Annotated in this window: 50 protein-coding genes, 2 pseudogenes and 2 riboswitches (1 of these 54 cut by a window edge); of the genes and pseudogenes, 21 read left to right on the top strand and 31 right to left on the bottom strand. The window is 68.4% G+C overall.

What is annotated here, in order from left to right:
- The 6 genes from KO481_RS00335 to KO481_RS00310 all read right to left on the bottom strand — a co-directional run.
- Positions 1-662: the 5' end (the start) of a fumarate reductase/succinate dehydrogenase flavoprotein subunit gene (locus KO481_RS00335; RefSeq protein WP_215914915.1), read on the bottom strand. 1,279 nt of this gene lie to the left of the window's left edge; 662 of the gene's 1,941 nt are visible here — the first part of the coding sequence; it begins with the start codon at positions 660-662; the stop codon falls past the left edge of the window.
- Between the two features lie 60 nt (positions 663-722).
- Positions 723-1,547: a succinate dehydrogenase subunit SdhC gene (gene sdhC / locus KO481_RS00330; RefSeq protein ID WP_215915832.1), complete on the bottom strand. Its 825-nt coding sequence runs from the start codon at positions 1,545-1,547 to the stop codon at positions 723-725.
- 764 nt (positions 1,548-2,311) lie between these two features.
- The gene (locus KO481_RS00325) at positions 2,312-2,602 is read right to left on the bottom strand and encodes an Rv0250c family protein (RefSeq protein WP_215914914.1); all 291 of its coding nucleotides are present in this window, start codon (positions 2,600-2,602) and stop codon (positions 2,312-2,314) included.
- Between the two features lie 144 nt (positions 2,603-2,746).
- Positions 2,747-3,703: an alpha/beta fold hydrolase gene (locus KO481_RS00320; protein ID WP_308166185.1), complete on the bottom strand. Its 957-nt coding sequence runs from the start codon at positions 3,701-3,703 to the stop codon at positions 2,747-2,749.
- A gap of 537 nt (positions 3,704-4,240) precedes the next feature.
- A complete protein-coding gene (locus tag KO481_RS00315; protein ID WP_215914913.1) occupies positions 4,241-6,196 on the bottom strand; it encodes an acyl-CoA dehydrogenase family protein in 1,956 nt (651 codons plus the stop codon).
- 87 nt (positions 6,197-6,283) lie between these two features.
- Entirely contained in the window at positions 6,284-7,468 is a 1,185-nt protein-coding gene (locus tag KO481_RS00310) for an ATP-binding protein (protein ID WP_215914912.1), read from the bottom strand.
- A 242-nt stretch (positions 7,469-7,710) separates the two neighbouring features.
- Here KO481_RS00310 and KO481_RS00305 point away from each other — a divergent pair, with 242 nt between their 5' ends.
- From KO481_RS00305 to KO481_RS00295, 3 genes are all read left to right on the top strand, one after another.
- Positions 7,711-7,959, top strand: a complete 249-nt coding sequence (locus KO481_RS00305; protein ID WP_215914911.1) for a hypothetical protein — start codon at positions 7,711-7,713, stop codon at positions 7,957-7,959.
- A gap of 313 nt (positions 7,960-8,272) precedes the next feature.
- Positions 8,273-8,437: riboswitch (cyclic di-AMP (ydaO/yuaA leader) on the top strand.
- A 78-nt stretch (positions 8,438-8,515) separates the two neighbouring features.
- Positions 8,516-9,148 (top strand): C40 family peptidase, encoded by a 633-nt coding sequence (locus KO481_RS00300; RefSeq protein ID WP_215915830.1) that lies wholly within the window; start codon positions 8,516-8,518, stop codon positions 9,146-9,148.
- Positions 9,149-9,209: 61 nt separating this feature from the next.
- Positions 9,210-9,623: an RNA-binding S4 domain-containing protein gene (locus tag KO481_RS00295; protein ID WP_215915829.1), complete on the top strand. Its 414-nt coding sequence runs from the start codon at positions 9,210-9,212 to the stop codon at positions 9,621-9,623.
- A 32-nt stretch (positions 9,624-9,655) separates the two neighbouring features.
- Here KO481_RS00295 and KO481_RS00290 read toward each other — a convergent pair whose 3' ends face one another.
- The 3 genes and pseudogenes from KO481_RS00290 to KO481_RS44240 all read right to left on the bottom strand — a co-directional run bounded on the left by KO481_RS00290 (position 9,656) and on the right by KO481_RS44240 (position 16,648).
- Complete coding sequence (locus KO481_RS00290) at positions 9,656-10,789, bottom strand: cation:proton antiporter (RefSeq protein ID WP_215914910.1); 1,134 nt, start codon at positions 10,787-10,789, stop codon at positions 9,656-9,658.
- Positions 10,790-10,867: 78 nt separating this feature from the next.
- Positions 10,868-11,254: pseudogene (locus tag KO481_RS00285) on the bottom strand (hypothetical protein); the annotation flags it as partial.
- Between the two features lie 141 nt (positions 11,255-11,395).
- A complete protein-coding gene (locus KO481_RS44240) occupies positions 11,396-16,648 on the bottom strand; it encodes a type I polyketide synthase (RefSeq protein WP_215914909.1) in 5,253 nt (1,750 codons plus the stop codon).
- A 172-nt stretch (positions 16,649-16,820) separates the two neighbouring features.
- Here KO481_RS44240 and KO481_RS00275 point away from each other — a divergent pair, with 172 nt between their 5' ends.
- The gene (locus KO481_RS00275) at positions 16,821-17,780 is read left to right on the top strand and encodes an MBL fold metallo-hydrolase (protein WP_308166181.1); all 960 of its coding nucleotides are present in this window, start codon (positions 16,821-16,823) and stop codon (positions 17,778-17,780) included.
- Positions 17,780-18,457 carry an HAD family hydrolase gene (locus tag KO481_RS00270; RefSeq protein WP_245400299.1) on the top strand — a complete coding sequence of 226 codons (678 nt, stop codon included), beginning with the start codon at positions 17,780-17,782 and terminating at the stop codon, positions 18,455-18,457. Before KO481_RS00275 ends, KO481_RS00270 begins: the two co-directional genes overlap by 1 nt.
- A gap of 365 nt (positions 18,458-18,822) precedes the next feature.
- On the opposite strand, the gene KO481_RS00265 is transcribed toward KO481_RS00270, so the two are convergent.
- From KO481_RS00265 to fadD5, 3 genes are all read right to left on the bottom strand, one after another.
- Positions 18,823-19,209, bottom strand: a complete 387-nt coding sequence (locus tag KO481_RS00265) for a hypothetical protein (protein ID WP_215914907.1) — start codon at positions 19,207-19,209, stop codon at positions 18,823-18,825.
- Positions 19,210-19,405: 196 nt separating this feature from the next.
- Positions 19,406-19,861: a hypothetical protein gene (locus tag KO481_RS00260; protein ID WP_215914906.1), complete on the bottom strand. Its 456-nt coding sequence runs from the start codon at positions 19,859-19,861 to the stop codon at positions 19,406-19,408.
- Positions 19,862-19,954: 93 nt separating this feature from the next.
- Positions 19,955-21,526: a fatty-acid--CoA ligase FadD5 gene (fadD5, locus tag KO481_RS00255; protein WP_215914905.1), complete on the bottom strand. Its 1,572-nt coding sequence runs from the start codon at positions 21,524-21,526 to the stop codon at positions 19,955-19,957.
- 374 nt (positions 21,527-21,900) lie between these two features.
- Here fadD5 and KO481_RS00250 point away from each other — a divergent pair, with 374 nt between their 5' ends.
- Positions 21,901-22,872, top strand: a complete 972-nt coding sequence (locus KO481_RS00250) for an NAD(P)H-dependent flavin oxidoreductase (RefSeq protein ID WP_215914904.1) — start codon at positions 21,901-21,903, stop codon at positions 22,870-22,872.
- A 56-nt stretch (positions 22,873-22,928) separates the two neighbouring features.
- On the opposite strand, the gene KO481_RS00245 is transcribed toward KO481_RS00250, so the two are convergent.
- The 3 genes from KO481_RS00245 to KO481_RS00235 all read right to left on the bottom strand — a co-directional run bounded on the left by KO481_RS00245 (position 22,929) and on the right by KO481_RS00235 (position 26,968).
- Positions 22,929-25,301: a lysylphosphatidylglycerol synthase transmembrane domain-containing protein gene (locus tag KO481_RS00245; RefSeq protein WP_215914903.1), complete on the bottom strand. Its 2,373-nt coding sequence runs from the start codon at positions 25,299-25,301 to the stop codon at positions 22,929-22,931.
- A 139-nt stretch (positions 25,302-25,440) separates the two neighbouring features.
- Complete coding sequence (locus KO481_RS00240) at positions 25,441-26,211, bottom strand: SDR family oxidoreductase (RefSeq protein ID WP_245400204.1); 771 nt, start codon at positions 26,209-26,211, stop codon at positions 25,441-25,443.
- Entirely contained in the window at positions 26,198-26,968 is a 771-nt protein-coding gene (locus KO481_RS00235) for a 2OG-Fe(II) oxygenase family protein (protein WP_215914902.1), read from the bottom strand. The genes KO481_RS00240 and KO481_RS00235 overlap by 14 nt, the downstream gene beginning before the upstream one ends.
- Before the next feature lie 146 nt (positions 26,969-27,114).
- On the opposite strand from KO481_RS00235, the gene KO481_RS00230 reads away from it, so the two are divergent.
- A complete protein-coding gene (locus tag KO481_RS00230) occupies positions 27,115-27,741 on the top strand; it encodes a DUF459 domain-containing protein (protein ID WP_215914901.1) in 627 nt (208 codons plus the stop codon).
- 211 nt (positions 27,742-27,952) lie between these two features.
- Positions 27,953-28,513: a dihydrofolate reductase family protein gene (locus tag KO481_RS00225; RefSeq protein ID WP_215914900.1), complete on the top strand. Its 561-nt coding sequence runs from the start codon at positions 27,953-27,955 to the stop codon at positions 28,511-28,513.
- Between the two features lie 172 nt (positions 28,514-28,685).
- On the opposite strand, the gene KO481_RS00220 is transcribed toward KO481_RS00225, so the two are convergent.
- Positions 28,686-29,147 (bottom strand): hypothetical protein, encoded by a 462-nt coding sequence (locus KO481_RS00220; RefSeq protein WP_215914899.1) that lies wholly within the window; start codon positions 29,145-29,147, stop codon positions 28,686-28,688.
- A gap of 117 nt (positions 29,148-29,264) precedes the next feature.
- On the opposite strand from KO481_RS00220, the gene KO481_RS00215 reads away from it, so the two are divergent.
- The 3 genes from KO481_RS00215 (at position 29,265) to KO481_RS00205 (ending at position 31,449) form a co-directional block, all read left to right on the top strand.
- Positions 29,265-29,885 carry a PadR family transcriptional regulator gene (locus KO481_RS00215; protein ID WP_215914898.1) on the top strand — a complete coding sequence of 207 codons (621 nt, stop codon included), beginning with the start codon at positions 29,265-29,267 and terminating at the stop codon, positions 29,883-29,885.
- A 139-nt stretch (positions 29,886-30,024) separates the two neighbouring features.
- Positions 30,025-30,600 (top strand): hypothetical protein, encoded by a 576-nt coding sequence (locus tag KO481_RS00210; protein WP_215914897.1) that lies wholly within the window; start codon positions 30,025-30,027, stop codon positions 30,598-30,600.
- Positions 30,601-30,672: 72 nt separating this feature from the next.
- Complete coding sequence (locus tag KO481_RS00205) at positions 30,673-31,449, top strand: class I SAM-dependent methyltransferase (RefSeq protein ID WP_308166179.1); 777 nt, start codon at positions 30,673-30,675, stop codon at positions 31,447-31,449.
- Positions 31,450-31,459: 10 nt separating this feature from the next.
- On the opposite strand, the gene KO481_RS00200 is transcribed toward KO481_RS00205, so the two are convergent.
- Both KO481_RS00200 and KO481_RS00195 read right to left on the bottom strand, forming a co-directional pair.
- Complete coding sequence (locus KO481_RS00200; RefSeq protein ID WP_215914895.1) at positions 31,460-32,995, bottom strand: phytoene desaturase family protein; 1,536 nt, start codon at positions 32,993-32,995, stop codon at positions 31,460-31,462.
- Positions 32,996-33,128: 133 nt separating this feature from the next.
- Positions 33,129-33,803, bottom strand: coding sequence for a class I SAM-dependent methyltransferase (locus KO481_RS00195; RefSeq protein WP_308166178.1), 675 nt, complete (start codon positions 33,801-33,803; stop codon positions 33,129-33,131).
- Positions 33,804-33,956: 153 nt separating this feature from the next.
- A riboswitch (M-box (ykoK) riboswitch) is annotated at positions 33,957-34,127 on the top strand.
- 222 nt (positions 34,128-34,349) lie between these two features.
- On the opposite strand from KO481_RS00195, the gene KO481_RS00190 reads away from it, so the two are divergent.
- Positions 34,350-34,634: an ANTAR domain-containing protein gene (locus KO481_RS00190; RefSeq protein ID WP_215914894.1), complete on the top strand. Its 285-nt coding sequence runs from the start codon at positions 34,350-34,352 to the stop codon at positions 34,632-34,634.
- A gap of 316 nt (positions 34,635-34,950) precedes the next feature.
- On the opposite strand, the gene KO481_RS00185 is transcribed toward KO481_RS00190, so the two are convergent.
- Positions 34,951-36,033 carry a DUF2332 domain-containing protein gene (locus KO481_RS00185; protein WP_215914893.1) on the bottom strand — a complete coding sequence of 361 codons (1,083 nt, stop codon included), beginning with the start codon at positions 36,031-36,033 and terminating at the stop codon, positions 34,951-34,953.
- Between the two features lie 87 nt (positions 36,034-36,120).
- Positions 36,121-37,248: an alkaline phosphatase family protein gene (locus tag KO481_RS00180; RefSeq protein WP_215914892.1), complete on the bottom strand. Its 1,128-nt coding sequence runs from the start codon at positions 37,246-37,248 to the stop codon at positions 36,121-36,123.
- Between the two features lie 136 nt (positions 37,249-37,384).
- Between KO481_RS00180 and KO481_RS00175 the strand changes: the two genes are divergently transcribed.
- From KO481_RS00175 to KO481_RS00160, 4 genes are all read left to right on the top strand, one after another.
- Entirely contained in the window at positions 37,385-37,825 is a 441-nt protein-coding gene (locus KO481_RS00175) for a MarR family winged helix-turn-helix transcriptional regulator (protein WP_215914891.1), read from the top strand.
- An 83-nt stretch (positions 37,826-37,908) separates the two neighbouring features.
- Positions 37,909-39,306: an MFS transporter gene (locus tag KO481_RS00170; protein WP_215914890.1), complete on the top strand. Its 1,398-nt coding sequence runs from the start codon at positions 37,909-37,911 to the stop codon at positions 39,304-39,306.
- 38 nt (positions 39,307-39,344) lie between these two features.
- Positions 39,345-39,899: an isochorismatase family protein gene (locus tag KO481_RS00165; protein ID WP_215914889.1), complete on the top strand. Its 555-nt coding sequence runs from the start codon at positions 39,345-39,347 to the stop codon at positions 39,897-39,899.
- 84 nt (positions 39,900-39,983) lie between these two features.
- Positions 39,984-40,700, top strand: a complete 717-nt coding sequence (locus KO481_RS00160; protein WP_215914888.1) for a hypothetical protein — start codon at positions 39,984-39,986, stop codon at positions 40,698-40,700.
- Between the two features lie 286 nt (positions 40,701-40,986).
- On the opposite strand, the gene dnaB is transcribed toward KO481_RS00160, so the two are convergent.
- From dnaB to rpsF, 5 genes are all read right to left on the bottom strand, one after another.
- Entirely contained in the window at positions 40,987-42,366 is a 1,380-nt protein-coding gene (dnaB, locus tag KO481_RS00155) for a replicative DNA helicase (RefSeq protein WP_215914887.1), read from the bottom strand.
- A gap of 695 nt (positions 42,367-43,061) precedes the next feature.
- Positions 43,062-43,517: a 50S ribosomal protein L9 gene (gene rplI, locus KO481_RS00150; protein ID WP_215914886.1), complete on the bottom strand. Its 456-nt coding sequence runs from the start codon at positions 43,515-43,517 to the stop codon at positions 43,062-43,064.
- Positions 43,518-43,533: 16 nt separating this feature from the next.
- Positions 43,534-43,803 carry a 30S ribosomal protein S18 gene (rpsR, locus tag KO481_RS00145; protein WP_215915825.1) on the bottom strand — a complete coding sequence of 90 codons (270 nt, stop codon included), beginning with the start codon at positions 43,801-43,803 and terminating at the stop codon, positions 43,534-43,536.
- Positions 43,804-43,862: 59 nt separating this feature from the next.
- Positions 43,863-44,405 carry a single-stranded DNA-binding protein gene (locus tag KO481_RS00140; RefSeq protein WP_215914885.1) on the bottom strand — a complete coding sequence of 181 codons (543 nt, stop codon included), beginning with the start codon at positions 44,403-44,405 and terminating at the stop codon, positions 43,863-43,865.
- A gap of 100 nt (positions 44,406-44,505) precedes the next feature.
- The gene (gene rpsF / locus KO481_RS00135; protein WP_215914884.1) at positions 44,506-44,796 is read right to left on the bottom strand and encodes a 30S ribosomal protein S6; all 291 of its coding nucleotides are present in this window, start codon (positions 44,794-44,796) and stop codon (positions 44,506-44,508) included.
- A 193-nt stretch (positions 44,797-44,989) separates the two neighbouring features.
- Between rpsF and KO481_RS00130 the strand changes: the two genes are divergently transcribed.
- Positions 44,990-46,399, top strand: a complete 1,410-nt coding sequence (locus tag KO481_RS00130; protein ID WP_215914883.1) for a glycosyltransferase family protein — start codon at positions 44,990-44,992, stop codon at positions 46,397-46,399.
- 31 nt (positions 46,400-46,430) lie between these two features.
- Here KO481_RS00130 and KO481_RS00125 read toward each other — a convergent pair whose 3' ends face one another.
- Positions 46,431-47,279, bottom strand: coding sequence for a LysR family transcriptional regulator (locus KO481_RS00125; protein WP_215914882.1), 849 nt, complete (start codon positions 47,277-47,279; stop codon positions 46,431-46,433).
- Positions 47,280-47,368: 89 nt separating this feature from the next.
- Between KO481_RS00125 and KO481_RS42625 the strand changes: the two are divergent.
- Positions 47,369-48,595: pseudogene (locus KO481_RS42625) on the top strand (MFS transporter); the annotation flags it as partial.
- A gap of 134 nt (positions 48,596-48,729) precedes the next feature.
- Here the strand turns inward: KO481_RS42625 and KO481_RS00120 are convergent.
- The 3 genes from KO481_RS00120 to KO481_RS00110 all read right to left on the bottom strand — a co-directional run bounded on the left by KO481_RS00120 (position 48,730) and on the right by KO481_RS00110 (position 53,731).
- Complete coding sequence (locus KO481_RS00120) at positions 48,730-50,331, bottom strand: glycosyltransferase family 87 protein (RefSeq protein WP_308166342.1); 1,602 nt, start codon at positions 50,329-50,331, stop codon at positions 48,730-48,732.
- Between the two features lie 98 nt (positions 50,332-50,429).
- The gene (locus KO481_RS00115; protein ID WP_245400291.1) at positions 50,430-52,589 is read right to left on the bottom strand and encodes a transglycosylase domain-containing protein; all 2,160 of its coding nucleotides are present in this window, start codon (positions 52,587-52,589) and stop codon (positions 50,430-50,432) included.
- 731 nt (positions 52,590-53,320) lie between these two features.
- The gene (locus KO481_RS00110) at positions 53,321-53,731 is read right to left on the bottom strand and encodes a DUF5318 domain-containing protein (protein WP_215914880.1); all 411 of its coding nucleotides are present in this window, start codon (positions 53,729-53,731) and stop codon (positions 53,321-53,323) included.
- 170 nt (positions 53,732-53,901) lie between these two features.
- On the opposite strand from KO481_RS00110, the gene KO481_RS00105 reads away from it, so the two are divergent.
- The 3 genes from KO481_RS00105 (at position 53,902) to KO481_RS00095 (ending at position 56,100) form a co-directional block, all read left to right on the top strand.
- Positions 53,902-54,459, top strand: a complete 558-nt coding sequence (locus KO481_RS00105) for a PadR family transcriptional regulator (RefSeq protein WP_215914879.1) — start codon at positions 53,902-53,904, stop codon at positions 54,457-54,459.
- Positions 54,452-55,561, top strand: coding sequence for an inositol-3-phosphate synthase (locus KO481_RS00100; protein WP_215914878.1), 1,110 nt, complete (start codon positions 54,452-54,454; stop codon positions 55,559-55,561). The genes KO481_RS00105 and KO481_RS00100 overlap by 8 nt, the downstream gene beginning before the upstream one ends.
- A gap of 248 nt (positions 55,562-55,809) precedes the next feature.
- The gene (locus tag KO481_RS00095; protein WP_215914877.1) at positions 55,810-56,100 is read left to right on the top strand and encodes a hypothetical protein; all 291 of its coding nucleotides are present in this window, start codon (positions 55,810-55,812) and stop codon (positions 56,098-56,100) included.
- A gap of 66 nt (positions 56,101-56,166) precedes the next feature.
- Here the strand turns inward: KO481_RS00095 and KO481_RS00090 are convergent, their stop codons facing one another.
- Together KO481_RS00090 and KO481_RS00085 are read right to left on the bottom strand one after the other, a co-directional pair.
- On the bottom strand, positions 56,167-56,598 hold the full coding sequence (locus tag KO481_RS00090; protein WP_215914876.1) for a GyrI-like domain-containing protein: 432 nt from the start codon (positions 56,596-56,598) through the stop codon (positions 56,167-56,169).
- A 76-nt stretch (positions 56,599-56,674) separates the two neighbouring features.
- Positions 56,675-57,127, bottom strand: coding sequence for a GyrI-like domain-containing protein (locus KO481_RS00085; protein WP_215914875.1), 453 nt, complete (start codon positions 57,125-57,127; stop codon positions 56,675-56,677).
- Positions 57,128-57,505 lie beyond the last annotated feature (378 nt).

The raw sequence follows: 57,505 nt of genomic DNA, 5'->3' as shown, positions 1-57,505 counted from the left end.
TTGGAGGTCACCTTGTAGGACTTGCCGATTCCGCCCGTCGCCAGCACCACCGCAGGGGTCTCGAACAGGATGAAGTTGCCCGATTCGCGCCAGTACCCGAAGGCCCCGGCGATCCGGTCGCCGTCCTTGATCAGGTCGGAGATGGTGCATTCGGCGAAAACCTTGATGCGCGACTCGTAGTCGCCGGTGGCCGCGAAATCCTCCTGCTGCAGCGAGACGATCTTCTGCTGCATGGTGCGGATGATCTCGAGGCCGGTGCGGTCGCCGACGTGCGCCAGGCGGGGATAGGTGTGGCCGCCGAAGTTGCGCTGGCTGATTCGCCCGTCTGCCGTCCGATCGAACAGCGCCCCATAGGTTTCCAGCTCCCAGACCCGGTCGGGGGCCTCGAGGGCGTGCAGCTCGGCCATCCGCCAGTTGTTCAGGAACTTCCCGCCACGCATCGTGTCCTTGAAATGCGTTTGCCAGTTGTCCTTCTCGTTGGCGTTGCCCATGGACGCCGCGCAGCCGCCCTCGGCCATGACGGTGTGCGCCTTGCCGAACAGCGACTTGCACACCACCGCGACTGACAGGCCGTGTTCGCGCGCCTCGATCACCGCGCGCAGTCCGGCGCCGCCGGCACCGATCACCACGACGTCGTACTTGTGCCGTTCGACTTCAGGCATGGAACCGAATACTCCTGTAAGGGCAGGGATTTGGGGATGGTGAGGGGACCACTGCGGCGATCAGTTGACGAACCGGAGGTCCGTGAGGGTGCCGCTGGCCACGAGCATGACGTAGAAGTCGGTCAGCGCGAGGGTGCCCAGCGTGGTCCACGCCAGCGTCATGTGACGAGTGTTCAGCTTGGACACCTGGGTCCAGAACCAGTACCGCACCGGATGCGCGGAGAAGTGCTTCAGGCGCCCGCCCGCGATGTGCCGGCAGGAGTGGCACGAGAGCGTGTAGGCCCACAGCAGAATCACGTTGGCCACCAGGATGATGTTGCCCAGCCCGAAGCCGAATCCGCCGGTCTTGCCGTGGAAGGCCATGATCGCGTCGTAGGTGTTGACCAGCGAGACGATGACCGCGATGTAGAAGAAGTAGCGGTGCGCGTTCTGGATGATCAGCGGAAGTTTGGTCTCGCCGGTGTATTTCGCGTGCGGCTCGGCCACCGCGCAGGCCGGCGGGGAGAACCACACCGAGCGGTAGTAGGCCTTGCGGTAGTAGTAGCAGGTCAACCGGAACAGCAGCAGGAACGGCAGGGCCAGGAAGCCGAGCGGAATCCAGCTCGGCAGCGCGCCCACCCAGTGGCCGAAGTGGCTGGCGCCCGGCGCGCACGAGGTGCTGATGCACGGCGAATAGAACGGCGTCAGATAGTGGTAGTCCGGGACCCAATAGGCCGTTCGCACAAAGGCTCTGACCGTTGCGTATATGACGAATGCGGCCAGCCCGAGCACCGTCGCCAGCGGGGGTACCCACCAACGGTCGGTGCGCAGTGTGCGGTCCGCGATTCGTGCCCGGCCCCGGCTGAAGACTCCCGTGCCCGAATCGGTAGCTGAACGTGTTGCCAGTTCGCTCACAGCAGAATGCCTCGCTGATCTACCCCGTGGAACGTCATCGTTACCTCCGGCATCGAATGTGATGCTGAGCACCATACGGCACCTGTGCTATCGCCTGTCACGGGTCTCAGGAATATCGACCCGGCTCGATTCATATGATTTGCGCCACATTTTCTGATCATGGCCGGGCGTGCCGGAGGCGGGCGAACCCTAAGCAAATCTAATGAACTCGGTTGGCCAACAAGGTCATTCGGCACGGATTCGAATCGGTGCGTTTCACATCGGAACTACCTTGCCGCGCTCCCGCGCACCAGCAACAACCCGGCGGACCATGATCGACGGGCGGGCGGGGCGTTCGCATCGATAGCGGCCGGGCATCGCCGATAGGGGTGTTCGGCGTATCCGAATGGCGGCGGGTGGGCGATGCGGTAGCTGGGCGAGTGGGCGCCGGAGGCGGCCGTCGCGCGCGAGTGGGGTGATCCGGTCGGTCGCAACAAGCCCGACGATGCGCGCGGAAACATCGCTCGGGCCCTTCGGCAGTTCCCAGGCTCGGCGGCCCGGGTGAAGGGTCTGCCGTGTGGGGCGGCGACGCGTAGTCGTGGTGACCGGATGCGGGGCCGGCCCCGCGCGCCCACCTGTATTGGATCGGGTTCGGCGACGCGGCGGAAGCAAATCGGGCTTGGCGACACGGCAAAGCCCGGCCAGGGCACGCGCATCCAACGACACGCACCGACGCGCCCGGCCGGACTACGCGAGGGGATTACGAAGCTGGATACCTATTTGGTGCGAGGCCGGGAGTGGAAGCCGAGGCCCTCGTCCTGTGCGCCCATCCACGCCGCCTCGTCGGACTTGCTGTCGGGCACGTAGATGACCTCCTGATCGCGGCGTGAGGTGATCTCCGGTGGCGGCGCCTGCTCGAAGTCTTCGGAGTCGAGGAGCAGCCGCTCGAGGTCGTTTTCCAGGCGCCGCACGGAATTGGCGTTCCCGTAGTGGTCCCGCAGCGTGCCGATGCACTTCTGCAGCTGGCTGACGACGGTATGGAGCTCTGCAATATCGCTGCGTGTCATCGAAACCTCCTCGAGCCCGTGTGGTGGACGACCGCTGCGCTGCGCCGCCCGAGTATGCGATCCTGTGACTGACCGCACATCGTGATCTACAACACAGTAGCGGATCTTTGGCATCTTGGCTCGTCCGGAGCCTGAAACGCCTTGTCATCCGGCCGCGGCCAGTGCCGTGCCCGGTCCGCTCGTCGCGCCCCGCGCACGCTCGACGAGGGCGACGACCGCGACGGCGACCTCCTGTGGACGCTCCAGGATCACGCTGTGTCCCGCGCCGTCGAGGCGGACCAGTTCGGCCCCCGACAGCTGCGAGGCGAGCACCACCGAGTGTGCGAACGGGATCAGGAGGTCGGCCGAACCGGCCAGCACCAGGGTCGGCAGATCGGCCAGCAGCCGCAGCGTCGCGTTCTCGTCGAACCGGATCAGCGAATCCAGGAAGCAGGCCATGGTCAGCAGCGGCGTGTCGTTGATCATCGTGGTGGCGAGGGCGAGCATGCGCGGGCTCACCGCCCGGGTGCCGAAACTTGCCTCGCGGATGATCGGTTCGAAGAGGTGGCGGCTGAACCGCTTGGACGCCTGCATGACCCGCGGCGCCCGGCGCACCGCGACCTGTAGCGAGTTCACGGTGTGCCGGTTCAGGAACCGGGCCAGCCCGACGTGGGCGATGCCGCCGGCCGCCGCGGCGATCAGGCCGATGCCGGCGACGCGTGTGCCGATCGCGGCGGGAAACAGCCGGGCGTAGGCGAGCACGACCATCGCGCCCATCGAATGTCCCACCAGGACAACCGGTCCCGCGGGGGCCACCGCGCGCAGCACCGCGTCCAGATCCCGGCCGAGCTGATCGATGGTGTAGGCGGCCGGGTCGGACGCGCCGGAGGCGCCGTGGCCGCGGTGGTCGTAGCACACCATGCGCGCACCGCCGCCGGGCCATTCCCCGTGCGAGAGCAGCTGTTCGCACACCAGGGACCAGGAGTCGGCGCGCAGGCAGTGGCCGTGTACGAACACGACGGTGAGTGGTGCGTCGGACGGGCCGAATTCGCGCACGGCGAGCGGGGTTCCGTCGTCCGCGCTGACGGTGATGTGATGGCCGTCGTGGTCGGCGGCGCGCACAGGTCGTACCCACCTCGTGGGCTCCGCAGGCTCCGCCGACTTGCCATCTCCTGTTGGTATGGACACAACGCCTCCTGTAAGAGTCGCTCTTGCCCGGTTGTCGGTAGATATTTCCGGCGCGTTAACCGCTCTAACCGGCCGTTATGCACATGTTGTGTGATTGCCGCCGCGCCTCGATTGCGGGCGGGCCGGTGTGAAGCCGGACGCTTACACGTGTCATAGGGAGGGTTCCGGATGGGTTTCTACCAATTTCTAGCCCATTTCCTATAGATCGATATAGATGCCCGCCCCGTGAGTTCTCAGATCTTTATACGACAATCTAGTAAATTATCTAGATCGCTGAATAGTTACCGATCGCGCCGCGGATCCACCGCAAGAATCCCCGCCGGGTGCGCGTCGGACGACGACGGTTGCACGCCTGGATCGGCGCGAGGCGGCGACGACCCCATTCACCGCCGGGCCCGTCGGTGCCGATGATCAACCGACAGCGACGGTTTCGCCCCGGCGGAGATGGTTCTCCGGTCGGTGACCGGAGCGTCAGGTCGCCGTGGTGCTTCGGGTCGAGGGCAGGAATGGGGTCAGCAGGTTGGTCTCCGTGGACGGGCCCATCTGCCATTCGGCGATCCACGGACCGGTGCCCTCGCTCGGGTCGATCACGCCGTCCTCGAGCCAGCTGTACCGTCCGTCGAGCACGCCGCGGGTCAGCCGGGTATCGGCGTCATCGGTGTTGTCCCACAGCTTGTCGAACAGCTCGCGCACCCGGACGCGGGACTGGCGGCAGAACACGTCGGCCAGTTCCTGTGCGGCGTCGGCCTGCGAATCACCCTGTGCGCGTAGTGCTTGCGCCCGCACGCAGGCCGCCGACATCGCGAACAGCTCGGCGCCGATATCGACGATGCGGCCCAGGAAGCCCTGACGGTACTCGAGTTTGGCCTGCCAGCGCCCCATCGCGTACATCAGCGCCCGGGCCTGCTTGCGCGAGGACCTTTCGACGAAGCGCAGATGCCTTGCCAGCGGCCCGAATTCGGTGAATGTCGCGGGCATCGTGCCGGGCCCCACGGCCAGCTGCGGGAACCACTTGGCGTAGAAGCCGCTCGCGCCCACCGCCGCCCTGGCCTTGTCCTTGAACTCGGCATTGCGATCGACCAGCGCGCCGGCCGCGGCCATGTGCGCATCGGCCATCTCGCGGGCGATCAGCAGCCGCATGATCTCGCTCGAGCCCTCGAAGATCCGGTTGATGCGCAGATCGCGCAGCAGCTGTTCGGCCCCGACGGCACGCTCGCCGCGGGCGCGCAGCGAGGCGGCGGTCTCGTAGCCGCGCCCGCCACGGATCTGTACGAGTTCGTCCGCGATCCGACAGCTCATCTCCGAGGCCCACAGTTTGGCCAGTGCCGCCTCGATCCGAATGTCGTTGCGGTCCTCGTCGCACATCGCCCCCGACAGGTCCAGTGCCGCCTCGAGGGCGAAAGTGGTTGCGGCGATGTAGGACAGCTTCTCCGCGACCGCGCCGTGCTCACCGACCGGGCGCCCCCACTGCACGCGGTTGACGGCCCATTCGCGCCCGATCTTCAGTGACCACTTGGCCGCGGCGGTGCACATCGCGGGGATCGCCAGGCGCCCGGCATTGAGGGTGGTGAGCGCGATCTTGAGGCCCTCGCCCTCGCGGCCGATCAGATTGCGCCGCGGCACGCGCACGTTGTGCATCCGGGTGACGCCGTTCTCGATGCCGTGCAGGCCCATGAAGGAGTTGCGGCGTTCCACGGTGATCCCGGGGGAATCGGCCTCCACCACGAATGCCGAGATGCCGCCGCGATGGCCCTCGCTCTTGGGGACCCGCGCCATGACGACCAGTAGTTCCGCCACCACGCCGTTGGTGGTCCACAGCTTGACGCCGTTGAGCTCGTAGGCCTCGCCGTCCGCGGTCGGGGTCGCGGTGCTGGCCATGCGCGCGGGGTCCGAGCCGACGTCGGGCTCGGTGAGCAGGAAGGCGCTGACCGCCCCGCGGGCGCAGCGCGGCAGGAATTCCCGCTTCTGCTCCGGGGTGCCGGCCAGTTTGAGCGGTTCGGGCACGCCGATCGACTGATGCGCCGAGAGCAGTACTCCCAGGCTGGGATGGGCGGAGCCGACGATCATCAGCGCCCTGTTGTATCCGACCTGCGAAAGTCCTTGTCCACCATAATCTTGCGGGATCTTGAGCCCGAAGCAGCCGAGATCGGCCAGCCCCTCGACGTACTCCGCGGGAATCTTCGACTCGGCCTCGATCCGGCCGCTGTCGATGGTTTCGCAGTAGGCGCGAAGTTTGGCCAGGAACTCCCCCATCCGGGCCTCGTCCGGGGCCGAGGGGCTCGGGAAGGGATGGATCAGGTCGAGCCGGAACCGACCCAGGAACAGTTCCTTCGCGAAGGATGGCTTGGCCCAGGTGGTTTCGCGAGATTCCTCGACGAGCGCGCGGGCCTGCTCCTCGGTGGCGTCGACTTTCGAAGTGGTCGCCATGATGTCCTCCTCGGACGTGACCGGAATCACATTCGAGTGTAGGAGCGTTTGTTACCAGCCGGTAGGGGATTGTCGAGATTTGTAGAATTAAGCAACGCTGCGGAGATACTTCCCGAAGTGCGGCACGGTGAACCCGATGGTGCCGCGCTCCGCGGAGTAGATCAGGCCCTTCTTGATCAGCCCGTCCCTGGCCGGCGACAGGGAGGCGGGGCGGCGGCCCAGCTCCTTGGCGATGGCCGCGGTCGCGACCGGGCCGTCGTCGCCGGACAACTCGGCCATGGCGCGCATGTACTCGCGCTCGGCCGGTGTCGCCCGCTCGTAGCGGGATCCGAAGAAGCCGACCGCGAGTTCCTCCTCCGCGGCGGGGGCGGCCAGCTCCACATCCTCGGCCGTGATCGGGCTCTGCGCGGCCAGATCCCAGGTGGCCTTGCCGTAGGCCTGCACGAAATACGGGTAGCCGTCGGCCTTGAGGTACAGCGAATCCAGCGCCTCCGGGCTAAATTTCACCTGCTCGCGGTCGGCGGGCGCGATGAGCGCCAGGTCGGCCGATTCGCGGTCGAGCCGATCGATGCGGTGATAGCTGAACAGCCGCTCGGAGTAGCTCTTCGAGGCCGAGAGCACCGCCGGCAGATGTGGCAGCCCCGCGCCCACCACGATCAGTGGCGCCGCCTCCTGACTCAATTCGTGGCAGGCCCCGCAGATCGCGGAGATGTCCGGCGCGGACAGATCCTGCATCTCGTCGATGAAGATCGCGATGCCGACGCCGATCTCGCGGGCCACCTGTGCCGCCTCCATCAGCAGTTCCACCAGGTCGATCTCGATATCGCCGGAGTCGGCGCGCCCGGTGACCGCGGGGACGTCGATGCCGGGCTGCCAGCGCTCCCGCATGCCCTTGTCCGCGGTGGAGCGCAGCGCGAAGGCCTTTAGTATGCCCAGGAAGTCGTCGACCATCTCCAGGTTGCGATGCGTCACCGCGATCGAGCGCACGGCCATGTGCAGCGCCGAGGCGAGCGGACGGCGCAGCTCCTGCTCGGGCCGGGCCTCCAATTTGCCTGTGCCCCAGTCCCGGGAGCGGGCGGCCGAGCGAAGCTGGTTGAGCAGCACGGTCTTTCCCACGCCGCGCAGGCCGGTCAGCATCACACTGCGTTCCGGCCGGCTCCGGGAGATTCGCTCGAGCACGATGTCGAACGCGTCGAGCTGCTTGGCGCGGCCCGCGAGTTCGGGCGGGCGCTGTCCGGCGCCGGGAGCATACGGATTCCGCACGGGGTCCATGCCGGTACACCGTACCGCCGGTACGGGAAAATCTTCGGACGTCTAGGGCGATCCCTAGAGACGGCTATCGACCGGCATGCATCGCGCGAAACCGGCTGCCATACAGCGATATTTCGGCAAACCGGATCGACCGGTCCTTCGGTCGGGTGCGGACGCGATATTGCGTGGACTCGGACGGCGGTCGCCGTCGGCTCTCTAGGCTTGTCGGGAGTTCATATCCGGATATCGAGCGCAGGAGGGTCATGACCGAGGAGTCCGTTCCCACCGTCGCCGAGGTGGTCGAGTCCTGGAACGTGCCGGCCGAGGCGCCGGTCGCCACGCGCATCCGCCAGAACATACTCGCGGCCATCGAGCAGGGGCTCGACGATCCGCAACTGGTGGCCGACCTTGCCGTCGGACCACTGGTGATGGCGCTGGGCCGGCTCGAAGTGGGGCTGGCGCAGGCGCAGCGGCGCATCGAGGAACTCGAGCAGGCACTCGGCGGGCGATGAGCCGCGCGGTGCGCCGGGGTGTCGCATGTACGTCGATGTCCGACACGCCGACGCCGATGCGCGACACGTCGTCGATGGGAAGTGAAACAAGGGTCGCCGCGCGGTGTAACGGCGGCGAGTATCAGTTCGATATCCCCTGTGCCCGAGCCGATATCGGCTCGTTACCCGACATTGCGGGTCACAGAATCGCAGGTCGTGCGGGGGCTTTCCGACCCCGCACCCACACGCTGAGCGTTGGGGTGGACAACCCCGCCGCGTAGCCGTAATCTTCTCGTGACTTGATGGAGTTTGTCGCTTCGCAGGAGAACGGCCCGTCGAGTTACCGCCTAATCGGCGCCCGGGTCGCGGCCCGTTCGCCGAACCGAGGACCCAGATGTAATGGGGTGAATCCTCGCCGGTCGCAAGGCCGGTGAGGTAGGACCGATCTTCCCGGCCCGAACCCGTCAGCTAACTCGGTCGGCGGGTGGATGGAAGAAACAGGAGACTCAGCTCGGTGGGTAAGCACAGTTTGCAACGGGAATCCCGGCTCCCGAATTCCGTCAAGGGTGCGATCGTCATGGGTGCGGTGGCCGCAACAACCGGTGCGATGCCGGCTGTTTCGGCGATGGCCCAGACCATCAACGTGCCCGGTGTCGGAAACTTCGATGTGCCGGTCGATCCCTCGTTGACCCAGCAGGTCAAGGCCGTGAACCAGGCGCTGGCCGATCACGCCGACCTCATCAAGGATCACGCGGATCAGATCAAGGCCGCGCAGAAGCAGTTCGCGCCGCAGAGTCTGCAGCAGTCCGACATCCCGGGCCTCACCGCCGGCATTCCGAATCCGTTTGCCGCTCAGAACAAGAACACCGCCGCTGACGTCGCCCTCGATGCCGCCAAGAGCAAGCTCGGCGCGGAGTACATCTGGGGCGCCTCGGGTCCGTCGAACTTCGACTGCTCCGGCCTCGTGCAGTGGGCCTACAAGCAGGCCGGAATCAATCTGCCGCGCACCAGCTTCGAGCAGTCGCACGTCGGCAAGCCGGTCGCCCTTAAGGACCTGCAGCCCGGCGACCTGCTCGTCACCGAGGGCGGCGGCCACGTGCAGATGTACGCCGGCGATGGCAAGGTCATCCAGGCGCCGCAGTCGGGTGAGACCGTCAGCTACGCGCACGTGAACCCCAGTGAGATCGTTACCGCGCGTCGCGTAGCCTGATTCTGGGGCGAATGGCGATACTTCCGCGGGCCCGTCGGGCGTATCGCGCTGAGGAGCCAAACTGCCACCGACACAACCGAGCGCAGCCCGGGTCGACTCCTGGACCTGGGCTGTTCGGCTGTTCAAAACCAGATCAGCCGCGGCATCGGCATGCCGCGGCGGACATGTGAAGGTGAACGGTGTCGCGGTCAAGCCCGCGCATCAGGTCAAGCCCGGTGACGAGGTCCGAGTCCGGCAGAGCGGACTCGAGCGCATCGTCATCGTCGAGCAGATCATCACCAAACGCGTCGGCGCCGCGATCGCCGCGCAATGCCTGATAGACAAGAGCCCGCCGCCGCCCGCACCCGAGATCGCGGCGGCCATGCCGCGCCGGGACCGCGGCGCGGGCCGCCCCACCAAGCGCGAACGTCGTGAGACGGATCGCCTGCTAGGTCGTGACGCCGACCCGCCTCCCCGCGATTTCAGGCCGGACTGAGGTGCCACGCCGGTGCTCTCAGCGGCTGACGGTCAGGCTTTCGGTGCGGCCTTCGCCGCCATCGCGGCGGCTGCCGCTGCGACCGCGATCGTGACCAGCGCCCCCAGCATCATCGCCGCCGCCTCGCCGCGGGCCAGCACGTGCAGCTGGGTGCCGATCGTGACCGCTGCGACCGGCACGCCGATCTGGGCCGCCGCCAGCGCGCCGTAGGTGATCGGCTGGCCCAGCACACGCATCAGCACATGGGCCAGCACCGCGGCCAGACCCAGACCCAGACCCAGCAAAATCAGGCGGGGCCGGTCGGCGAATTCGCGCAGATTCAGCTCGGCGCCCAGCCAGACGAAGAACAGTGGACTGAGGAACCCCTCGGTGATCGCGAAAAGCTGCCGCGCCACCCGCCGCGGCTCTCCGACTCCGGCCACCGCGAGTCCGGTCGCGAAGCCCGCCAACATGATCGACACGTGGGTGTGGGTCGCCACGGCGGCGATGGTGAACAGCAGCGCCAGGCTTACTCGCAATTCCAGAGCGAACTTTCGCTTCTCCGATACCTCATGGGCCCGATGACGCAGACCGGACCGCTCCAGGTACCGCAGCACGAAGAACAGCACCACCGCGGAGGCGGCGACGGCCAGGGCGCCCAGCGTGGCACGCCCCGCATCGGCGATGTCGATGACCAGTGGCAGCGCCACGATGCTCGCGGTATCGGCCAGCGCCACCTGCGCCATCAGCTCCAGCACCGGCTTGCCGCTCAGGCCCTGGGAATCGATGATCGGCAGTGCCAGGGCCGCCGAGGAGGAGGCGATCAGCACCGAGTACACCGCGCCGTGTCCGGTGCCGAACCACCCGGCCAGCGCGTAACCCGCCGCCGCGGCGACGATTCCGACCAGCACCGCCCGCATCGCCCCGACCGCCAGCGCCGAGCGCACCGCCGGATCCCGCACCGGCACATGGGTGCCCGCGACGAACATGACCAGCGCGAATCCCATATCGGCCAGGAAAGTGAAGGTGGGGTCGCCGGTGTGCAGGATTCCGAATCCCGTGGCGCCGAACAACACTCCGGCCAGCAGCTCCCCCACGATCACCGGAACATGCCAGGCGCCCCGCCATGACAGCAGCGGGCCCGCCAGCCCGACCGCCAGCACCAACGCGAGCGTGGAGAAAGTCAACGGTTACTTCTTCGACTTCGACGAGCCGCCCGACTTCGCGGACTTCTTCGCCGCCTCGGCCGCCACCGGCTTGCCGTCGCGCATGGTGGCGAGTTTCGTTGGAATCGGAATGTTCTCGTCGGCGTGATAGCACGCGCACACGCGGTGGTAGCCGTCGGCGATCTGCATCGGGGTGCCGGTGAACAGATCGCCCTGGACCAGCAGGATCGGGGACATATGCTTACCGGTCAGGATCTTCGCCAGATCCGCGCGCACGTGCGGATTGTCCGGCGGCAGCAGCGGCAGCTGGGCCGCGCGCAGGATGTCCTTGGCCTTCTTGTGCACCACCGGCGCGGAACGCAATTGGTCCACCAGAGCCATCACGGTGTCGGGGTCGGCCAGTAGCTCCAGATAATCGCCCGCGGCCGGGTAGTCGTGGGTCTCCGGCTCGTCCAGCCAGCGCACGGCGGGTTCGGTACTTGTCATCGGGTAATGGTAGACGTCCACATCCGTGCGGCGAATGATTGGTAAACATTCAATCGGGTGAGGTCGCGGCCCGGGCCGTTCGTCGTCGTGAGGGCGTCCGGACCCGATCCGCCCCCGCCGCGTGCGTGTCGGCGGCGTGGTTCACGGTTTCTCCTCGCCGGTCGGTGCTGGATCGGACGGCTCCGCCGCGGCGGCATCGGGAAAGGGCGCCGCGGCGTGCCTCGCCAGCGTCGCCTTGTCGATGGTCGAATCGAGCAGGGCGATGGTGTGGCCGGGCAACAGCGCCGCTCGGCCGGGTGGGGCTGCCGCGGGGACGGGCAGTGCGGTGCGCAGCCGGGTGGCCAGCGGCGAGACATCGTTGGTCGGTGTGTAGTCGAGCGCCAGTAGGTAGGGCCCGCGACGGGTGCGCGCGGCCGCGAGCACAGCCGTGCCGCTCGCGGTGTCGAAGGGGGCGATCCCGGCCCGGCGGGCCTGCGCCACGCCGTCGTGCTCGTCGGCCGAGAGGCCCGATGCCCAAGTGCCCCAGCCGATGCTGATCACCCGGCGGTGGTCGTGGATGTGGGCCGCCGCGTCCAGGGCGGCGTTGGCGGCGGCGTAGGCGGCCTGCCCGGGCGCTCCGAGCGACCCGGTGGCCGAGGAGCAGAGCAGGACGAAATCGACCGGATCGCCGGCGGTGAGCGTGAGTAGCCCGGTGACCGCACCGAGCTTCGGCTCGAACATTGCCGTCAGCAGATCCGGTGTCACGGCGCCGAATTCGGCACCCCGCAGCGCGCCCGCCGAATGCACCAGACCGCGGATCGGTGAGCCGCACTCGCGGATGTCGTGCAGGGCGTTCGCCAGATCGCGCGGGTCGGTGACGTCGCAGCGCACCACCACTATCCGATCCTCGCGGCCCTCCAGCAGTGGTGGCAGCGGCCGCGGACGCCGGGTCAGCACCACCACGTCCCCGGCCCCGGCGTCGAGCAGCCAGCGTGCGGCCACCGCGCCGAGCGCGCCGAGCCCACCGGTCACGACATATGTTCCCGCGCAGGAGATGTCGAACGGATCCACGAGATCGGTTGCGGGCACGAATGTCCGGGATCGAACACCCTCGGGCCCGACCCGGACCTCGTCCGGTCCGCCCGTCCGAAGCACCAGTTCCGGCAGCTGCCAGGGTTCGTCATGGCCGGGCGCGACCCACACCAACCGCACCGGCCGCTCGGATTCCAGCTGCAGCGATCGAACCAGGCCCGCGATCGACTGCTGCACAGTGGAATTCGGATCACGCAAAACGACCGTCAGCGACGCTACCGCCGTATGGTCCACGATCCGCTGCAACAGCTTCAGAGCCTGTCCGACCGCCGCGACGATATCGTCGACCTCGGCCGCGACAGGCCATACCGCCACTACCGCAGTGAGCTCGGCACTTTCGGTCAGTGCGGAGGAGACGCCCGCAATCGCCTCGGCCGGATCCCGCGCTACCCGCACTACCGGCCGCGTGGAATCCACGGCCTGCGTCAGAATACCGGCCAACGGCGACTGCCCCACCACCAATACTCGACCGATGCGCGAATCATGGCCTGTATCAATGAAATCTGAAGTATTCACGGGCGACCACCGTTCTCGGCGCAACACCGAACCGGCTGGGGCGTATCCGCTCGAAGCTGGTCGGCCTGGCCTGCCGCGACCGCCCGACGCGGCCGGTACGGTCGCGGCATTCGTCGCCGACCGATCGAGGTCGGCGCCGCTACCGAACGGCTTGTTCGATGCGGAGCTGCTGCCCGGCCTCGTCGTCACAGCGGGTGGACGAGCGACCGGCTTCGGGTATGCGCTCTGGTTCTGGGGGTGAGCGAGCCATTCGTAACCGGTTGTTGCCGTGTAGGTATGGGCGGTGTGCCCGGTGGTCATCGAGTATCCGATGCGGACGCCGAGCAGGGCCACCGCGGGTGCGCCGTGTTGATCGGTGGCCAGGATGTCGCAGCGCAGGCCGGTGGGGTCGGCGGTGCGGACGAAGGCGTGTGCCTGTGACAGGAGGGTGCCGGGCGCGTCGGTGATCCAGGCCGAATCTATGCCCGTCGTCAGGGGCAGGACGCCCTCGGGCAGCCGGGCGCCCGCCGCGGCGACGACGAGCTGTATGCAGCCGGCCAGGGCGGCGGAGTCGAGGCGGATGTGGCCGAGATACCCGATGGCGCTGTGGGATCCGCGCAAGATGCCGCGCAGCGCGCGGAAGCGTGGTCCGTACTCGAGGCCGCGCTCGCGCAGGCGTTCGTACAGGCGGGCGGGGTCGAGTGGTTGCAAGCCGGGGTGGGCGCCGTGATGCGCGTCGATGGTCCGCATCCAGCCGACGATCTCGGCGGGCGTGGGGCGTTCGCCGCGTCGGGCCGAGGCCAGGACGGCCGGTCCGCAGGCCTCGAGCAGGTCGGCTCCGGCACGGTAGGTGACCTGGTCGAGCCGAGGCAGATCCGGGTGTTCGTGGACGGTGAAGTCGAGCAACCGTGTGGTCGTTCCGATGCCGATCCGCTGGAACTGCCGCAGCCAGAACATCGCCGGGACGGTCGGTGCGCCCCGGACCACATGGCCGCGCAGATCCTCGGCGCCCGGATCGTCGACGGCATCGGCCGTGCGCGGGAAATACCCTGGTTGCCAGCACCTTTCGAACACCGCACCGGGGAACGGTCCCTGCGCGGCCCAGTCGACGAACCGGCCCTCGAGGTGGATCCGCGCTACGGCGCCGAGGTAGGCCGCGGATTCGTCGTCCCGGTCGGCGACCGGGTAGGTGGCATCGCGAAGGCCGGGATAAGCGCGAATCACCGACGCCAGGACCGGATGCGGCGAAAGCTCGAGCACGGTGGAATACCCGTCGGCCAGCGCGGCCTCCACGGCGGCCGCCAATTCGACAGTGCCCGAGATATTTTCGGCCCAATAGCCGGTATCCATCTCGGTCGCGGTCAGGACGGCGCCCCGCCGGGTGGTCGAATACACCGGTACGTCTGGGACCAGCGGATCCACACCCGCAAGCCGGGCCGCCGGATCCACACCGTCCGGCCGGGCGATCCGATCCACATTGTCGATCCGGGCCGCCGGATCCACCGGCAATTCCCGGACCCGCGGGGCCTGTCCGGGGAGGTCGGCGACGAGTGCCTGGGCGACAAGGCCGCGGCGTACGGCGCGGCGAATCAGCGCCTCGATATGGCGCGGCTCCCCCGACACCACCACCGACCGGGGACCGTGGACCGCCGCGATCCCGACCCGCGCCCGCATCGGTTCGATCAGCCGCGAGACCTCCTCGGACGTGGCCTCCAGCAGTGCGATCGCGTCGTCGTTCCGGTCCAGCCGAGCCAGGATCGCGCCGCGCGCGACCACGATCCGCGCGCCGTCCCGCAGCGATATCGCACCACTCACCACGGCCGCGGCGATTTCGCCCGGGCCGTGCCCGATCACCGCGCCGGGCCGGATCCCCCAGTGCGCCAGCAATTCCGCGACCGCCACCTGATAGACGAACAGGGCAGGCTGCACGGCGTCGACGGCCGCCAGGCTGTGCGAGAACCCGTGTCGCGGCGTCCACACCCTAGGACCGCCGGCGCCGGCCACCGCATCCGCGGCATCCTGGACGGCCCGAGCGAACACCGGATGCCGCGCCGCCAACCCCCGCCCCATCCGCGCATGCTGGCCACCCGGCCCGGAGAACATCAGCAGCAACCCGCCCCGCCGCTCTACACCTGGCCCGAATACTGCCCCACGGTGATTGTGATGCGTTGAATCGGTCGCGCGCTGTTCGAGGTGCGCCGCCTCCGAGTTGCCCAGCGAATCTCGGTCGGTCCGGTGGATATTTCGCACATCCGCGGCATTGCGGTCCGGTGGCGCGTTCCTGGAGTCGGCGAGCGCACGCAGCAGTGCGATCGCGTCGGCAGGTGTCCAAGCAAGCACGGCTGCGCGCAACTGCTCGGGTATGGATCTGCCTGCCGCTGGGGCTGATTCGCGCAGCGGCCGGGGGCTTTCCGCGAGGGTGTCGGCCCACCGGGCGGCCTTCTCCCGCAGATCGGTCTCGTCGCGCCCCGTGATCGGGATGAGGAACGGTGGATCGCCATCGCGAGATCCGACGGCCTGGTCGACGCCGCGCAGCACCACGTGCGCGGTGGTGCCGCCGAGCCCGGATGAGCCGACCCCGGCGTAGCGATCCGAGCGCACGATCGTATTCCAGTCCGCCGCCTCCGCCGGTTCTCGGGGACCGTGGTCACCCAGCCTGAGGAACGGGCGAAAGGTGCTGGTGGGCGGGATGAATCCGCGTGCGATGCTCAGTGCCGCCTTGGCGACTTCGGCGATTCCTGCGGCGGCGCCGAGCTCGCCGAGCTTCGAGGTCACCGAATCGATCGGGATCGCGCCCGTACGTTCCGATCCCGACAGGACTGCCGTCAGGTCCTCGGACTCCGCGTCGTGTCCGGTGCCGTCGCGTTCGGTGCCGTCGCTTTCGCGACTACCGGTGGCGCCCGGATCGAATCCGGCACCCGCCCAGGCGCTTCGGACGATCTGCTGCCACACCGATCCAGGGCTTTCGTCCGAGCGGTTCGATCGGCCGTCGAAACCGACAGCCGAACCGGCGATTTCGGCGTAGATGCGGTTGCCGTCGCAGTGGGCGTCGGCGGTCCGTTGCAGAACCAGCACGGTACAGCTGTCGCCAGCGGCACGGTATTCGGCCGTGTGGGCGTCGGCGGGGTTAGGGGCGTCGGCCGCGTGGTCGAAGGGTGCGCGGTACCCGTGCGCGGCGGGGAACTCGTCGCGGTCCGAGTAGCCGGAAGTATGCGGCAGTTCCACATCGACCCCGCCGACGATCGCCAGCGATGCGGCGCCGTCGGCGAGTAGTCGCACGGCCAGGTCCAGCGCGACCGGTGACGACGACCGGGCACTGTCCACGACCAGGCTCGGGCCGTGCAACTGGAGTGCGAAGGACAGCCGATTGGCGGTGCCGCTAGGTGTGGATTCGGGGATCGGGTCCGCCGCGTCGCCCTCGTCCGCCGCCGCATCGTGGTCGGGTGCGCCCGCCCCGAAAAGCACCGCGGTCCGCGAGCCCCGGATCCGGAACCCCACGCCCGCATCGTCGATCGCCTCGATCGCAACCTCCAGGCACAGCCGCTGCCTGGGATCCATCGCCGCGGCCTCGCGCTCCGAGATTCCGAACCAATCGTTGTCGAAGGCGTCGAGTCTGTCTGGATGCCCGGCGCGATGCGGGCCGGATTGCTCGGGCGGCGGCCCCGTGCGGTCGTGCGCCTCGTGCAGCAGGCGCCAAAGCTCCTCGACGCCACGCGCCCCCGCCACTCGGCAGCCGATGCCGATGATCGCGACCGGTCCGGTTGTACGCCGCCGCCCGCCGGACGATTCCGGTCGGCGGTGGCTACCGCCGAAGCTGGGCGCGGTCACTCCGCGATTATGCCGAGAAATTGCCGCGCGGAGAAGACTTTCCTGTCCGCGATCGGATCACTTACGGTGACGCTGTGAAGGAGCATTCGATCGTGCCGCCTGGATTGTCCGGTAGGGCCCGATTCCATGGGCGGGCAACGACACTGCCGGTTGCGGCGGACGGGGTGGCGCCGTGAACGAGCGCGCAGCGGAGCCGTCCGACGGCAGGCCCGGCGTGCTGGGCACCCTGGCCCACTGCTGTGCGGCGCTGGCCGCGACACCGCGCCGACTGCTGCGCCCCCGCCGGCCCGACGAGGCATTCCTGGCCGGTCTGCAATCCGCGCCGGCGCCGCGGGCCCGCAACACCGTGAGCCTGGTGTCGCTGGTGCAGGCGCGCACCTCCGCGCCGACGGCCATCATCGCCGAGGGCGTGCGCAGCCTCGGCACGCTGCCGATGGGCATGGGCGCCTTCCTGATCGAGCATCCGCGCGCGCGCTTCCTGGTGGATCCCGCGCTGTGCGCCGGGGTGCACGATCGCGTGCTGCCGGGAATGCCGTTTCCGGTGGGATTGCTGGTCTCGCCCGAGAAACCGGTGCTCGGCCTCGAGGACGCGCTGGCCGGCCGCGATCTGACCGGCGAGAATATCGATTTCACGATCGCCACTCACCTGCACTGGGACCACTGCTCCGGACTGCTCGAGCTGCCCGATTCGGTCGAATTGCGGGTTCCCGCACGGGAATACGAGTGGGCCATGAACGGCCCGACGGCTCCGTACGGCGTCGTGCGGGCTCCGCTGCGCGGGCGTTCGGTGCGGCACCTGGAGTTGGACGGGCCGCCCGTTCTCACCTTCTCCGCCAGCCACGATCTGTTCGGAGACGGTGCGGTCGTCCTGGTCGACCTGGCGGGTCACACTCCCGGCAGCATCGGCGTCCTGCTCGCCGTGGACGACGGCAGCCGGGTGCTGCTCGCGGGCGATGCGGTCTGGAATATCCTGCAGATCAAGCTGATCCGCGAGAAGGCGCCGATGCCGGGCCAGCTCTTCGACGCCGACCGCGACCGCGCCTTCGAAACCATCCAGCGCCTGCACGCCCTGCCCGCGGACATCGAGGTCATCGCCGGCCACGACTTCGATGCGGTCCTGGCCCGGGCGTGATGGACGGGGCCCGCATCCGGGCGGTCGTCTTCGACTGGCGCGGCACGCTCGCCTCCGAACTCACCCCGGAAGGCTGGGTTCGAGAGGCGCTGCGGCGCACCGGCCGCGACGACGGCGCCCGGTCCGTCGCCGCCGTACTGCGGTCCATCCGGACGGCCGCGGGCCAGCCGAACCGCCTGCAGTCGCCGCGGGGCAACACCAGCTACGCCCGCCACCGCGAGACCTACTACTCGGTGTTCGCCGATGCCGCGCTAGGCGACGACCTCGCCGACGCCCTCTTCGCCGTGGACTCCGACCCGTCCTACAACCACTTCGCCGTGGACGCGGCCGAAACATTCACCGCCCTCATCGAAAGCGATTGCCGAATAGCCATTCTCAGTAACATCCACGTCGACATCCGCCCCACCTTCGCCGCCGCGGGCCTCCTGGATTCAGTAGACACCTTCGTCCTGTCCGGCGAACGGGGCATCCAAAAACCCGACCCCGCAATCTTCCACCTCGCCCTGAACCACCTGGGCGTCCCCGCGGAACACGCACTCATGGTCGGCGACCGCCCGTCCCGCGACGGCGCCGCGGTCGAGGTCGGCATGCCGACTCTCCTTGTCCCCCAACTGACCGACCCGAACGACCGGCGCCTGCATCTGGTAACCCGCGCCGCTGGAGCGTGCACTTTCTAGCCCACGACAAAATTGACGATCAGCGGCTCCGTCGCCCTTACCCCGATCGGTAATACCCGGGTGCCCCGTCTCGGCTTTCGTAACCCACAGCGTTCGTTCCTGATCGTCGATCGCATACCAGATACGCGCGCCGCTGGTGACCTCGTACTGCCACTGTTCCAGTTCTGCGCCACCGACTTTCACCGAGCCGAGTGTGGATTTGAGTCGATGCTGATGGCAGGGATTGTGCACGCTGCGGGGTTCGGCGGTCATCTCGACCCAGGCGCGATCCAACGCCTCCAGTGCTTGGCGCTCGAGCTCCGTCCATCCGCGTGCCGCTTCGGTGCTGTGCAGCAACACGCGCCATGCACCCCGTTTCAATTTGGTCATCGGCGCCTGCCGGGGCGCTCGACCTCCACGAAATCGGCCTTGTCGAACGAGCCACTCAACTCGGCGACGAGAGCGGGATCGGTGTGGATCTCCGCCGTGTGTTTCCATGCGATCAGATCGCGAAGGAACGGAAGGTAATGGCCGGTGTCGGCACCGGCAAGGAGGTCATCGAGCAGTTCACGGACGGCCTCGTGCCGATTTTCGACGGGCAACCAGGTCAGCCAGGGGAGCTCCTCGGCGAACACATCTTCTGCCATCTGACGATTCGCCTTGGCGACCAGCCCTAGGGACCGCGCGGCCAAGCGCAGCGCACCTTCCATCGCCCGATAGCGCTCGTCGCGCATCAGTACGACATTCTCCGCATCCCGGCGCTCCAACAGCACGTCGGCATCCGCAAGCAGCGGAAAGACCGACGTCTGCTTCCGTACCAGCTCGCTGAACGGAAGACTCTTCATAACACCAGGCTGGCACAGTGCTGAACTAATTCAGTATTGGCGTGGGACGCGAATATCGCCGATGTAACGGAAGCGTCCGGGTGAATCCGATGACCGATAGCCGGCGGGCACCTCGGGACCGCGATCAGGACACGAACGTCGCCGACGTAACGGTGACGTCCGCGGGGCTCAGATACCACCCGGCCCAGGTATCGGCGACATTCAGCTGGATTCCGTGACCGGCGGCCGGTCCGCTCGTGATGAGCCACAGCCCGTTGCCGTATCCGGTCGCGGTGCTGACGCTGCCATTGGACCACCGGAACGTGGCCGTCGTGGGAGCGGTGGTGACGTTCCACGGAATGCTCACGCCGAACTGCCCGGCGGTGATTCCCGGAAGCAGCGGGCTGGCGCAGTCCGACAGGGCGGCCTGGCGCCGGATGCTCTGCCCGGCACTACCGGTGCCGGGGAGCAGCTGACCCGTCATCGTGCTGCCCTGGCGACAACCGCCGCCGGGAAGGTCCTGCGCCTGCGCCTGCGGCACGCCCAGCACCGGCAGGGCGCACAGCACCGCCGCTACCAGCACGCTTCGGAAAATGGACATGCCGCGGGGCCTCTCTGTGGTGGGACAAACCAGAGAATAGGCACATCAGGGCCGATTCCGGGCTGGAACGCCGCTGTGACCCGAGACAGAGTGCTACCCCGCGTGCTCCTTGCGCAGCTGCACCTTCACGACCTTCCCGCTGGCATTGCGGGGCAGCTCCGGCACGATCACCAGGTCCTTGGGGTGTTTGTAGCGGGCGAGGTTCTCGTTCAGGAAGGGCGTGAGCTCCTCGAGGGTGAGCGAATCGTCCGTATTCAGCAGCGCGACGATGGCCACCGGCACCTCGCCCCACTTCTCGTGCGCGCGGCCGACGACGGCGGCCTCGTGAATCTTGGGATGTGCGAACAGCACGTTCTCCACCTCGGCGCAGTAGATGTTCTCGCCGCCGGAGATGATCATGTCCTTCTTGCGATCCACCACGTAGATGAAGCCCTCGGCATCCTCACGCACCAGATCCCCGGAATGGAACCAGCCGCCGGCGAACGCCTCCGCGGTCGCCTCGGGCCTATTCCAGTAGCCCTGCATGAGAGTCGGTCCGCGATAGACGATTTCGCCGATCTCGCCGGGGGCGACATCGTTCATCTCGTCGTCGACGATGCGCGCGGAGATGGTCGGGATGGGTTTGCCGACCGAACCGAGCTTGGCGATCGCGTCCTTGCCCTCGAGCACGCATGTGACCGGCGACATCTCGGTCTGGCCGAACACCGCGACGTCGCGCGCGTCGGGGAAGCAGTCGGCCATGGCCCGCAGCACCGTATCCGAGGCCGGCGCGGCGCCCCAGCACAGCATTCGCAGCGCGAGCTTGCGGGTCTTGACCGTCGGCTCCTCGCAGATCATCTGCCACTGCACGGGCACGCAGAAGGCCGTGGTGGCCTGCTCCCGCTCGACCGCATCGAGCCATTCGGTGGCGTTGAACGCGCCGAGCGGATGCAGCACGGTGGTGCCGCCGAGCATGAAATACGGTGTGAGACTGCCCAATCCGGCGATGTGGAACAGCGGCGAGGTGCAGAAGCCGATCGACTCGCCATCGATCTCCAAGGCGCGAATGCAGGTCAGCGCCTGGGCATTCATGTTCTCGTAGGACAGCACCGCCCCCTTGGGGCTGCCGGTGGTGCCCGAGGTGTACATGATCAGGGCTGGGGTGTCCTCCGGAATGTCCAGGGGTGCATGGGGTTCGCCGCCCTCGGCCAGTACCTCGTCGTAGCCGAGCACGCCCTCACCGGTGTGCCCGCCGATCACAATGCAGGTCTCGAGCGCGGGCGCCTGAGCCATGACGCCGGTGGCCAGCGGGGCCAGCACGGTGTCGGTGACGATGGCCTTGCCCCCCGAATCGGCGACGATATAGGCGACCTCGGGCGGGGTCAGCCGGAAGTTGACCGGCACCGCGATCGCGCCGAGCGCGTTGATGCCGAAGACCGCCTCGATGTATTCGGTGTAGTTCAGCGCCAGCAGCAGTACTCGATCGCCGAATCCGATCCCGCGGCGCGCGAGCGCGTCCGCGAACAGCTGCGACCGCTCGTGGAATCGGCCCCACGTGGTGTCCCGCCCCTGGAACCGGAACGCGACCGCATCCGGCCGCATCATCGCGTGGTTGGCGACCTGATTGTTCCAGTGGTTGCGCCGCGATCGGATCGGTTCGGCGAGCGAGGATGCCCCGGTGGTCATGCACGAACTCCCTTCGAACCGCCGCGAACACGCGCGCCGGACAGCCCGGCTGCCTCGACGGCTGCAAGGGTGAGAATATCAGCTAACTTTTCGACGTGACAAGGGTTACAGAGAGGATTTGCCCCGATCTTTCTCATCGGAATTTCCCGCAGTTCAGACGACCTTTTCCTCACGGTTGGCAAGCGCCGACGAGCCCCTTCGATGCGGTCATGGGTGGCGCTATAAGCAAACACCGGCTTACATCAAGCTTGTCCCCACCGGCCGCCCATGCCACCATCGACGCATTCGGACACCCCGGGCGCGGACCGCGGGTGCGGGGTGTCCGGCGGCGGCGATCGGGGCCCGGTCACCGATCCACTCGAGCAGGAGGACACATGTTGCGCACCAGGTTCACCGAGATGTTCGGCGTCGAGCATCCGATCGTCCAGGGCGGCATGATGTGGGTCGGGCGGGCCGAACTCGTCGCGGCCGTGGCCAACGCCGGTGGCCTCGGCTTCATCACCGCGCTCACCCAGCCCACCCCGGACGATCTGCGCCGCGAGATCGCCCGCGCCCGCGAGCTGACCGACAAGCCGTTCGGGGTGAACGTCACGATCCTGCCCTCGATCAATCCGCCGCCGTACGAGGAGTACGTGCGGGCGATCATCGATTCCGGGGTGAAGATCGTGGAGACCGCGGGCAGCAACCCCGAGCCCTTCCTGCCCGCCTACAAGGAGGCCGGAATCAAGGTGCTGCACAAGTGCACCAGCGTCCGGCACGCGCTCAAGGCCCAGAAGATCGGCGTGGACGGCGTATCCATCGACGGCTTCGAATGCGCCGGGCATCCGGGCGAGGACGACGTGCCCGGCCTGATCCTGATCCCCGCCGCCGCCCGGGCGCTGCGGATCCCGATCATCGCCTCGGGCGGCATCGCCGATGCCCGCGGGCTGGTCGCGGCGCTGGCCCTCGGCGCGGACGGGGTGAACATGGGCACCCGCTTCCTGTGCACCCAGGAGTCCGCGGTGCACCAGAAGGTCAAGGAGCAGATCGTCGCCCACACCGAGCGCGACACCCAGCTGATCTTCCGCACCATGCACAACACCGCCCGCGTCGCGGACAACGAGATCAGCCGCAAGGTGGTCGAGATCGAAAGGGCTGGAGGGAAATTCGAGGACGTGCGGGACCTGGTCGCCGGTGCGCGCGGCCGCCGAGTCTTCGAGGAGGGCGATCTGGACGCGGGCATCTGGTCCGCCGGTCAGGTGCAGGGCCTCATCGAGGACATCCCCACCTGTGCCGAACTGATCTCGCGGATGGTCGTCGAGGCCGAGGGGCTGATCAACTCCCGCCTGTCCGGCATGGTCGCCTGAGACGCACCGCAACGGCCCTGCTCCCGGTCTCGTCGGGGCGGGGCCGTGCTGCGTCTTCAGATCATGTCGTTGGTCGTCAGCCAGCGCATGATCGGCCAGCCGCAGAACACGGGCAGCCAGCAGGTCAGTACCCGGTAGAGCAGCACCGCGGGCACGCCGATCCCGGCCGAGACCCCGAAGGCGGCCAGTCCACCGATGAGCGCGGCCTCGACGGCGCCGACGCCGCCGGGCGTGGGCGCGGCGGAGGCCAGCGTGCCGCCGATCATCGTCACCACCGTGACCGTGACGAAGGTGGTGTGCCCGCCGAATGCCTCGATCGCCGCCCACAGCGCCCCGGCCGCGCCGAGGGTGATCGAGGCGCAGCCCAGCACGATCATCGCCAGGCGCTTGGGTTCGTGTGCGAGCGAACGCAATTCGCTGACCACCTCGGCCAGCTGCGGTCGGACCTCGACGCGCAGCCAGCGCCGCACCTTCGGCACGAACATCGACACACCCAGCACGCCCAGCAGCGCCCCGGCGGCGAAGTACAGCACCGTCGCGCTCGGCACGAAATGCGCCAGATTCGTCGAAACACCCGCCGCCACACTGAAAATGATGAGCAGCACCACGTGCGTGGTGACCTGCACGGCCTGCTGCAGCGCCACCGCCGCGGTCGCCTTGACCGTGCCCAGGCCGCTGCGCTGCAGGAACCGGACGCTCAGCGCGAGACCGCCCACGCCGGCCGGGGTGGTGGTGGCCGCGAACGTGTTGGCGACCTGCATCAGCAGCAGATTGCGCGGATTCACCGATTCGCCCGCGCAGCCCCACAGCGCCATCGCCGCGCCGATATAGGTCCCGGCCGACACCGCCAGCCCCAGCAGCGCCCACCACCAGTTGGCCGTGCGTAGTTCGGTGAAGAAGGTCGGCACCTGGCTGATGTACGGATAGGCCACGTAGACCAGGCCGATCAGCAGCACCAACTGGATGATCTGGTTGCGGGAGAACCGGGTGGTGCGCGCGGCCTCGATGCGGTCCTCGTCGGTCTGGCGCAGCACCTCGTCGCGCACGGCCTCCATCACGACGTTCGCATCGGGCACCGAGACGCGCAGCAGCTTGGGCATCGCCGCGCGGGTCAGGCGTCGCGAGGCGTCCACGACCGCCTGCTTGCCCAGCGCGCCGATCGCGTTGCGCACCGCGGAGTCCGCGCCGAACAGCGATCCGGTGGTCAGCATCAGCTGCGCCACGTCGGCCTGGAATCGGGTGTCGTAGGCGCCGAATTCGGCCGCGGAGAATCCGCCGAACAGCACCCGGCCGTCCGCGACGCGGATCTCCTCGGCCCGCAGGTCGCCGTGCGAGATCTGGGCGCGGTGCATGTTCGCCAGCGCCTGCCACACCCCCACGTGCACGGCCTCGCCGTCGGAGGCGGACAGGGCGGTACCGCGCGGCACGGTGTGCGCATACAGCGTCCAGCCGCGCTCGAGGGCGGCGACGGTCAGCGGCTTGTTGCTGGCCAGACCCAGATCCCCGATCGCGATGCCCAGCAGGGCGCGATGTTCGACATGGCGGCGCATCGAGGCGAAGACCGGCGTCCGTTCGCTGCTGCGGATGGCCACCCAGCGCCGCAGCTGGCGCAGCATGCCGCGGCTGCGCTGATTCTGGCCGTACATCTCGACGGTCAGCTGGTGGTTCGGTCCGGTATCGGCCGAGAGCAGCAGCGGACCGGGCCCGCCGGGGCGCACCACCCGCACCGCGGTGACGGTGTATCCGCGCCGGGCCAGCACCCGCACCGCCCCGTCCAGCGGTACCTCCAGCCCGGGCGTGCCCACGACCAGCGTGATCACCGCGCCGACGAACCACCCCACGGCCAGGCCCAGCATCGCGCGCGAGGGCACCACCAGGCTCACGAACAGATGCAGCGGCACGAACGCCAGCAGCAGCGCCCACCACCAGCGCCGCCACGACGACGGCAGCCACGGACTGGCCACGGTGAGCACCGCGGCCAGCATCGCGATCCAGCGCGGGTCGTCCAGGAACTGCGACAGGAACGTGTTGAGCTGCTGCGGCGCGGCCAGATGCCATTGCGGCGCGGAGATGCCCGTCCCGGTGATCGAGAGCAGCAGCACCGCGATCAGCCCGGCCGCGAGGTAGCCGCCCAGCAGCTTCCACTGCCACCGGAACAGCAGCCGGACCCCGATCGCGAACGGCAGCGCCAGAATCGCGATGCCGTACAGCAGGTACACCAGATTGGACTGCCTGGGGGTGAGGATGCCGAGGAAGTCGGAGACCGAGCGCTCCAGCGCCTCCCACCGCGACCGCGTGATCAGCGAGCCCGCGACGACCAGTGCCACCAGCAGCGCGGAGAGGACGACGCGCAGGATGTCACTGGTACGGCGGCTGCGCGGTTGCAAAAGGCTGCCGGAGACCGGAATCTCTCGCCCGTCGACTCGCATGTGGATGTGGCACCTTCGGATCGAGGGAGCTGCGTCGGTCCTCTCGGTCGACTAGCTGTGAGTATGCAGGACTGGGGATGGCCGGTCGGAGGCAACACGCCGCCGGTCGGTAGCGGACATCATTCGAACGTAGTGGGCATCATCTCCCGTGGCGTCCGGCGGCCGGTTCGGGGGTGGCGGTCTCCGGTGTGCCCACGCCGAAGACGCCCCCGGTCATGTCCCCGACGTCGAGTTCGGCGATGGCCGTGACGACCTGCGGCGTGGGCACCGTGGCGGGGAAGGCATCGGGCGCGACGGCATTCACGCGCACCCCGAATGCGGCGAATTCGGCGGCCTGGTACCGGGTCAGCTGGTCCAGCGCGGCCTTGGATGCGCCGTACAGCGCCTGCCCGCCGGGACGCACACCGGAGCCCGCCGCGCAGGACACATTCACGATATTGCGGTTGCGGGCGCGATTGCCGAGATCGTCTCGCAGCCAGCACTGTTGCGCCAGCCGTGTCGACAACCGCAGCGGTACACCGACATTCAGCGCGAAATGCGGTTCGAACTCCTCGAGCGCGGCATCCCCGTCGACCGTGCCGTACGGGGTGTGCCGAGCGTAGGCCGCGTTGTTCACCAGCAGGTCCACCGCACCGTATTTCGCCAGCGCCAGCTCCACCACGCGCTCCACCTCACCCTCGCGGGTCAGGTCGGAGTGGATCACGAAGATCCGGGAGTCGTTCTCGGGCAACGGATCCTGTGGTGCGAGCGGATCGACGAACCACTCCCGTTGCGACGGCACCGCGGGTACCCGGCCGCGGCACACCGCGACGATGTCGTACCGCCGGTAGTAGGCCTGGCAGAACGCATTGCCCAGCGTGCCCCCGGCCCCGGTCAGCAGGACGACCCGGCGCTGCTCATCGGTCGCCAATTGCGGCACCTCCCCAGCGGAATTCCGCCTGTTCACGCGTCTGATACAGCCACATCACCACACTGTTGCGGGCGGCGGTGTTGCCGCCCGCGAACGTATGCCAGGACCGCGGGGTGCATTCGAAGACGACCATCGAATTGTTCAGCGGCGGAACGTGTACCGCGGACTGCGGCCGGCTCGGGTCGGCCGCGGACAGCAGCGCGGTCTCCCCGCCGCTGCCCGGGCGCCACTCGTCGTTGCCGAGATAGAACAGCACCGCCACCGCGCGCACCAGTTCGCGCTCGTCGTCGCCGGGCCCGATCCCGGGGTTCGCGTCCGCACCGGCTAGGCCCACCGCGTCGGGTGCCGGGGCCGGACCCGCAAACCATGCCCGCGTCAGATCGTGCCGCGGCAGGCCGCGCGGGCCGGCGGGCGCATGATGGTGCAGCGCGCCCTCGATGTCGCCGGTGACCGCGTCCTGCGCGCCCACCAGCCGGGCGATCAGGTCGTGCCAGGCCCGGGACAGGAACAGCTCCAGCGGGCCGTTGCGCACCCGGGCCAGATTCACCCCCGTCGCGCCGGAACCCTCCCCGACCGGCTCGAAGAGTTCGGGCTGCTCGAGCCGCACCCGCTCGAATTCCGCGGCCAGCCGGTCGTAGAACGGGCGCGTGAACACCTCGCGCACGTAGACGTGCGGAAACGGCTCGGTCCTGCGGATCCAGCGGCGATGTGCCAGCAGACCGGTGAACCACCGCGGCAGCGGTGTTTCCGTTCCCATACGTGCTCCCTCCCGGACAAACCACGTGAATCCTATGGGTATCGGCCGGTAGGGGGGATGGTGGGTGAGCACATTTCGCCCAGCACCGGATAATTTTTTGCTGCCTCTGCGGCAAGCCTCGCCGCCGGTCGTGAAAACATCGCACGGTGATCCAAGATGTCCGAGTCTGTTTCGTGGGTGATTCGCTGGTCGCCGGCGTGGGCGATGGGCAGTACCTGGGGTGGCCGGGGCGGCTCGCGGTGCGCTCCGGCGCGGCCGGACGCCCGCTGACGTACTACAACCTGGGCATACGGCGGCAGACCTCGGCGGATATCGCCGCCCGCTGGGAGTCCGAGTGCGCGCTGCGGCTGCCGGCGGATACCGATGCGCGCGTGGTGTTTTCCTTCGGCGTCAACGACACGCTCATCGAGGACAGCCGAATTCGCGTGTCCGAGGCGGATTCGGTCGCGAATCTGACCGCGATGCTCGAGCGCGCCGCCGAACGGGGCTGGGCAGCACTCGTTGTCGCACCGCCCCCGAACATCGACGACGAACACAACTCCCGCATCGAGGCATTGGATGCGAGGTTCACCGAAGTCTGTGCGGCGCAAGGCGTTCCCTACGTGCGGGTGCACCAGCCGCTGCGGCAGAACGCCGCCTGGATGCGGGCGTGCCGCGAGGCCGACGGCTATCACCCCGGTGCGACCGGATACGACGAGTTCGCCGCGCTCATCGTGCCGCACTGGCTGCTGTGGATGGCCGAGCCGGGTTCGGCGCTACCCGTCGTGCGTTGAGTGGGGGCGTTCGGCGTTCTTTCCGGCGGCGCGATTCGTCGCGCCCGGGCTGCGCCGCCGCGGCGATGCTCGTAGGGTATTCGGCAACTTGATGGCTATCGAAACGGCCCGGCGGTCGGTTGGGCGATGAATTTCGGTGCGCCGTCTCGTCGGAACGGGCATACGGCGCCGTCGGCAATCCGGCGGCAGAGCACGCAGAAGTGAGGACATTATGGGGAAGATCGTTGTCGCAGAATTCGTTTCGCTCGACGATGTGATCGAGAATCCGGCCTGGACCGCGCCGTTCTGGACCGACCGGATCGCGGCCTACAAGTCCACGGAGCTCGAGGAGGCCGATGCGCTGCTGCTGGGCCGGGCGACCTACGAGATGTTCGCCGCGTCCTGGCCGGGGCATCCCGAGGAGGGCGCGTACAAGGACAAGATGAACGCCATGCCCAAGTACGTGGCGACCACGACCGCCACCGAGCTGGCGTGGAACGCGCATCGCATCGAAGGCGATCTCGCCGCGAGCATCGCGAAGCTGCGCGCCGAGCGGAATCTGCTGGTCTTCGGGAGCGGTTCGCTGGTGAACTTCCTGCGCGAGGCCGAATTGGTCGACGAGTATCGGCTGGTGCGCTACCCGGTGCTGCTCGGTGCGGGCCTGCGGCTGTTCAACCCCGTGCGGGCCGAGGCGACCCTCGCGCTCGCCGAGTCCGAGGTGCTGGACAACGGGGTGCTGCTGGGGACCTATCGGGTCACCCAGCACAGTGTCACCCGGCCGAGCTTCGGCTGAGTCGCGGAACGCCACGCTCGCCGGAACGAGCGTCCCGGGACGACCGAAGCGTGGTGCCGGTGCCGTATCGGTGCCGCGATGATCGCCCTGACGTCGCTGTCTCCCCGGCGCCGTTGCCGGGGAGGACGTGTCGCGGCCGCTGAGTTGCCGCTCAGCGATTCCGATCGGGCGATTACCGCGGCGCGTTGGCCGGATCGATGAGGGTCGGGGTGCGGCCCTCGCGCCGGGCGCGGCGCGCATCCTCGAAGAACTCGCGGGAGAACAGCGCCGACAGAACCGCGACGCCGGCCCGGTGTACCCGGAATTCGCTGCTGGTGCAGGTGCCGGTGAGCCGGATGACCCGGCCCGCCGCGTCGTTCGGGCGTGCGAAGTCCTTGACCCGGCCGCGGCCGGTCCACTGCAGTCCGGTCTGATCGATGACCGCGTCGTCCGGCACGAGCAGCTTGATGGTGCCGTGGTCGAGATTGACGTTGACCTCGATATCCTCGTCGCCCTCGATGAGCGGCGAGCGCAGGTCCAGGACCACGAAGCCCCAGCGGGCGGTGACGTCGAACTGCTTCTCCGAGGTCCAATCGCCCAGGCGCTTGGTGGCCTCGTGGTCGACGTGGATGCGAACGGGGGTGGCGGTGTTCATGGTGACTCCTGTGTGGAAGGGGCGGGTTCGCCTGCTCGTCTATAGTTGCATAAGGACTAGTTCTTTTGCAACTAGTTTTTGAAAATCTAGTCTTGGGGCACCTAGTAGAATGGTGATGTGACCACATCGACCCAGTTCAAGCGCTCCGCGCTCGCGATGGCACTGCTCGGCATCCTGCATCTCGAGCCGATGCACCCGTACGCCATCCAGCGCCGCATCAAGGAGTGGGGCAAGGACAAGGTGGTCAACGTCGGCCAGCGCGCCGCGCTGTACAAGACCATCGCCCGGCTGCAGGAGGCGGGACTTGTGGCGGTCCGCGAGACGGGACGCGATCAGCAATACCCCGAGCGCACCGTCTACGAGATCACCGATGCCGGGCGCGCGGCCGTCGCCGGCTGGCTGGCCGAGATGGTGGGCCACCCGCGCAACGAGTACCCGGAGTTCCCGGCCGCGCTGTCGTTCCTGATGCTGCTGGGCCCCGATGCCGCGGCCGTGGAGCTGCGCCGGCGCGCGGACGCGCTGCGCGCCGAGCTCGCGGAGATGGCCGCGGATGCCGAACAGGCCGAGCAGTTCGCGCTGCCGCGGGTCGTTATGCTCGAGGACGAATACTTGCGCGCGGTCACCGAGGCTGAGCTGCGGTGGCTGGACGGGGTGGTGGCCGACCTCGATGCCGGAACCCTCACCTGGTCCGCGGAGACGCTGGCCCCCCACGTCGACCGGTCGATGAACCAGTCCTGACCGGTGGTGTGACGTTCATCCGCCCGACGATCGGAATTAATCCGGCCACCGCACCGGTTGCTCCCATTACCGGTTGGTAGTCGATCAGCAGCAACACCGGATCGGCCCCAGAGGCAGCGAGATCACCGGGAGGTAGGGCATGGCGCTCACACTGACCCCCAGCCACCCCGCCGCCAGGCACCTGCGATGGATGTTTCTGGCCGTGGTGACCGGCAGTTTCGTGTTCCTGATCCCCTGGGTCGTCTACCTGGCGACCAGCCTGCCCTCGCGCCACGAGGTGACCCAGTGGGACGTCGCGTGGGTCGGATTCGATTTCTTCGTGATCGGTTCCATCGGCATGACGGCCCTGTGGGCCTGGCTGCACCGCCGGATCTTCATCCCCTGGGCGATCGTCACCGCGACGCTGCTGTGCTGCGACGCCTGGTTCGATATCGTGCTGGACTGGAACACGCCCGATCTGCCCGTCTCGCTGCTGACCGCCGGGGCGGGCGAGCTGCCGTTGGCCGCGCTGCTGTTCTACGTCGCGCGCCGCCTGATCCGGCTCTCGATCGCGGCGGCCTGGGCGCACCAGGGCCAGGACGAAATACCGCGGATCTCCATGCGCCGCCTCCTGCTCGAGCGGATGCCCGACGTGGGCGTGATGACCAACAGGAAGAATGCCGCGCGGGACGACGATCAGTCGCTGCCCGCGTATCCGGGCGCCCGATCTCAGTAGCATCGACGGCGGATGAGCGATGATCCGGCGGCGGCCGGTCGTCGCGTTGTGTCGAGGCGGAGGGAATGGCGCGTGACGAGTGCGAACGAATGGTCCGTGGAGGACACCGAATTGCGGGCGCGGCGTGCCGCCTCGTTCGGCGCCGAGGCCGCCGCCTACGACGAGCACCGGCCCGACTATCCGCTCGCGGGCATCCGTTGGGCGCTGGAGCCGCTGGGTAAGCCGGACCCCGAGGTGCTGGATCTGGGCGCCGGTACCGGCAAGCTCACCGCGGGTGCGCTCGCCGTCGGTGCCCGGGTCACCGCGGTGGAGCCGGACGACGGGATGCGCGCCGCGTTCGCGACGCGGTATCCCGGCCTCACCGCCCTGGCCGGTACCGCGGAATCCATTCCGCTGCCCGATGATTCGGTGGACGCGGTGCTCGTGGGGCAGGCGCTGCACTGGTTCGATCAGGAGCGCGCGTTCCCGGAGATCGCCCGGGTACTGCGGCCCGGCGGCGTCCTCGCGGCATTCTGGAACACCCATGCCGTCGACGTGGAGTGGGTCGCCGAGCTGGACCGGGTCTCGCGCTCGGGCGTCTCGTTCCAGACCCGCACCGACCGGGGCATGCCGTCCCATCCGCTGTTCGAGGAGTTCGAGCGCTCCGATTTTCCGCACGGCCAGCGTCGCACCGTCGAAAGTCTCACCGCCACCATCGGAACCCACTCGCACACGCTGGTGGTGTCGCCGCGCGAGCGTACGGAGCTCCTGGGGCGCATCACCGAGTACCTGCGGGGGATTCCCGAGACGGCCGCCGGAGAGTTCGATCTGCCGTTGCGCACCTTGGTGATTCGGGCGATGCCGCGCTGAGTCGCCGTGTTCAGGCGATCTCCAGCACCGCCATCGCGGCGTTGTGCCCGCCGATACCGCTGACGCCGCCGCCGCGCAAAGCGCCTGCGCCACAGCGGAATATGTTCGAATGCTCCGTCTCCACGCCCCACCGGGCGGCAGGGGAAGGATCGTCGTCGGTGCGGTAGGGAAAGCTCAGATCCCCGTGGAAGATGTGGCCACCCGGCAGGCCGACCTCGTCCTCGAGGTCCAGCGGGGTTCTCGCCTCCAGGCAGGGCCGGCCGTCGGCGTCCACGGCCAGGCAGTCGCGGATCGGTTCGGCCAGTACGGAATCCAGCTGGGCCAGCGTCGCATCGAGCAACCGACGCTTGACACGATCGTGGTCCTGCGCGAAAAGCCCTGCCGGAGTGTGCAATCCGAACAGGGTCAGGGTGTGCATGCCGCGGGCGGCCAGATCGGCGGCCAGGATGGATGGATCGGTGAGGGTGTGGCAGTAGATCTCCGAGGGCGGGGCCGTCGGCGGCGTTCCGGCCGCGGCCTCGTGGTAGGCGGCATCCAGCTGCGCATAGCCCTCGGCGATGTGGAAGGTGCCCGCGAAGGCCTCGCGCGGATCGACCGTGTCGCGCAGCCGCGGCAGCCGGTTCAGCAGCATGTTCACCTTGAGCTGGGAGCCCTCGGGGCCGGTCGCCTCGGGCTCGCCGAGCAGGCGGGACAGCTCGTGTGGCGCGGCGTTCACCAGCACGTGTCCCGCCGCGACCGTGCCGCCCGTGAACGCCACTTCCGCTGTGCCGCCGTCGGTTTCGATGCCGGTGACCGCGTGATCGACGACGATCTCGGCCCCCGCGCCGCGCGCCGCCGCGGCCAGCGCATCGGTGAGGGCGCCCATGCCCCCGACGGGCACGTCCCAGTCGCCGGTGCCCCCGCCGATCACGTGATAGAGAAAGCACCGGTTCTGGCGCAACGACGGGTCGTGGGCGTGGGTGAAGGTGCCGATGAGCGCGTCGGTGAACACCACGCCGCGCACCGTGTCGTCGGCGAAGGTGGATTCGATCGTCTCCCCCAGTGGACGCTCGAAGATCGCCGCCCAGGTTTCGGCGTCGTCGACGATGCGCTCGAGTTCTGCGCGGCGCGGCACCGGTTGCGTGAGCGTGGGGAACACCCGCTGCGCCAGGCGCCCGGTCGCGCCGTAGAAGCGCTGCCACGCCTCGAAGTCCGCGTCCGAGCCGGTCATCCGGACGAAGCTTTCCCGGGTGCGGGCGGCATCCTGGGTATCCACCAGCAGCCCGCGCCCGTCCATCGGCGTGTACGAGGAGATTCGGCGGCGGCGGGTGGTGAACCGCAGCCCCAGATCGTCCACGATCTGCCGCGGCAGCAGGCTCACCAGATACGAGTATCGCGACAGGCGCGCGTCGAACCCGGCGAACACCCGCTCGGAGACCGCCGCGCCGCCGGTGTGCGCCCCGCGCTCGAGCACCAGCACCGAGCGCCCGGCGCGCGCCAGGTAGGCCGCGGCGACCAGGCCGTTGTGACCGCCGCCGACGATGACCACGTCGTATCGGGTACGCATCTGCCCTGGATATCACGAAATCGCGGCGGGCCCGCCCGGTTCGGGCGAGGAAGAGGCGTGCCGGGCCCAGGACGGCAGATCGCTCGCGGGGCCGTACAGTTCGTCGGCGCCGGCCCCACAGGTGATCCGTCGATTACTCCGGGGCGCCCGCGCCGTCGGTTCGGATCGCGATCAAGTAGCTGGCCCCGTAGATCTCGTCGGGCTCGCGGTCCCGCAGCATCCGCGTCACGGTGCGGAACCCGCACGGCCGCAGCAATTCCTCCATCCGGCGCAGCGACCACCGATAGGACGGGGCGACCCGGTGATCGTGCGGTTGCATATCCAGCTCCTCGTCGGTGGACTGGAAGGCCAGCAGCAGCCGCCCGCCCGGCCGCAGCACCCGCGCGAATTCGGTCAGCGCGCCGGGCACTCGCTCCGGTGGCAGATGAATGATGCTGTACCAGGCCATGAGTCCGCTCAGCGCGGCGTCGTCCAGCGCCAGGGTCTCCATCGTGCCCACCTCGTAGCGCAGGTCGGGCCGGGCCGCGCGGGCGAGCCGGATCATCTCCGGGGACAGATCGATCCCGAAGACGTCCAGGCCGAGGTCGACGAGGTACGGGGTGAGCCGGCCCGGACCGCATCCGACATCGGCCACCGGACCGCCGCCGTCGGCCCGGACGAGCTCCGCGAACACGCCCAGCATCGCCCGGTCGAACGGCTCGCTGGGCAGCAGGCCCGCCGTCCGCTCGGTGTACACCTCCGCCCACTCGTCGTAGGCGTCCCTGGTGGCACGGGTATCGGGGTGTTCGACGGCGCTGGATTTCTGCACGCCGCCAGCCTAATCGCCACCACCGACAACCCCGCCGCGCGCGCATCGGCTCTTCCCGTGCGAAAGTGCCTGATTCGCAACGGGTCTCGACCGCATAACACGCCGATTTCTCCTTCTTGACTTCCGGCGTGGTCGCCGTCAGGATGGCTGGGGTCAGCACCTCGCTAGGCGAGGCTCCTGTGTGAACACAGGCCACTGATCTCACGACGTCGAGAGACGCCCAAGATCAGGACAGGTCGCCCCGGATTAAGGAGCGATCCCAAGTGGCTTCCCGGTTCCGGGATACGTCGCGCAGTGCCGAAGCTCTGACGAGAGGGGTGCCCGCCTCGCTCCGTTGCGAGGCGTCCTTCCCTGTCCTGACATCCGGCAGCGGCGAATTTCGCCGTTCCCGGCAACAATGACTTCGGCCCCGAGGAGGTGAGGGACACCGTATGACGTCCGACGCCAGTCCGTATCCGAGTCCGGCTCGACAATCCACCAGCCCTCAGCCCCGCGCGGCCGAAATCGCCTGCGGCGGCTGATTCTTCCGAGTTCACAGGAGAGATCATGACCAAGCCCGCCATCGAGACCTTCCACCGCAACGACGCCCGCATGCTCGACACCGCCGAGGGCGTCCTGGTCGCGCTACGCCGCTACAGCCCCGCCGACGCGTTCGCCGAAATCCTCGACACCGCCCACCAGCACCGGGTGCCCGCGCTGGGTCTGGCCCGCGCCCTGGTCGAACTGGCCGGCGCGGATGCTCCCGCCGTCGCCCCCGGCCCCGCCGCCGTCGCGCACACCGCGTGGGGGCACCTGTTCGCGCGGGCCGCCGAGGTTCCCGCCCCGGCCTAGCACTTCGCCCACGCACCCCACCGGTTCGGGCATGCTCCACGCCGCGCCGGGCGCCCGCTGAACGGCGCAGATGCGTACCACTTGCAACGAGTCCGGCTCTTGGTGAGCCGAGCGGCAGAGCGTGGTCCGGCGACGCCGTGGTTCGTCGCCGCCCGGACCTCGAGTGGTAGCCCGATTACTCGTCGCCGGGTGCCGCCGATCAGCGTCGATGTATTCCCTCTCGCAACGGATTCGACCGTTGATGAGTCAGGTGGGAGGAGCAGCATATGGCGATGCCGCGATTCGTCGCCGCCCGGAACCTCAGGCAGCAGCCCGGTCACTGGTCCTCGGATCGGACGAACGCCGGAATGCCATGGGGCATGGCTCGCGCCAGTACCGTCTCGGGGGTCTTGCCGATTCTGGCGGTGAGCCGGAATCCGTTGCGATCGTCGCGAGTCAGCTGTGGTTCGAACGCGATATGGGCGAATCCCGCATCGGGTCCGCTGGCCGCGGCCAGCCGGTCCAGCTCGGCGGCCACCAGTTGCCACTCCTTCGGGTCGACGTACTGGCGCATGACCGAATGCCACACGATTGTCAGTGCCCCGGGCACCAGATCTATGCCCGCGAGGAATTCCGCCGCGCCCGAGGTGATCACCTCGGCCGGAACCCGCTCGGCCAGCCGCAGCGCGCCGTCCAGCCGCGTCATCCGCTCGATCTGATCCGGCCAGACATATGAACGCAGCGCCAGCGCCCCGTGCGGCGAGAGCGGATCGATGGGCGCGAGATCGCAGCCCCGCCGCTCGACGACGCGCACCGTGGGATGCCCGCGCACCGCGGACACCAGCCACGATGGCACCGGCTCCCGCCAGGCATCGCCGAGAACGACCGGCGACTCGCGCGGTCCCCAGTCGAGATCGCCGGTGTGCCAGCGGAACTGGTCCGCACGCAGGTTCAGCCCCGCGCTGCTGCCCAGCTCCAGCAGGCGAATCGGCAGCGGAGTCGCATCCACCGCGGCCAGCAGTCCGGCCAGCAGCGGCACGGCCCGGCCGACATCGTTCGTCTGCGGCGCGCGTGGTGGGGTGTCGAGCCAGGCGGCTATCCATTCGGTCTGTGCCGCAACGACTTCGCGGAACGCCGGCCAGAGCCCAGCGTCGGGTGGGGCGGCCTCCGGCCCGGCACTCGGATAGTAGCGCGCGAGTTCCGGAACCTCGCCGGACAGCACCAGCGCGTGCACGGCGGCCACGAACCGCAGGGGTAGCGCGGAATCGCGGTGGGAGTCCTCGAAACCGGCCACCGCCCGGGCGCATGGCCCGGCGGCCTCGATATCCCGCGCGATCTCGGCCAGGAGGATCGCATACAACGACGAGCCCAGTGCGTCGGCGGCCCTCGACTGATACTCGAACTGGGAAATGAGCGTCACGAATCCACTCTGCCCGAGCCCGCGCCGCCGCGACGATCCGGGCCGGCCGGATCGATGCCGGTCACCCGTGAATCCGGGCCTCGCAGGTCAACGGGCGATGAGTGGCACCAGCTGTTCGTCGGCGGTCCACGCGCCGTGGTGACCGAGCAATGCCGACTCCATCGGTTCGGCGCCGGGGCGAACGAGAACGGTACGGTCCTGCGCGACCGCGATGAGGTCGCCGATTCGATGGGCGATGACGGCGCTGGGCGGGGTCGGCCCGAACCAGTGCTCATCGAGCGCCTGCTCCCGGCTCACTACCCGTGCGTGCGTGGCCAGCTCGCCGGCCCACCGGGCCAGCGCATCCGCCACCGCATCGGCGCGCTCGAGGTAGACGTGACGCACCCGCGCCTCGCCGCCGATGAGCCGCACGTCGCGCTGTAACGCGTCCCGGGAATCGAGGTCGATGACGTTGTCCGCCAGGATCATTCCGTGATCGCCGGTGATGAGCAGCGTGCACGTCGCCGGAAGTTCACTCAGCAGATCGGCCACCGACGAGTCGATATCGTGCAGCGCCGCCAGCCACTGCGGTGATTCGGGTCCGTGCAGGTGGCCGGTCGCATCGAGGTCGGGGAAATACGCGTAGGCGAATCGCGACCCCGCGCCGGAATGGCCTGCGACGGAGAGGATTCCAGCCCGCAGTTCATCGAGTGTGGTGGCCGGATGCAGCGTGCCCGCCGCGCGGAAGGAGGCCCGGCTCAAACCGGAGCGGTACTGGTACTCGGGAATGACGTAGTGCACCTGGATTCCGTGCGCGGCAAGGTCTTCCAGGCGGCTCGCGCCCGACTGCACCGTTTCCGGCCGATACCTCTCGCGGGCGTCCTGGCCGGTCGCGGCGTCCAGGCGCCAGCGCAGCGCATTGAGCAACCGGAGCCCAGCCGGGTCCGGCATCGCGAAGCTGTAGCCGACGATGCCGTGCGTCGCACAGGGCGCCCCCAGGGCGAGGCTGCTGAGGCTGGTCGCGGTCGTCGCCGGAAATCCCGCGGTCAGCGTGCCCACGACGTGTGCGGTCAGGGTCGGCGCGACATCCGGGTGCCGTGCCAGCAGTTCGGCGCCCAGCCCGTCGATCACCAGCACCACGACGTCGCGATTGGGCACGAACCCCAGAGAGTTGTGCACATCCATACCGAAGGACGCCGCGACCGACGGCAGGACGTCGGCGAGTGTGTATGTCATCGATGCCGATGTTGCCGGATTCGAGCTCGTCGCGCGACCGTGCTGCGGACCGCTGCGAAGCCCGCAGGGCCCGCCCGAGCCGCAATTAGGAAGTCCAGACTGGCAATGTTGAGATTGTCAGTCTAGACTTCTATTTATGGACGCTCGTGATGCCCTGAACCGCTCCACTGCCACCGCGATCCAGGTGGCGGTGGGAATGCTCAAGCGGCGCACCCGCGAGACCCACACGGACGGGCAGTTGACGACCCCGGAACTGACCGCGCTGTCGCACATCGACCGCAGCGGCCCGATCACGATCGCCGATCTCGCCCGCCTGCATCAGATCACCCCACAGGCGATGGGCTCGACCGTCGCGTCGCTGGAGGAGCACGGCCTGGTGACCCGGTCGCCCGACCCCAAGGACGGTCGGCGGTCGCTGCTCACGGCCAGCGCGGCCGGCAGCGACACCCTGCACGTCACCCGTGACGCGGTGTCGGGTCGCATGGCGGTCGCGCTCGGTGAGTCGTTCACCGACGACGAGGTAGCCCTGCTGGCGGCTGCGGCTCCGCTGCTCGAACGGCTCGCCCGAGGGCTCTGACCCCCGAAACCCATATCAGCCCCCATGCCGAGTATGCGGGGTCGATGAGGCGCGGCTTCGACCGCGAATGATTGAGGCACGCAATGTCATTGGCTGAAAAGCACTCCCAAACCTCGCCCTACGACGGCCACCCATTCTCCTGGCGTTTCACCTCGCCGCTGTTCCTGGGCTCGGCTCTGAACCCCGTCAACAGCTCACTTATCGCGACGGCGCTGCTGCCGATCGCCGGTGACCTGGGCATCCAGATCGGCCGCACCGCGGCCCTGGTGGCCGCCCTGTATCTGGCCAGCACGATCGCCCTGCCCACCGCGGGCAAGGCCGCCGAGGTGTTCGGGCCCCGGCGAATCTTCATGTCCGGCATCGTCATGGTCGCCCTCGGCGGGGTCCTCGGCGGCTTCGCACAGAGCCTGTGGATGCTGATCCTGAGCCGGGTCGTCATCGGATTGGGCACCTCGTGCGCCTACCCGACCGCAATGCTGCTCATCCAACGCCGTGCGCGCGATGCCGGCCTGGCCAAGCCGCCGGGCGGCGTCCTGGGTGGACTCATGATCGCCGGGATCGCCACCGCCTCGCTCGGCCTTCCCCTCGGCGGCGTCCTCGTGAGCGCCCTGACCTGGAGAGCCGTCTTCTTCGTCAACGTGCCTGTCGCGGTCATCGCGTTCATCGCCGCGGTCGCGTGGATCGAACCCGACCCGAAGCGCGCCGAACCGATGAACGTGCGCCAGATCGTGTCGAAGCTCGACGTACCCGGCATCCTCGGCTTCGCCGGAGCCGTGCTGACGCTGCTGATCTTCCTGTTCGGCCTGCCGAGCGCGCACTGGTGGGTCCTGGCGCTGTCCCTGGCCCTGTGGGCGGTGCTGGTGCCATGGGAGCTGCGGGCGCGGACCCCCTTCCTCGACGTGCGGCTCCTGGCCGCCAACCCCGGACTCGCCAACACCTATCTGCGCTTCGGCCTGACCCAGTTGTGCGTCTACGTCGTCCTGTACGGCATCACCCAGTGGATCGAGGGCGTGCGAGGCTTCAGCGAGTCCGCCGCCGGGCTGCTGCTACTGCCGATGACCCTGATCTCGGGTCTCATCATCACGCCGCTGTCCCGGCGCGGACTCGTCCGGGGACCGGTCACGGCGGCCGCCGCCGCCTGCCTGCTCGGATCGGTCGGCGTGCTGCTGCTCGGCTCCACAGTCTGGATCGGCGTCGTGGTCATCGTGACCCTCGTATTCGGTCTCGCCATCGGCTTTTCCACCGCCGGCAACCAGACCTCGCTCACCCAGCACGCACCCGCCGATCAGCTGGGCACCGCGTCCGGGCTGCTGCGCACCTTCGGATACGTCGGCTCGATCGGCGCCAGCGCGGTCACGGGCCTGGTCTTCCATCACAACGTCACCGATCACGGCGTCCACCAGACCGGCTGGATCATGACGGCCGCCAGCGTCCTGCTGGTGGCACTCACACTGGCCGACCGCACTCTGCGGCCCGCGTGACAGCAATCGCTCGACCCCCATTGATGAAGGAGATACCCATGCCCATCACCACGATCGACCCCAACACGGCCCTCATCGTCGTCGATCTCCAGTCCGGCGTCGCCCACATCCCGACGGTCCACCCGTTCGACGCCGTCCTGGCCAACGCGGCCAGGCTCGCCGACGCATTCCGTGCTGAACAGCTCCCCGTCGTACTGGTCAATGTGGCGGGCGGCGCCCCGGGCCGCACCGAACAGGGCGTCCGGGCCGGGGACCTGCCCGCCGACTGGACGGACCTGCTCCCGGAACTTGACCAGCAGCCCGGCGACAAGACGGTCACCAAGTACACCTGGGGCGCGTTCCACAACACCGACCTGGCCGAACACCTTCGGGAACTCGGGGTAACCCAGGTCGTGGTCTGCGGAATCTCGACGGCCATCGGCGTCGAGTCCACCGCCCGTCAGGCCCACGAGCACGGCTTCCACGTGGCGCTGCCGATCGACGCCATGACCGACCTCGACGCCGCGACGCACGACAACTCGATCGCGCGGATCTTCCCCAAGCTCGGGGAGACCGGGACCACCGACGAGGTCCTCGCCCACCTCGGCAAGTGATCTCCCGACCGTGTCACCAGTCCCTGATGACGCCCAGCGCCTCCTATTTCGAGGTGCACGTACATCTATCGAGGAGGAATTGTCATGAGGAAGATGACCTCTGCGGTCTGCATCGCCGCGCTGGCCGCGACCGCCGCCACCGTCATCGCCGCGGGCTCGGCGAACGCGGCGGCTCCCGTCACGCCGCCCGCCGCGGACCAGAACACCGTGAATGCATGGCTCGCCCCGGGTGTGCGGTACACCGGCAACACCGACGATCGCTCCGCGGTGCTGTCGACTCCGATCGGGACGCTCACCACCCAGGGCAATGCGTTGCAGGTCAAGGACGTAACGGGCCGAACGGTCTTCGGGCAGCGGGATTTCGCTACGCCCCCGAAGGCATCGACACTCCCTCCGGCCGCGACCGGTATTGCTGCGCCGCAGGCGGATTCGCCTACATCCGCGCAGCCGATGCCCAATCCCCCTGCCGCACCGGCCCGTCCGGTCGACCAGCAGGGTGACTTCGATAACGCCCTCGGCCGAGTCGCCATGCAGTTCGGGCTGGCCACGGGCGTGGGAGCCATGGTCGGCGGCGTGGGCGGCGCGGTAATCGGCTGCCCGATCGGCGCTGTCACCGGCGGCGCGTTGTCGGCGGTCGTCCTTCCGGTCACACCGCTGGCCGCGGTCGGCGGCTGCATTCTCGGAGCGGGCGCCGTGGGTGGCGTGGGCGCGGTCCTGGGCGGGGCGCTGGTCGGCGCGCCGGTCGGCATAGCCAGTGCGGTGCAGATGTACAACACTCTGCACGCGCGGGGTGAAATGTAAAGCGCTGGAGGGCCTTCGCCCGACCTGAGCGCCAGGCCGGGCGGAGCGGAGAACCGGGCGCCGCCAGATCTCTCAGCCTATGGTCGTCCGGCGGCGCTCCCCTTCTGGGGCTATCGGCGGGGCCAACGCACGGCGCAGACCCTCGTGCCCCGTGGCACGGCGACCGTCGGCACCGGCCCCAAGAATGCTCGTTCGGTCACGAGGCCCATCGAGCGAAAGTAATTCGCGGGCAGGCGGCTTCGATCTCGGCAACCGCCATGGGCGGTGCCGTCGGTGCGACAAGATATCAGCCGCGCGCCATGTCGACGAAGCGACTCAGATGCAGCTGGTGCGCCACGGTAATCGTCGCGGTGGGCCCATTTCGGTGCTTACCGAGAATGAGGTCCGCCTCGCCGCCGCGTGGATCATCCCGCTCGAACGCATCGGGCCGGTGCAGCAGGATCACCATATCCGCATCCTGCTCCAGCGATCCAGATTCACGCAGGTCAGAGACCATGGGGCGCTTATCGGTTCGCTGTTCCGGGCCACGGTTCAGCTGAGAGATCGCGACTACCGGAACCTCTAATTCCTTGGCCAGAAGTTTGAGGCTTCGGGAGAATTCCGAGACCTCCTGCTGACGGGATTCGACCTTCTTGCCGGACGTCATCAGCTGGAGGTAGTCGACCACGACCAGCCGCAGATCGTGACGCTGCTTGAGCCGGCGCGCCTTGGCCCGGATCTCCATCATCGTCAGGTTCGGCGAATCGTCCACGAACAGCGGCGCCTCGCTGATCTCGCTCATCCGCCGCGCCAGCTTCGTCCAGTCGTCGTCGCTCATCCGCCCCGAGCGCATGTCGCCGAGCTTGATCTTCGCCTCCGCCGACAGCAGACGCATCACAATCTCGGTCTTGCTCATTTCCAGCGAGAAAATGACGCTGGCCAGCCCGTGCTTCACCGAGCAACTGCGCATGAAATCGAGTCCGAGGGTCGATTTGCCGACACCGGGACGCGCCGCGACGATGATCATCTGGCCGGGGTGCAGGCCGTTGGTGACCTCGTCGAGTTCGGTGAAGCCGGTGGGTACGCCGAGCGAGATGCCGCCGCGGCTGGCGATGGAGTCGATCTCGTCCATCGTGGGTTGCAGGAGTTCTTCCAGGGGCAGGAAGTCCTCGGAGGAGCGGCGCTCGGTGACCTCGTAGATCTCGGCCTGGGCGCGGTCGACGACCTCCGCGACGTCCTGGCCGTCGGCCCCGGCGTAGCCGAACTGCACGATGCGGGTGCCGGCCTCCACCAGGCGGCGCAGGATCGCCTTCTCCGCAACGATTTCCGCGTAGTAGGAGGCATTGGCCGCGGTGGGGACGGTCTGGGTCAGGGTGACCAGATAGGGCGGGCCGCCGATGCGCTTGAGCTCGCCCCGGCGATCCAGAGTGGCGGAGACGGTCACCGGGTCGGCGGGCTCGCCGCGGCCGTACAGATCCAGGATGGCGTCGTAGACGGCCTGATGGGCCGGGCGGTAGAAGTCGCCCGGGCGGATGACCTCCACGACGTCGGCGATGGCGTCCTTGCTCAGCAGCATGCCGCCCAGGACGGACTGCTCGGCGGCCATGTCGTGCGGGGGCTGGCGGCCGAAATCCTCGCCTGGCGTGTCGTCGTACTCCGAGTGTCCGCGATCATCGACGACTGCCACGAGACTCGACCGTCCTCTCTCATCACGCCCGGCTTGCACTCTATCGGTGACCCGTTTGTACGCCTGGGCACCGACACATTTTCACCTCACCGCGGCGGCGGGCACCAGTGCCGCGAGGGCGATGTGCGACGCCGCGGGGCGGACCATAGCAAACCGATGGTGCATGGTGCGGGGCCCGCGAAATCGCGCCGATCCGGGCGCCGGGTCACGACATCGGGATGAACCTATGGGACGGGGCTGGGGAGCACCAAACCGTGCTGTGCACACAGTTGTGGATAAACTGGGGATAGTTCACCTGCCGTTGTGCAACCCCTGTGCATTACATGGGGAAAACGTGCAGGAGCTTACGTCGATAGCAAGGTAGGACGGCGGTTCTGCCGTTACCCACATGTGGATTAATCAAGCCTCGGCGTGTCTTCCGAGATGAACAGCCGGGCGTGTTGGGTTAACAGTGCTCGCACCGACTATGGCGACGGTCACAGTGCGACCGGTCGGTCCGTGAAGTTATCCCCATTCGATCCCGAATCATCCGAGGTCGAGACGATGCGATTGCCGCGCCGGAGTCTATGTCCGCGACCCGAGCGAGGCAAATCATTAGCTAATTACCGTGGTGACAGCCCAGAGCGCATTCGAAGGCCACCCCCGTACCCAGGCACGAGGGTGGCCTTCGAACGTCATACGCTATGCGCGCGAGTTCACTCTGCGGCGTCGACCAGCAGGGTGAACTTGGCGGCGACATCGGGGTGCAGATGCACCACGACACCGTGCTTGCCGGTGCTCTTGATGTGCGCCTTCGGCAGTTCGATGCTGCGCTTGTCCAGCACCGGGCCGCCGGCGGCCTTGATGGCGCCCGCGATGTCGGCGGTGGTGACCGAGCCGAACAGCTTGCCGGTGCCCGCGGTCTTCACCGCGAGCGAGACCGACTCCAGGCCCTCGATGGCCTGCTTCAGCTCGTTGGCGTGATCGAGGTCGCGCACCTTGCGGGCGTCCTGCGCCCGGCGGATGCCCGCGACCTGCTTCTCCGCGCCACGGGTGGCAACGATCGCCAGGCCGCGCGGGAGCAGATAGTTACGGCCGTAGCCGTCCTTGACCTCCACGGTGTCGCCGGGGGCACCGAGGTTGTCGACATCAGCAGTCAGAATCAGCTTCATTGTGTGCCTCCCGTTCTCAGCGAGCCAAAGACACGTACGGCAGCAGCGCCACTTCGCGCGAGTTCTTCACCGCAATGGCGATGTCGCGCTGGTGCTGCACGCAGTTGCCGGTCACGCGGCGGGCGCGGATCTTGCCGCGGTCGCTCACGTACTTACGCAGCAGCGTCGTGTCTTTGTAGTCGATGGCGGCAACGTTCTTGCCGTCCTTGGCAGCGGCTTTGCTCTCCTTGCAGAAAGCGCAAGCCTTCTTCTTCAGCACCTTTTCGCGCGCCGGTGCTTTGGCCATGGTCTTCTTCTCCGTCATGCCTGGGAGCCACGCAACGTGGCCCCGTTATGTAAGCCGTTCTAGAACGGCGGTTCGTCGTCCATCGGGCCGCCTCCGAAGGAGCCGGCCGCGGGAGCGCTGCCCCAGGGGTCGTCGCCGCCGGCGCTTTGGCCGCCGCGGCTACCGCCACCACTGTTGGAGCCGCCGAAGCCCCCACCACCACCGGAGCCGCCGAAGCCTCCGCCGCCGCCACCACCGCGGGTGGTCTTGTTGACCTTCGCGGTGGCATAGCGCAGCGAAGGGCCGACCTCGTCGACCTCGAGCTCGACGACCGTGCGCTTCTCGCCCTCGCGGGTTTCGAAGGAGCGCTGCTTGAGTCGTCCGCTCACGATCACACGGGAACCACGGGTCAGGCTCTCCGCGACATTCTCCGCAGCCTCACGCCAGATGTTGCAGCGCAGAAAAAGCGCCTCGCCGTCTTTCCATTCATTGGTATTACGGTCGAACACGCGGGGCGTCGATGCCACGGTGAAGTTGGCTACCGCCGCGCCCGCGGGCGTGAATCGAAGCTCGGGGTCTGCCGTCAAGTTTCCGATGACGGTGATGACCGTGTCGCCTGCCATGGTTCCTCCTGCTCTCCGGTGCAGATTGCGCACACTCGCCCTGTTGCGCTAGAGCCTAGAGACAGGCACCGACGCAAACGAGTGTTGCGGGGACAGGGAGCTACTTCTTGTCGCTGCGCAGCACCTTGGTGCGCAGAACCGACTCATTGAGCCCCAGCTGGCGGTCGAGCTCGCTCACGGTGGCAGGCTCGGCGGTCAGGTTGACCACCGCGTAGATGCCCTCGCTCTGCTTGGCGATTTCATAGGCCAGACGACGCCGGCCCCAGATGTCGACCTTGTCGACCTTGCCGCCCTCGGTCTTGACGACGTTCAGCATGGTGTCCAGATTCGGACCGACGACACGCTCATCCAGGCTCGGATCGAGAATGACCATCACTTCGTAATGACGCACGGGAACCCATCACCTCCTGTGGACTGGGTACGGCCACGGACGGTCCGTGGCAGGAGGGTCGTTGCGTCAGCAACCCGACAAGGCTACATGACCAGCGATTCGGTCGTGAAATCGATGGTGCGCTCGGGGCGCCGCGAACGCGCACGGATGACGATGCGGGCGCGGGCGGTCCCGGGCACCTAGGGTGGGGCCCATGTCGAAGGGTCCGGGAACGCGGGTGCGCCTGCCCGGGCCGGGCAGGGCGGCCGCCGCGACGGCGGTGCTGGTGTGCGGTGCGACCCTGGTGCTCGCCTATCTCAACAAGGCGCGCTGTGCGGGCGCGCCCTACCGGCCGAGCGGCCGCAGCATCGTCTTCGACAGGATCAAGGATTCGCAGGTCTGCTATTCCGACATCCAGTTCCTGTGGCTGGGCCGGGGTGTCAACCTGCACCTGTTTCCCTACCTGACCGGCGGCATCACCCCGACCGGGAAGCTGGTCGGCTCCGTGGTGGAGTATCCGGTGCTCACCGGGATGCTGATGTGGCTCGGCGGGGTGGGTGCGCACACCGACGCCGCGTTCCTGCTGCATTCGGCGCTGCTGCTGGCCCCGTTCGGGCTGGCCGTGGCGTGGATGCTGGGCCGGCTCTCGGGTCGGGCGGCGCTGCTGTGGGCGGGCGGGCCGCCGCTGGTGCTGTACGCCTTCCACAACTGGGAGTTGCCCGTCGTGTGCACCGCGGTGACGGCGGTGTATGTGGTCACCGTGCCGACCCGGTACTCGGTGCGGGCCCGTGGCGTGGTCGCCGCCGTGCTGCTCGGCATCGGCTGCTGCCTGAAGCTGTACCCGGGAATCTTCGTGCTGCCGTTGCTGATTCATGTGCTGGTGGGCGGCAGCGACGGGCTCGATGCCCTGGCGCACGCCCGCCGCGGCGCCTCGTCGCGGCGTTATGACGTACCGGGTGCGCTGGCGGTGGCCGGCGCCGCGATCGTCACGGTGGTGGCGATCAATCTGCCGTTCGCCGTGGCCGGGTACCGGGGATGGCAGGCCTCGTTCTCCTTCCAGGAGTCGCGTCAGGCCGACATCACCACGAATTCCGTCTGGTACTGGGGATTTCGGGCCGTGTTCGGCGCGGGCCATGGCGCGCAGGAGTCCTACACCGAGTCGGTGGCGATGTTGTCCCCGGTGCTGGTGCTGGCCGCGGGTGCGGTCGCGATCTGGCTGGGCTGGCGGCGCTACCAGGCCAGCGGGCTGTTCGGGTGGGTCGGTGTGAGCGGCGCGATGCTGTGCGGATTTCTGCTTTTCCACAAGGTGCACTCCCCGCAGTACACGTTGTGGCTGTTGCCCTTCCTGGTGCTGCTCGAGGTGCCGTGGGCGGCCGTCGTCGCGTATCTGGTGGCCGATGCCGCGGTCGGGATAGGCATCTTCCGGTACTTTCACGCCCTCGCCACCGACTCGGGGGTCGAATTTGCCCGGCATCTGGTGCAATTCGGCGTCTGGGGACGCGCGGTGCTGCTGGTGTACCTCTTCTACGCCTTCGTGTACGCGCCCCCGCGCGGCTCCCGCGCGCTGCCCCCGCTGCCCGCCCCCAGCCGGGCCGACGACGAACTCGTGTCGATCACCTCGTGAGGATGCGCGCTGTGTTGTTGATTCGCTTCGCTTATGTGGGCAGGTGGACGCGCAGCAGCTCCTCGATGATCTCGGTCGCCATCCGCCCGATCTCCGGATCCAGGTGCGGGGCGGTCTGGACGGTGACGATGACGGTCGGCGGGCGCGGCAGCCCCTCGATCTCGCGCAGCCGATCGGGTAGGCGGCCCAGGGCGGGCAGCAGCGTCACTCCCAGCCCGGCCCGCACCGCGGCGTGGATGCCGGCCAGATCCGGCGCCTCGCTGGTGACGGTGTGCTCGCGGCGCGCGGAGGCGAGGGTGCGCAACGCGCCGGTGCGCAGACCGCAGTGATGGTCGAACAGCACCAGCGGTACCGGGCCTGGCGGGAGCTCCCAGGACTGCGCCGCGACCCACCGCGTCGCCAGCGCGTGCGGCTCGTCCGGACGGCGGCCCAGGCGCTCGAGCACCAGCGCGATATCCATGCGGCTCTCGGCGATCGAGGCCCGCAGCCGGGCGCTGCGGCCGAGCCGGACCTGAATTCGCCTGCCCGGAAACCGTTCTCGCAACCGCGCCACCAACTCGGTGAGCAGCAGGTCGGCGGCGTGGTCCATGGCGCCGACGATCAATTCCCCGCCCTGCTCGCCGAAGTCGGCCACCGCGTCGTCGTGTGCCTCGAGAATGAGGCGAGCGTGGGCGAGCAGCCGCTCCCCCGCCGGGGTGAACCGGGTGCCCCGGCCCTCGCGGACCACCAGCTCGGTCCGCAACGTGTCCTCGAGCCGCTGCACGTGGCGGCTGACCGCGGCCTGGGTGAGATGCAGGGCGTGGGCGGCTCGGTGGAATCCGCCGCACGTCGCGACGGCGACCAGGCTGCGCAGCGCGACGATGTCCAGCGTTGTCGGCATGCCGCCAGAATACCGATGACGAAATCGAATCAATTCCGAATCATTATCATTGTTGGACCCGGCGCGCGGTCGCGCAGGACAGTGGAGTCATGTCGATGTCCCCGCGTGTCCGTCCGGGTCCGGTACTCGGAATCTGCTGTCTGAGCCTGCTGATGGTCGGTGTCGACAACACCATCGTCACGATCGCGCTCCCGGCCATCCGCTCCGATCTGCACGCGTCGTTCGCCGCGTCGCAGTGGGCGGTGGACGCCTATCAGCTCGTACTCGGCGCCCTCCTGCTCACCGCGGGTGCGACCGCGGACCGGTGGGGGCGGCGGCGGACGCTGCAGGTGGGGCTGGGCGTATTCACCGTTGCCTCGCTGCTGTGCGGGTACGCGCCATCGATGGGGTGGCTGATCGTCTTCCGGATCCTGCAGGCGGCGGGCGGATCGATGATGAATCCCGTTGCGATGGCGATCGTTTCACAGGTCTATCCCGATCCGGGCAAGCGCGCCAAGGCCTTCGGCGTGTGGAGCGGTGTGTACGGATTGAGCATGGCCATCGGGCCGATTCTCGGTGGAATCCTGGTGGGGTCGCTGGGATGGCGATCGGTGTTCTGGATCAACCTGCCCGTCGGCATCGCCGCGATCGCGTTGTGCGCCATGCTGGTGCCGGAATCCAAGGCGCCGCGGCCCCGCCGGATGGACCCCGTCGGGCAGGGCCTGGTGATGCTCGTGTTGTCGCTGGGGACCTACGCGATTATCGAGGGCCGGGCGATCGGCTGGGCCGCGGCGTCCGCGCTCGGGCTGGTCGGGGTCGTCGCGCTCGTCGTGCTGATCCGTTGGGAGCTGCGGCATTCCGAGCCACTGGTCGATCCGCGGCTGTTCGCCCGCCGGAGTTTTTCCGGCGCGATGCTGATGGCACTGATCGGAATGGCCGCCGCCGGAGGCTATCTGTGGGTGATGACGTTCTATCTGCAGGACGCGCGCGGCCGCTCGGCCGCCGCGGCGGGGGTGTTCCTGCTGCCGGTAGCGGTCATGGTGTTGCTGGCGGCGCCGCTGTCGGGCCGCCTGACCGCTCGGTTCGGTCCTCGAATTCCCCTGACGGTCAGCGGTTTCGGCATCGCGACGGGCGCCGCGCTGCTGGTCGATCTCGCGGGCGGGACTCCCGGATGGCGGCTGATCGCGTCCTTCGTGCTCTTCGGCCTCGGCTTCGGCATGCTGAACGCGCCGATCACGGCGACGGCGGTGGCCGGCATGCCGGCCGAGCGGGCAGGGGTCGCCTCCGCGATCGCCTCGACCGGACGCCAGATCGGGCAGGCGCTGGGCGTTGCGATAGTCGGCGCGCTCGTCGTCCCGGGCATCGGCGCGAACGTACCCGCCACGCTGCCCGGCGCCAGCCGTCCGGGATGGGCGGCGATCGCCGTGGGCGGGCTGCTGGTCGTGGCTCTGGCCTCGGCCGCCACCGAGCGCTACCGGGGTACGGGCAGCCGGGGCCGCAGCGCCGTGGGCAACCAGGGCAGCAGCGGGTCCGGTGCGCTGTCCAGCACGCCGCCGACCGGATCATCGACGCCGTTGCCGCGTACCAGATCTTCCTGCGGCCGGTAGATCTGCCGAACGATCAAGGCGCACAACCCGATGACCGTGAGATCGCGCAGCAGCACGGCGCCGGTGAACCACTGCTCCGGCACCCCCTTGTGGTCCACGCCCAGGTAGTAGTACATGCGGGGGAACCACACCAGCGCGTCGATCGTCATCCACGCCAGCAGGATTCGCCGATGGGGCAGCGCGAGCACCGCGATCGGGACGAGCCACAGCGAATACTGCGGGCTCCACACCTTGTTGGTGAGCAGGAACGCCGCGACCACCAGGAACGCCAGCTGGGCCACCCGTGGGCGGCGAGGGGCGGTCAGTGCGATGTAAGCGATTGCGGCACAGGCGGCGATGAACAGGATCAACGAGATCGCGTTCAGGGCCGTGGGGGTCTGCTCCGGCTGCAGCGGGCCGTCGAAGCCCGTCCAGCCGGTGAACGAGGTGATCACGTTGTAGATCGAGTCCGGGTCGGCCTGGCGCTGGGTGTTGAGCCGGAAGAACTCCCACCAGCCGGGCGTGAACGGTATCGCGATCGGAAGATTCACCATCAGCCAGCTCGCCGCCGCCGCGACGACGGTCACCAGCGCCGCGCGCAGCGGGCTGACCCGGGCGCCCGCCAGATACTCGCGCACGGCCCCGGTGACGCCGATTCCCGGGCGCCGCAGCAGCGTTCGCAGCCCGGGCAGTCGTTGCCGGTCCGCGGTGCGCAGGCACAGCACCACGATCGGGCCCAGCAGCAGCAGCGGATACAGCTTTGCCGCCCCGCCCAATCCGAGTAGTACGCCCGCCAGCACCGGCCGCCGACGCACCCAGGCGAGCAGTCCGGTGGCGGCGAATGCGGTTGCCAGGGCATCGAAATTGGTGAAGATGTGGACCAGGACCAGCGGCGAGAGCGCGACCAGCGCGGCATCCCACACCCGTCGTCCGGCTAATTGCGTCGAGGCCCAGACCGTCACCAGCCAGGCCATCGCCAGGCCTACGACGCAGATGTTGAAGTACACCACCACCGGCAGCGCTCCGGGCAGCGGCAGCGAATCCCACGCCGTGCCGAGCTCCATCGCGACGTACTGGTAGAGACCCGACAGCACCGGATATTCCATGTACCGGGTGTGCGGGCGGCCGTCGGCGCCCACCTCGGTCCACTGCTTCTTGTACGGGAACGCGCCCTCGTCCAGGCGCTCGGCGCCGTACAGCGGGACGGTGTCCGAATAGCACATCGCGACGTACTGACGGCCGTTGTTCCAGTCGAGCGTCAATCGGCCATCGGCGTTGGGGGTCTGCTGGATGCAGGCCGCCTTGCCCGCCCAGCCCAGCGCCAGGAACACCACCGCGAACGCGAGCATGACCCGCAACGGCGTCCAGAAGCGGGCCCGCCCGATCAGCGCGTGGTCGCCGACCGGGCCGCCGATGGCCGTCGACAGCTGTGCGGTGAGCGAATCGGTGCGGCTGGGCCGGTCACGCCAGCGGGCGGACCGGGGCACGGGCGCCGCCGGGGACGGATTTCCCGATGGGAACTCCGGAGATTCGCCCCCGGTGGTCGACGCCTGCGCTGGATGCTGCTCGAACACACCGACTGACGCTACCTGTTGTGGTTGGACGCGCTCGGATCAGGATCGTTGGTCACGCCCGGCTCCGCGGTGGTCGGCCAGACTCCGTCCGGTGCGACCGGTTGGCCGGACATCGGGCCCGCATCCGAGGGCTGCTGCTGGGGTTGCTGCTGTTGCGTATTCGGATTGGGCTGCAGGCCCGGCACCGGGATGCGCACGCCGGGAAGGATTTCCACCTGCGTCGGCGCAATCACCACGGGCGGCTGATACTGCTCGGTGGTCGAGGGCGGGGTGTACGGCGCCGAGTACGCCGGCACACCGGCCTGCCCGCCGACCGGGTCCGGCTTCGGGAAGGACTCCTTCGGCGTGCCCTCGAGCGCGCCGTCCATGGTGTCCTTCCAGATGTCCGAGGGCAGACCGGAGCCGTACATGATGGCGCCGTTGGGCTTCTTCAGGGCGACACCCTGATCGGTACCCGCCCAGACAGCGGTCGACAGTGATGGGGTCAGGCCGATCATCCAGGCGTCGCGGTCCTGGCCGGTATCCCCGAGCTGGGTGGTACCGGTCTTGGACGCGGAGACCCGGCCGCCGGCCAGGTCGTGTTTGAACGACCAGTTGGCGATGGGCGCCATCGCGGCGACCACATTGTCGGCCACGGCCTTGGAGACGACCTGTTGACCGGCGTCTTGGGCGGTGTGGTCGAGCAGCACCTGACCGTCGGCGGCGACGACCTTCGTGACGAAATGCGGCTTGCGGTATAGGCCCTCGGCGCCGAGCGTGCCGTAGGCCGAGGCCATGTCGAGCGCGCGCACCCGGTACTGGCCCAGGATGATGCCGTCGTTGGGTCCGCTGCCGTCGTCCTCGGTCAGTGTTTTGCCCACTCCCGGAATGCTGTCCGGGATGCCGAGCTTGTGCGCCATATCGGCGATCATCTGCGGCCCGTTGGGACCCATGTCCAGCTCCATGCGGTAGAAGCTGGTGTTCAGCGACCGCTTGAGCGCCTCTGCGATAGTGCACACACCGCAGGTCTCACCCTCGGCGTTGGTGATCTTGATGCCGTGCACATCGAGCGGCGCACTGCTGTACATGGTCGACAGCGGCTTGCCGAGCTGCAGGTTCTCCGCCAGGCCGAATACCTTGGCGGTCGAACCGGTCATCAGGCCCGTATTGGCGTAGTCCAAGCCCACACCGTTGTCGCCACCGTAGTAGGCCTTCACTCCGCCGGTCTTCGGGTCGACCGACACCACGGCGATGCGGACCTCGGGCCGCTGACCCTGCATGTTCTTGTGCACCGAGTCGACCGCGGCCTGCTGCGCCTTCGCGTCGATGGTGGTGGTGATCTGCAGACCCTGGGTGTTGATCTGCGTATCGGAGATCCCCGCCGCGGCAAGCTCGGTCATGACCTGGCGCTTGATCAGGCCGTTGGGGCCGGAGTTGGGATCGTTCTTGTCGGCGGTCGCGGCCGAGGACTGCACCTTGGGGTACTGCATCTTCGCCCGCTGCGTCTGCGGCAGGTTGCCCATCGACACCATGCCGTCCAGGACGTAGTTCCAGCGCTGGACCGCGCCCTTGTAGTTGTTCTCCGGGTCCAGGCCGTAGGGCTCGTTGATGGTGGCGGCCAGCATCGCGCCCTCTTCGACGGTCAGGTCCTGGACCTTCTTGCCGAAGTAGGCCTGCGAGGCGGCGTTGATGCCGAAGGTGCCGCGCCCGAACGGAATTGTGTTCAGGTAGGCGGTGAGGATGTCGTCCTTGCTCCACTGCCGGGCCATCTTCGCGGAGATCACCAGCTCGCGCATCTTACGGGTCAGCGAGTGCTGATTACCGACCAGCGCGTTCTTGACGTACTGCTGGGTGATCGTCGAACCACCACCGGCGGTGGACTTTCCCATCAGGTTGTCGCGCACCGCGCGGGCGAAGCCGGAGATCGAGAAGCCCGGGTTGGTGTAGAACGACCGGTCTTCCGCGGCGATGACGGCGTTGCGCACGTGCGGCGGGATCTGGTCGATCGACACGTCGGTGCGGTTGCCCTGGGGCGGAACGATCTTCGCGATCTGGGTGGTGCCGTCGGCGGCCAGGACCGTCGCAACCTGGGCGGTTTTGAGATCGCCGGGCTGGGGTACCTTCACCTGGGAGTACGCGATCAGGAAGACCGCGCTGGGGATCACCACAGCCAGGGCCACCAGTACGTACATGACCCGTCGCACGATCCTCCAGGGGGATTTCTTCTTGCGGCCCTTGGGCTTACGGCCACCGGGACCGTTCGAGCCGCCCCCGCCGCCGCGGCGGGGCGGCGGGCCGGAGGGCGGGTTTCCGTCCGCGGCGCGGTTGGCGCCGGTGATCGGCCCGGTCCGCGGGCGGCCCCCGCTGCCCGCGGGGCGCGGCCGAGTTCCCGAGCCGGACCGCTGATTTCGGTTCGCCATCGCCTCGCCCAGGCTGCCGGCCGGAATCTTCTTGGTGGCCCCGGACGACGGATTGGCGATCTTCTGGGTGGCCTGCGCCCCCGTGTCGGGGCGCGAACCGCCCGGCCGGCGCGGCGGTTGCCCGCCGGGGCCGCGCGGGGGCTGCCCGCCCGGGCCGCGCGGCGACTCCGGCGCGCGGAAGTCGCCCTGGCCCGGACCGTTGCGGCGCGGGCCGCCGGGCGCCTGTCCGCCCGGACGGGCCGGGGGCATCGGACGTCCACCCTGCGGTGATCCACCCGGGCGCGGCGGCGGATAGCCACCGGACCCGGGTAGCGAGCCGCGGCCGGTGCGGCCGTCGGTCGGTCCATCATCGTAGGGCGAAGTCACAGTTCGAATCTCCATTACTCGAAACGGTCCGGGTAGCGGTCGCGCCGGGCTCGGTGGCCCCGGCCGCGATCGCCGCGGGCACGCCTGTGCTCCGCATACAAGTCAGTGTCATGCGCCTTCGGCGGCGGGCAATCCCATCACTCGGCGACTGTCCGGCGGGTGCCCGTGCGCCGACGCGTGGGCGCCGGTGGGTGGCCGAGCACGTAGGACTGGACAAGATGGTTCCAGCTGCAGCTCCGGCACACCTCTACCACGTGCACCGAGAACTCCTCGCGGGTCTCCGCCAGCCGGATCAGCTCCTCCGGTGCGCGGGCCGAGCCTGCGATCGGCCCCAGCCCGTCGCCGTAGACCCACGATACGAGAGTGAGCTGCTCCTTACGGCAGATGGGGCAGGTGACCTCACTGCCGCGCCCATGGAATTTCGCTGCCCGCAGCAGATAGGGATTCGCATCGCAGACCTCGGAGACGTCCACGCGGCCCGCATAGACATCGGCCAGCAGCGACCGGCGCCGAAGCGCATAGTCCACTACCTGCCGCTGAATTCGCACGGCATCCAGAGTAGCGGGGCGGACCGACGGCGTCTCGGGGCTGTGCACCCGTCTTGGGCCTGTCACATCCGATGTACCGGCCACACCTGTCGAAAACTATATCGGCGCGATATAGTTTGTCATCGCATCCATCGGTTAGGTCTGCAGATAACACTCAGGAGGTGAGGCCCGTGCTCGAACTGGCGATTCTCGGGCTGCTCCTGGAGGCCCCCATGCACGGTTACGAGCTGCGCAAGCGGCTCACCGGCCTGCTCGGGCCGTTCCGGGCCTTCTCCTACGGTTCGCTCTACCCCACCCTGCGTCGCATGCAGGCCGACGGGCTGATCGCCGAGGAGTCCCTGGCCGGCGCGGTCACCCGGCGCGCGCGGCGGGTCTACCAGTTGACCGAGCCCGGCCGGGTGCGGTTCAGCGAGCTGCTCGCGGACACCGGGCCGCAGAACTACACCGACGATGGCTTCGGCGTTCACCTGGCCTTCTTCAGTCGCACCCCCGCCGAGGCGCGGATGCGAATCCTGGAGGGCCGGCGCCGGCAGGTCGAGGAGCGGCGTGAGGGGCTGCGGGAGGCGATCAAGCGGGCCAGCGGGACCCTGGATCGCTACACGCGCCAGCTCCACCAGCTCGGCCTGGAATCAAGCGAGCGCGAAGTGCGCTGGCTCAACGAGTTGATTGCCGCGGAGCAGTCAATGAAGGCGGCACCACAGAAAGAGGGAAATACCGGCCATGAGTGATGTCAACACGGCTGCACAGGCCACCACCGGCGGCGAGATCCGCGTGGCCATCGTTGGTGTGGGTAACTGCGCCTCCTCGCTGGTCCAGGGCGTGCAGTACTACAAGGACGCGGATCCGTCCGCGACGGTGCCGGGCCTCATGCACGTCAAGTTCGGTCCGTACCACGTCCGCGATGTGAAGTTCGTCGCCGCGTTCGATGTCGATGCCAAGAAGGTCGGATTCGATCTCTCGGACGCGATCTTCGCCAGCGAGAACAACACCATCAAGATCTCCGACGTGCCGCCGACCGGCATTACCGTGCAGCGCGGCCCGACCCTGGACGGCATCGGCAAGTACTACGCCGAGACCATCGAGCTGTCCGAGGCGGACGCGGTCGACGTGGTGCAGACGCTGAAGGACGCGAAGGTCGACGTCCTGGTCTCCTACCTTCCGGTCGGTTCGGAAGAGGCCGACAAGTTCTACGCGCAGTGTGCCATCGACGCCAATGTCGCATTTGTGAACGCACTGCCGGTCTTCATCGCCTCGGATCCGATCTGGGCGCAGAAGTTCGTGGACGCGGGCGTGCCGATCGTCGGCGACGACATCAAGAGCCAGGTCGGCGCCACCATCACGCACCGGGTGATGGCCAAGCTGTTCGAGGACCGCGGCGTGCAGCTGGACCGCACCATGCAGCTCAACGTCGGCGGCAACATGGACTTCAAGAACATGCTCGAGCGTGAGCGCCTCGAGTCCAAGAAGATCTCCAAGACCCAGGCCGTCACCAGCAACCTGAAGAAGGAACTGGGCGCCAACGACGTGCACATCGGCCCGTCCGACCACGTCGGCTGGCTCGACGACCGCAAGTGGGCGTACGTGCGCCTCGAGGGCCGCGCCTTCGGTGACGTGCCGCTGAACCTGGAGTACAAGCTCGAGGTGTGGGATTCGCCGAACTCGGCCGGCATCATCATCGACGCCGTCCGCGCCGCCAAGATCGCCAAGGATCGCGGCATCGGTGGCCCCGTCATCCCGGCCTCGGCGTACCTGATGAAGTCCCCGCCCAAGCAACTGGCCGACGATGTCGCCCGTACGCAGCTGGAGGCGTTCATCATCGGCGCCGAGTAGGCGCGCGGCAGCACGCAGCACGCAGCACAGCCGGTCGGAGTCGCTCCGACCGGCTGCGGTGTTTCCAAAGGAGTTGTACGGCAAGGGAATTCGTGGGCCGATCGGTCGTTCGGGCGGATGCCGCGGCCGTCGGCGTTGTGTCGGCACGGACACACAACGAGTGTCGCCGGGGTGGCAGAGGATTTCGGGCCCGGACGGCACCATTGTTCTCACGTTGCCCGACAGACCGAAACAACTTGGAGCACACCATGATCACCAGCATTCGTCGCGTTGCCACCGCCGTTGCCGCGGTCGCCGCCCTCGCCGCAGGCGGCGTCGGCATCGCCTCGGCCGGAATCGCCCTGGCCCCCGCGGCCTCGGCCGCCGAGATCACCGCCCCCGCCCACACCGACTGGTCCCCGTTCTGCCTCTTCGACGGGAACTTCAACTGGCACTACTACAACTGGTGCGACAGCAACTACTGGCACGGCGGCCACGACCGCGACTGGCGGGACTTCCACGACCGCCACCGCGACTACGACTTCGGCTGGCGCCGCTGATATCCACCCCGATGGTGGCCGCGCGAGTGCCCCGGCAGCCTGCCCTGCCGGGGCACCGTCGTGCGCTCAGTCGAGCGAGACGTAGACCTCGACGGACGTGGGCCCGGTGTAGCGCTCGATCTCGGCGCTGTGTGAGCGGGTGATGGTGCCCGCCGCCTCGGCCTTGGCGACCTTCGCCCACGCGGTGCGCAACAGGTCGTACGGCTTGTCGGACACCACGAACTTGGCGTAGCGCCCGGCCGGAATGCGAGTCATCACATCGCCGGTGTCCAGCTCACCCAGCGCCGCCAGCTCGTAGCCGAGCACCGCGACCGCGTGGTCGTTCTGGCCGATATAGGCGGCCACGCGCCCGGCGTCCTTCTCCCGGGACAGGTACCGATCCCAGGTGAAGTTCACCAGATCCAGATCGCGGGCGGTAACCTCGCGCCCGGCCAGCGGCACGGTGAGCCCGCCGACCAGACTCCCTTCCAGGGTGACTATCTCGAAGTCCGTGCTCACGACTCCACCTCGCTGGCGCTCGGCTCCGTCGTGCGCACTGCGCGCTGGCTCAACGGTTCACTCCGCTTCGCTCCGTTCACGATTCCACCTCGTCCAGTGCCACGAAAACCTCGACCGTGTTCCGATCCGGATAGTGCTCGAAATCGCCGGTGTACGAGCGCACCAGTGCGCCCGCGGCCTCGAGATCCCACACCGCCCGCCAGACCGACACGATCGTGTCGCCCAGATTTTCACCGCTCCGCACGAAGCGCGCGAACCGGCCGCCGGGTATGCGGGCCAGCACATCACCGGGCAACAGATCGTCCAGGCTCTCGCAGCGATATCCGACGATATGCGTCAGGTAGGAGCCGATCTCCGGTGCGTGGTCGATGAATGCGCTCGCGGGTGGCCCGGGCAGCTTGCGCTCGAGGTTGTGCCGCCAGGCCTCCTCGACCTTCAGCCGCCGCGGGCCCTCGACCGCCAGCGCCGGGCTGCGCAGCACCGTGCCCGCGACCAGCGTCTCGTGGCGCTCGACGATATTGAAATCCACCGGTGTCGCCCCTATGTCTCGTGCTGTGTGACATGCCGTGCCGTAAACCGAACCGGCCCGGAACTCCACTCTGCCCCCAGCGGTGCCCGGGCCGGGGTGCTCGCCCCCCTGTACCGCCGGCGCAACCGGCCGAGTCGCTGGTCTTCCACTCTGCGCACATCCTCCCACCGACGTCGACAAACCCTGCAGCCACCCTAAGCTCTGTTTTATTGCCTCCGCTTCGCTACGGGTGTTTTTCGGCGCACAGGACCTACCCACCTCGCCGCCTCCGCCGGCTCACCATCTCCGGATGGGCTCGTCGGTGGTTGCGTAACCGGGCCGTCGTCGCGGCGCAGTGGCACCCGAATGACGGGCCGCGTCGAAAGCCTGCGGGTCTAC

It is taken from the genome of Nocardia albiluteola, assembly GCF_018860155.1.
GTDB lineage: Bacteria > Actinomycetota > Actinomycetes > Mycobacteriales > Mycobacteriaceae > Nocardia > Nocardia albiluteola.
The sequence above is the reverse complement of the archived record's forward strand: the minus strand, read 5'-3'. Positions and strand labels throughout refer to the sequence as shown.

Excerpts from the sequence above, each read along its gene's own strand:
- KO481_RS00325 (WP_215914914.1), bottom strand. The coding sequence starts at position 2,602 with ATGACACGCAGCGATATTGCAGAGCTCCATACCGTCGTCAGCCAGCTG.
- KO481_RS00315 (WP_215914913.1), bottom strand. The coding sequence starts at position 6,196 with ATGGCGACCACTTCGAAAGTCGACGCCACCGAGGAGCAGGCCCGCGCG.
- KO481_RS00310 (WP_215914912.1), bottom strand. The coding sequence starts at position 7,468 with ATGGACCCCGTGCGGAATCCGTATGCTCCCGGCGCCGGACAGCGCCCG.
- KO481_RS00305 (WP_215914911.1), top strand. The coding sequence starts at position 7,711 with ATGACCGAGGAGTCCGTTCCCACCGTCGCCGAGGTGGTCGAGTCCTGG.
- KO481_RS00300 (WP_215915830.1), top strand. The coding sequence starts at position 8,516 with ATGGGTGCGGTGGCCGCAACAACCGGTGCGATGCCGGCTGTTTCGGCG.
- KO481_RS00270 (WP_245400299.1), top strand. The coding sequence starts at position 17,780 with ATGGACGGGGCCCGCATCCGGGCGGTCGTCTTCGACTGGCGCGGCACG.
- KO481_RS00260 (WP_215914906.1), bottom strand. The coding sequence starts at position 19,861 with ATGTCCATTTTCCGAAGCGTGCTGGTAGCGGCGGTGCTGTGCGCCCTG.
- fadD5 (WP_215914905.1), bottom strand. The coding sequence starts at position 21,526 with ATGACCACCGGGGCATCCTCGCTCGCCGAACCGATCCGATCGCGGCGC.
- KO481_RS00250 (WP_215914904.1), top strand. The coding sequence starts at position 21,901 with ATGTTGCGCACCAGGTTCACCGAGATGTTCGGCGTCGAGCATCCGATC.
- KO481_RS00245 (WP_215914903.1), bottom strand. The coding sequence starts at position 25,301 with ATGCGAGTCGACGGGCGAGAGATTCCGGTCTCCGGCAGCCTTTTGCAA.
- KO481_RS00235 (WP_215914902.1), bottom strand. The coding sequence starts at position 26,968 with ATGGGAACGGAAACACCGCTGCCGCGGTGGTTCACCGGTCTGCTGGCA.
- KO481_RS00225 (WP_215914900.1), top strand. The coding sequence starts at position 27,953 with ATGGGGAAGATCGTTGTCGCAGAATTCGTTTCGCTCGACGATGTGATC.
- KO481_RS00220 (WP_215914899.1), bottom strand. The coding sequence starts at position 29,147 with ATGAACACCGCCACCCCCGTTCGCATCCACGTCGACCACGAGGCCACC.
- KO481_RS00210 (WP_215914897.1), top strand. The coding sequence starts at position 30,025 with ATGGCGCTCACACTGACCCCCAGCCACCCCGCCGCCAGGCACCTGCGA.
- KO481_RS00200 (WP_215914895.1), bottom strand. The coding sequence starts at position 32,995 with ATGCGTACCCGATACGACGTGGTCATCGTCGGCGGCGGTCACAACGGC.
- KO481_RS00190 (WP_215914894.1), top strand. The coding sequence starts at position 34,350 with ATGACCAAGCCCGCCATCGAGACCTTCCACCGCAACGACGCCCGCATG.
- KO481_RS00180 (WP_215914892.1), bottom strand. The coding sequence starts at position 37,248 with ATGACATACACACTCGCCGACGTCCTGCCGTCGGTCGCGGCGTCCTTC.
- KO481_RS00175 (WP_215914891.1), top strand. The coding sequence starts at position 37,385 with ATGGACGCTCGTGATGCCCTGAACCGCTCCACTGCCACCGCGATCCAG.
- KO481_RS00170 (WP_215914890.1), top strand. The coding sequence starts at position 37,909 with ATGTCATTGGCTGAAAAGCACTCCCAAACCTCGCCCTACGACGGCCAC.
- KO481_RS00165 (WP_215914889.1), top strand. The coding sequence starts at position 39,345 with ATGCCCATCACCACGATCGACCCCAACACGGCCCTCATCGTCGTCGAT.
- KO481_RS00160 (WP_215914888.1), top strand. The coding sequence starts at position 39,984 with ATGAGGAAGATGACCTCTGCGGTCTGCATCGCCGCGCTGGCCGCGACC.
- rplI (WP_215914886.1), bottom strand. The coding sequence starts at position 43,517 with ATGAAGCTGATTCTGACTGCTGATGTCGACAACCTCGGTGCCCCCGGC.
- rpsR (WP_215915825.1), bottom strand. The coding sequence starts at position 43,803 with ATGGCCAAAGCACCGGCGCGCGAAAAGGTGCTGAAGAAGAAGGCTTGC.
- KO481_RS00140 (WP_215914885.1), bottom strand. The coding sequence starts at position 44,405 with ATGGCAGGCGACACGGTCATCACCGTCATCGGAAACTTGACGGCAGAC.
- KO481_RS00130 (WP_215914883.1), top strand. The coding sequence starts at position 44,990 with ATGTCGAAGGGTCCGGGAACGCGGGTGCGCCTGCCCGGGCCGGGCAGG.
- KO481_RS00125 (WP_215914882.1), bottom strand. The coding sequence starts at position 47,279 with ATGCCGACAACGCTGGACATCGTCGCGCTGCGCAGCCTGGTCGCCGTC.
- KO481_RS00115 (WP_245400291.1), bottom strand. The coding sequence starts at position 52,589 with ATGTACGTACTGGTGGCCCTGGCTGTGGTGATCCCCAGCGCGGTCTTC.
- KO481_RS00100 (WP_215914878.1), top strand. The coding sequence starts at position 54,452 with ATGAGTGATGTCAACACGGCTGCACAGGCCACCACCGGCGGCGAGATC.
- KO481_RS00095 (WP_215914877.1), top strand. The coding sequence starts at position 55,810 with ATGATCACCAGCATTCGTCGCGTTGCCACCGCCGTTGCCGCGGTCGCC.